We start from the raw sequence: 56,266 nt of genomic DNA on the forward strand, positions 1-56,266 counted from the left end.
CTTTGGTACGAATAGAAGCAAAATCGTACCCGTGGTACGAGTAGTATAGCAACGAAATGGACGATTTGAAATTGGACAGTAAAGGACGAAGAAGGGTAAAATATTGCCCTTGCAACAAAAGCAATAGGGATGGAAAGTTTGTCCCGTTCATAGCGCATGAAGCGCATGGGTATTGCCATAGTTGTGGTGAGTCTTTTTTGCCCAATTCAGGAACTTTGGTCGAGAAGCACGAACCAATTGAATTGCCAACCTTTTATCATGACCGAAAATTGGTCTCACAGTCGGGAAGAAGGTTCAAGGAAAACAACTTTGTACAATTCTTGAACAAGCACTTCCCAAAAGAAAAAGTCAAGGAAGCTGTATTGAGATACTTGATAGGCACTTCTGATGCCTGGCAAGGCGCAAACGTATTTTGGCAGATTGATGACAAGGAGAAAGTAAGGCATGGAAAAATAATGCTTTATGATAGAGAAACAGGTAAGAGAAGTAAGAGAAACTTCAACACTTTTAGGAACCTTTTGGAGATTCCCCTTAACGGAACTGAGTTGAAGCAATGTCTCTTTGGACTGCATTTAAAGAACACCGAAGGAATCAAGAATATAGCCATTGTTGAATCGGAAAAGACAGCGGTGATAATGAGCCTTATCTATGATGATTTTATCTGGATGGCCACTGGAGGAAAACAAAATTTCAAGTATGAGACGCTAAAACCGATAAAGGAGTTTGGTGTAGTCGCTTTTCCGGATAAGGATGCTATCCAAGAATGGAAAGACAAAAGTCGGCAACTGAACAAGTTCGGTTTTAATATAAGGGTCGATGACTGCATGGAAGGGATGGATGTGGATGCCAATACGGACTTAGCGGACATTTTCCTATTTCCAAGGAAAGAAGATAATGCCGTTCAGCAGATTCTAAGTAAGCAAGATTTGGTGGCCAATGAACTGTATAAAAGGAATCAAACATTGGGATTGTTGGTTGAAGAATTTGATTTGGTCCATGAAAATGGGCAGGAAATCTACCTAAACGTCAACTAAGAATATAAGTTATTGAAAATGAATAACATAAATACATAAGGTAATAGTCGGGATGTATTGAACCCTTAAAAATTTAGAATATGAAAATCCATTTAGGAAAATCCAAGAGACAAATTGATTTACGCCCCTATCCGGCAGTAAACGAGAATGATATTTACATAGAAGCTTTTGAAGGTGATAAGATGTTGGACGGCATCACAATACCCAAGAGCGATTGGGAAAACCGTATCGAGGCATTACAAAGAATTAAGGAGGGTTTGGAGAAAAGGTTCTGTAAAGAAGAAAAGATATTCCAACCCAAGAACTATGAAGAATTTGTTGAGTTCTGCCAACAGGAAGGGTTAAGCCCTGGAAGTTTGGAGGCAAAACAAAAACTAAAGGGGTTTTCAGCCGAAGTTGAGGACTTCTTTGATTAAATCGAGTATTAATTTTTAAAAACAGGAAAAATGGAAAACATGAAAAAAACATTGGATTCAGCAGCTAAGAAAGCTGGGAGCAAAAGATATGGCCCCGACACGGTACAGGTCATCTTTGGTGACAAAGTGGTGGACAGCCAATTTGTGAGCAGCAAGAAGAAAAAGCTGTAGATAGTAAGTCCTGTTCAACTTGAAAAACAATCATTAAAAATCAAGATTATGCAAGGAGGAAAAAGAAAGGGAGCAGGTAGGCCAAAAGGTATTCCGAACAGAAAAACCGAGGCTTTGAGAGAAAGGGTGGACAAGCTCATTGATGAGAATTGGGAATCCCTACAGGGAGATTTAAAAAGACTTGATTCCAAAGGCAGGGTGGATGCTATCCTTAAACTTTTAGAGTATGCCTTGCCCAAGTTGAACAGGACTGAAATATCCGAGATTTCAACGGTAGAGGAGCTTTTGACCCTTACACCTGACGAAAGACGGGAGCGAATCAAAGAATTAAGGGAAAAATTAAATGTTAATTGATCATGGAGATTCAAAATGAACTTCAATTCTTGGAAGATTTAAACAAGGTTGAGGAAGGGTATATCCCTCTTAAATGGGGTAGTAATACTCCAGGTACAGAATGGATGATACCTACAATTGAGAAAGAGATCATTTCTAGTTTAGATTCTTTTGAGGTGGGTGGAGTTTTAATGGTTAACGAGTTGGAGTTGAAAAGTTATATAAAGCAGACCCCTTATTTGGCAATACAATGAAGGAAAATCAGGAATTGAGGTTTTTAGAGACCTTAGAGGATGACACATTGGCAACTTGGCCTACTTGGTTTATGTCTTTTGGAAAATCTGAGGGTTTTTTCTTTGACCCAAAAGCAACAGAAGAAGCAGTAAAAATTTGCGATTACCGAGAAGAAAATGGTAAGAAATACTTCAAGAAATCGGAAATAAAGAAAGTGTTTAAGGAAGTTTTAATAGGTTAATAATTTAATTGAGAATGGAATTTAAAAGTAAGTTGATTTACTATGATGAATCCAAAAATGCAACAATGCTTAGCAATGCGAATATTGCAGCGGAAAAAATCAATGAAGTGTTTGAGCAGGTGGACTCTTTATTGGAGATAAAGCCCACCAAGGAAAAAAGGCAGCAACTTCTGGAAAATGGATATAGCTATGTTATGGATGAGCTAAGGGAAAAGTTCCCATTTCCAAAGGCAACGGATGAGTTCAATTTTAATGCTTTGGGGATTGACCCAACACCATTGAAGGAAACCCTTAAGGGTTTGGGAATCAAGTCAAGTGAGCATTTCCTACACCTAGATGGTATAAAGGTTGCGGTAACTGACAAATCCAAAGAGCAGATGAAAGAAAATTGCTCATACTGGACCAGAAACGACGAGGAGAACCAAAAGTATGATTTCGCCAACAAATTGTGCGAATTTTTGAATCAGAACAATGCTGAGATACAGAAGTATTGCAATATTTTTCCGGGACAAGGTGCTGGTGACCGAAACTCTTGGGCAATATTCAATGAGTTCATTGTTGCTTCAAATAAGGATGGTCAGACCAAATATAGACCAGTGCCTCCAAAAGTTTAAATTAAGATTGTTTGTTGCTAGTGAGGCCCCCTCTTTTGGGGGCTTTGCTTAAATCACTTATTATGAAAGAAAATTTTGAACTTAGATTTTTAGAGGAACTACAGGCCTCAGAGGAGCTTTATACACCCTTCCATTGGATTGAAGAGGAGGGTAGATACGGAAAATTGACAGCTAAGTCGGAAGAGATAGCATTAAAACATCTTAAGCCAAGAGAAGAGGGGAGTCTTATGTTCAAGAAAGAAGATGTTCAAGGTTTGTTTAAGGGCTGGGGGATGTTAATTTGGTAGATTCATTTATTTCCATCATTATAGAGTTGATTTAATCTTTTGTCTCTTTCAATTGACAGTACCTTTAAAATATCCAATTCCTTACCCTCAAAATATGGGAGTGTACTGTCATAAGTAGATTCCAAGAGATAATAATGCAAATCGAAAAGTATTCTCCAACAATTTCCTAAAACTCGTTGCAAATCGCCAAAGTCAATCCGAAAATTTTGTTTGTAAACTTTATCTGTGTGTGCATAAATCTGGTCCCTTAAATCTTTAATGGTCTTAATTTCTAAATCAATTAGTCCAATATCGTATTCCCATTTAGCAATCAGGAAATCTTTGTCTTTAAAGACATGTCTTGATTGTTTTACTTTTCTAATTAGTTTATGAAGATTAAATTCTTGGTTTCTAGAATCCGTAACAAGTTTACTTGTTTCGATAACGGAAATTCTCCATAGAGAGTGGGATATAAATTTCAGATGTGAGGAATTAGCAATATAATCTTCTTCCGATTTATTTTTACCTGATGAAAAATAATGTGAATATTGAAAGTTTTCAATGGCAACAAAGTAGATTCTAGTTGCTCCAAGAAGATGTTCCTTGATGTTGTCGGATATTTTTGAGGACATATTTTAAGGTTTGTAATCAAAAAAAAACAAAATTGCTAAATCAATACCTCCCTGCTCCAAAAATAGCATTATAAACGACTGATAATCAAAATTATAATATTTTGGGTGACGATTTAGTTGATTTTAGCCCTCTTTTTGGTAGTTTTCCTGCCCATCTTCATCACCTATCATTGATTTAAATTCTTTTCCATCAACATTGATTTTCCTGTTATCGTGGTAGTGGTGGTGAACTGATTTATCAATGATTTTGGTCGGATTTGATTGATAATATGGGGCTTCTTCGTTCTTTCCGAATATCATATCAAACACACCCGTAAAAAGGAAGTAACCCAGCATTGGTAATCCTATGAAAAGAAATATGACAATTATCCAACCCATAAAGTTTGTTCATTAATTATTCCTTTGAATATGTTTTATAGAGGTATTGAAAACCACTACTTTCTTTATAATCATTTTGAATGGTTATATTGTTTAAAAAAGTTAAGGGGAATCACTTAAAAGTAGGGAAAGACTTTAATATCGACAAGTAAATTTCCGTATTGTAAATTTTGAATCATTTATTAGCCATTGACGATTCAATTTATTTTGTAGATTTAAACATCTCAAAATGAACGGTCTTGAAGGATTTAAAAGATTATACTGAAGCCTTTACCATTGCCTTGAACTGTACAATGTATGATTTTAAAATAAAACCATTCAATGAGAAGTCATCAGCGGGTCCCATGATTTCCCAGTACAAGGACAGGGCGTACTTAGTGTACAATCTTGATGACCTATATCAATATGCTGAAGATTGTATCACGGATCCAGACCTAGCCATGTTTCTAAGACCGGGCGATGTTTCAGAACTCATGGAGTTCGCCTACACCACTACGGAATTTTATAATAAGTTGCTTGACTTGTTGGACAAAGATGAAAAACAGGAGTTATCACTGTTATTAGGTATCCATAATGCTACTGGAGAGGATTTTTGGTATATGTGCTATGAATTTGGCGACTCAGTATTATATGGTAAGGCCGTTTATGCGGCGGGTCTAACTTTTGATCTATAATGCTTAAAGCATGAGTTGGTCGAGATATTTATGCAAGAGGGAGAGCAAATATTATGCGCATATGCTGACGGTACTTTTACGGAAGTAGTATTAAACGAGGATTCTGAACAAGAAAAATATTTCTTGATTCACGATACTCAATTTGATTATGAATGAAATTAAGCACATTGCATGGCTCTTAATTGAACAGAGGGAAATTTAGCGGTTTCCCAATCTGGTCCCATAGAATATAGCACAGATTAAAGTTCAATACCATACGGCTCCAATACTCTACATTCATTTGTTTGATTTACAATATGTTAAACTGTAGGTTGACATTTAGGTAGACTTATCGGGATGATATGGATATAAAATTTACACACCTAGTATTGATACTACTTTTATTAAAAGACTGTATTTAAGTCTGGTATGTGTTAAAAGGACAATAATTTGTATATTTAGTAGGTTAAGTTTTATAGATTTGTTCGACATAAGATTATATGGCATCTGACACAAAGAAAATAACTAGCAGTTCTCAAGTCCCATTTATTACAGAACAACTAAAAATATCTAAGCAAAATATTTTTGTTCGTGTAAATAGAATGATTGGGCAAAAGGATGATTCTTGGGTAGTTTATTCACCAAGTCTTGAAGTTTCAGGTTATGGGTCAAGTAAAGAGGAGGCAATGGAAACTTTTGAGTTGGACATGGAAGGGTTCATGGATTCTCTATTCGCTATGTCTAGAAAAGAACAACAGAGGTTCTTATTTGAACTAGGTTGGAAAAAATCAAAGTTTTTCAATAAACAATATTCTAAAGCTTACATTGATAAAGATGGGATTCTTCAGAATTTGGACAATGTATCTTTAGAAGCAATGGAATTTGCTTAATGGGAAATCGAAGGCCAATAAAGACTAAAGATTGGATTCGATTTCTAAATGCCCATGATTGCGAAAGCAAGAGAACAAAAGGATCACACACCTGTTATCAATGTAAAGGAGCTAAAAGACCGGTGGTTGTTAGGGAAGCAGAAAAAGAAGTACCTATTCTTCATCTTCATACTTCTTTGAAAACACTTAACAAAACCTTTGAATACTTATATGATTGGTTGGAAAAAAAATAATTCCATGGCTAACCACTATTCGGTAAACCATTCTAAGAACTTGATGTATTCATTGACCTTTTTATAGTAGTCTTCCACTCCATAGGTGCCCATCGATAACAACTTCCTTTCTTCATCCGCATATTCAGGCATGGTCTTGCCATCACTATGCTCTATGTAATTAGCAAGTATCACTTCTTTGAAATCCTCGGATTCCTGAATTTGTTGGACTAATTTGTACGGTTCAATCATTTTAATCCCACGGTGCTGGTTTTACGCCTATATCACCTGAATATTTATCCAATCGCTTCCCTTCTTTAAAAACGCTTTTCCCAACAATTGATTCTGTGGTGACATCCAGTTCTATCTCCACAAAGAACTTATCAATGGCGAACAATTGAAATGAGCAGTCAATGGATTTATAAGCATCCACAAAAATGCCCTTATCCCAAAGCACGTCCCATTGTTCCTCATTATCCAAAGCCAAGTAATCGTAAATGCCCATCAGTATTCTTCTTTTACTCCCTCGTATTCAAAATAATCAGTGGCCTCCGGTTGGTTTCCAATGGCATGTTTGCCCCTCAGTTTCCCAACGCTGTGCGCTTTCATCTCGGATTCGGGATAGGGCTTCAGAAGCTCCTCCAGGTCCTTAATGTCAAGTTCATCCTTGACCTCAATCAACCATTTGTCCTCAAGTTCCTCCGGCAACATTACAGGCATACGTGGCCCTTCCAACTTTGGGTTGTTGTGTATCTCTGCCATCATGGGATTGCCCTCGGTGGTCACAATGGTAAAGGTGTTTAAGACTTCCTCTGTTTCCGGGTCTGTCCATTCGTTCCAAAGCCCCGCCAATGATATGGGCTTTTTATCCTTTCTTGAAATGTAATAGGGGACTGTTTCCTTTCCATGGTGGTGGTGTTCGTAGAACCCATCTATCTGAATGATGCACCTTTTATCCTTTGCGGATTTTTTGAATGAGTTCTTTTCAAAAATGGTCTCACCCCTTGCATTGAGTGTCTTGTTCCAAATATCCTTTTTGTCCCTTGCCCAACTCGGAACCAGTCCCCATTGCGAGACAACGGGATAATATGGGCTTTCGTTGGTATATATGAACATTTTCGGATGTTGGAATCCCGATACATGGAACAGGGGTAGGTCGGTCTCCCTTACAAGTTTTTCCTTTATTTCACGTATAGCGTGTTCATCACCATCACGCATTGCACGCTTCAATTGTGATTCTAATTGTGCGGAAACATCATAACACATAATCTGGAGGTTGTTGGTATCAAGTTAGTTATAACTTTTAACACAAACAAGATATGAAAACAATGGAATATATCCATATTTTTGGAATATGTCCGAAGAACTGGAAAAGCTTTTATATGAAGTAGTGGTGTATGGAATTGGTTATGCCAAGGTGACCAACTATGGTGGAAAATGGGCCATTGTGGAAGATGGGATATACAGGGTAGATGATAGGTTTGGTAGTAAATACCCTAAGAAAACAAAATCACAGGTTCTGGATATTTTCAAAAGATTGGTAAGTCGATACCAGAATTTGGAGATCAATGGAAAATCATGGACATACTCTCAAGGTGAATGGAAGGTTAAGAATTGTCAATAGCTTCAATTAACTTATCCAAGTCCTTTTTGTTGTTGATAGTGTACACCTTCTCTTTATATTGTACAAAGCCATTCAATATTTCCCCACCCTTGGTCGGGTAGAACAATTCCCTTATATCGACATCCAATACTTCTGCCATTTTTACCAAAGTGTCAAATTTTGGCTTGGTCCTACCGCTCTTGAATGCGCTGGCCGAGGTCGGTGACACACCCATAATTTCTGCAAACTCAAGATTTGAAATGTTCTTCTCCTTTAAAATCTCTTCTATTCGTAACATATCACAAAGATAATACAAATAATACTTCTAAAAAATGTTAAAATGTAACTAATGATTGTATTTTATAGAGGTATTACTTACATTTGAGATATAAATCAAAATAATACAAACATTTAGCCATGAAAACTCAACAGAACCAAATTGGTGATTTATTCGATTCCGTATGGGATTCTGCATATGCCCATTTCAAAAACCCGACCATTGAAACATCCATAAGTTTGGATAAAGAAACCCAACTACTTCGCAACAAGATCAATTTATTTAAATATTAAACTAAAACCGAAATCAAATGGAAAAACAGAAAATCAACCTTGTAATAACCGGCATCATTAGGGATGCATTGATAGTTGACAGGATGCACCAACATCTTTACAATATATGTAATGTAATGAACCCAATTGGAATGGACCGAAGGTTTGAGCCAATGGATGAGTTCAAAGGTATTAAGAACGCATTTATACTCCTTGGCATCGAGGACAATCAAAATCTTACAGAGGAACTCCATGACATATTTGACGGGTATTGCTTTGATGAAAAACACAAGGTCGCTGAATTGCCTGAAAAAATTTATTCTGAATGGTTGTCCGCAATAGTGGCTCATAACCTTAAAAAAGCTTCTTAAACCATAATTAAATATAATGACCATGAAAACAAAGATCACAAAGACAAATGCAGTAATTATCATTGAAAATGCTTTAAAACAAGAAACCCTATTGCAATCATTGGAGAAGCTAATGAATGGCGGAGGGGACGATTTCAATGGAAGTATTTCCGTGTTGGACGCTATCTTCAACTATGATCCCTCCCAAATCAATCAGGAAGACTACGATGTTATTTGGAACATCTTTTTCGGAAAGATTAAATTGGATTCAAAAGATTTTAAATCCGTTGCCGAACAAATCTATGATGAAACTTTGGAGTTTATGACCAAATTGGACCAAAGACACAAAGAATCATATTGGATTCCAAAACTTTACATCGACGATGCGCTAAAGCTGATAGGGACTAACATAATGGGCTATGCGTTATGGATGAAGCTTTCTGACATAGGTATGAGCGTTGACAATTATAGTGTCTCTTACTCCGATATACTATATGTGTTGTTTGATAATGTGCCAGACACCATCGAAAGAGACGAAATGATGGAAATATTCTATCTTAAGACAGAAGAATTTGTCAAATCACATGATTTTAAAACAAAAGTGCCGGAGAAAAAATTATGTGACTTGTCCTATGAAATATACAGGGGGATGCAAAAAGAGATAGAAAGAAGGAGGGAGGTAAGGGTTAGGGCTGCATAAATCCAAAAAACGTCAACCAAATAGTCAACCATAATTAAAAACCCCCGTAAATACTGTACTTACGAGGGTTTATAGTGGAGCCGGAGGGATTCGAACCCTCGTCCAAACAAGCAACAACCATGCTTTCTACATGCTTAGTATCTGCTTAATTTTCGATGCATACCTGACCAGATACGGCCCAATATACACTTAGCTTCTTAAGATTTTAGAGGTGCCGCCAAAGCAAGCGGACACCCTTGTGTTGACTTTTTTGGTGCCCCTAAAAAGGTCGCCGTCAACAAGGGCTACCAAGGGACATCTCGCTTCCCTACCTTGTAGGGACGAGGCTAATCTTACTATAATTCAGATTATGCGGCAAGAGCGTAATTATTATCGCCAATTAAAAGTGTGAAACATGAGATTAACGAGCTGTATCCCAGCGCTCGGCATGCTTACATCGCCATTGGTCTTGCTGTCAAAACCGGTCGGCCCCGTAATGAGATAGCAAATTTCTAATTTGCGTAATCGAATTACATCCCGAACTTGTTTCGGGACCTCATCCTATTCACTTTTTTATCAAAGAACGCTTTCTAGGGCGTTACCAAAATATTGCTTTGCAACATTTCGGTCAGGCTTTCGGCTGTATCTTTTTCTGTTTCTCGACTCCGCTCGAAATGACAAAAAAAGGATGTCGCCTCTATCCCTAACGCGGTCGGCAAAGGTAACTATATCCATCAAAAGATAAAAAGTTTGCGCCATCTACCCAATACCCTTATTTTGGTCAACAATTATACCAAATCGGTTTTATGAAATTCGGAATCATCAGGGAGCGTAAAAATCCGCCAGACCGCAGAGTGGTCCTGTCCCCAGCAGAATGCCAAAATGTCCTCTCCACATTTCCAAAGGCTGAAATTTTAGTAGAAACTTCACCCATTCGCGTGTTTTCAGATAAAGAGTACGTCGATAAAAACATTCCTGTGGTGGAAAATGTTGAAAATTGTGATGTGCTTCTTGGCGTAAAAGAAGTGCCTATCAATGCACTCATTTCCAATAAAAAGTATTTCTTTTTCTCACATACCATCAAAAAACAGCCCTACAACCGCGATTTACTTCGAGCTATTTTGGCCAAGAACATTGAGTTGTACGACCATGAAGTCATTACTGCCCCAAACGGACAGCGCTTGGTGGCCTTCGGCCGTTATGCTGGAATCGTGGGGGCGTACAACGGAATTAGAACCTATGGGCTAAAATATGACCTGTTCCAACTGCCTAAAGCTGAAACACTCAAAGACCAACAAGCCTTAATTACCGAACTCCGAAAGATAAAACTGCCCAACATTAAAATTCTTCTTACCGGAAAGGGTAGGGTGGGCAACGGAGCCAAAGAAATGTTGGATGCCATGGGACTTAAAAAGGTCAATGTGGCGGATTATTTAAAAGAGGAATTCTCCGAACCGGTCTATTGCCAGATTGATGCCTCCGAATACAACAAACGTAAAGATGGGGTACGGGGGAACAAGGCAGATTTTTTTAAGAATCCCCACGAATACAAGTCCAATTTTTTCCGTTTTGCGGAAGTGACGGATTTTTACATTGCCGGTCACTTTTATGGCGATGGTGCTCCTTATTTGTACACTCGTGAAGATGCCAAACAATCAGATTTCAAAATAAAGGTCGTGGCAGATATAAGCTGTGATATTGATGGACCGGTGGCCTCCACCATAAGGCCCTCAACCATAGCAGACCCAATATATGGCTATGACCCAGCTACTGAAAAAGAAATAGACTATAAAAAAGACAACGCTATTGCCGTCATGGCTGTGGACAACCTACCCTGCGAATTGCCCAGGGACGCTAGTGTTGGATTCGGTGAAGCCTTTACCAAATATGTGATTCCTGCCTTTTTTAACAACGATGCCGATGGTATTTTGGAACGGGCCCGAATGACACAAAATGGCAAGTTGACCCAACGTTTTGCCTATTTACAGGCCTATGCAAATGGCGATGAATAACATGTTTGATCGATGTGGATAACTTAAATGTTACCAATAGGTTATTTTTAGTATATTGACCATCCTATTCTTGTTGCGCGTGAAATTCAATTGGGTGATTTCTGGAGAAACCGATCAGGCTGTAAAAAAGGCCTGTATTGATATGGAATACAGATTACGACCCAAAATCACCAAGTTTCTTTTAAAAAAATTGGATGGTGATTTTTCAGGCGATTTTTCTATTTTTCATTTTGATGTTGATGTGCAAAACCGTTGGGTTTGGATTTCAAACAAGACTCCACAACGATTCATCGAAAAAATAAAATCTGATTTTGACCGCGAGATCAACGGTGGGTCAACGCTTTTCTCTGTTGCCTAACTTTCTCCTTGATAATTAATAAATATTTAAGGATTTTAAGCGTGTGCATGTACAAATTCCTGACTAGGTTTGTCGGTTCAAAAAAAGGAGTTTTTGCACAAAGATTTAATCATAGCAATGCTTTGGAGCCTTTCACCGTTCGGAGAGGCCAAAGTTGGTATTCCCTACGGTATGTACCAAGGGCTGAACGAGTATATGGTATTCATCGTATGCTTTTTGGCCAACGTACTTGTGTTCCCGATTATGATGCTCTTTTTGGAAAACATCAATAGGCATTTGACCAAATGGCGTTTCTATAAAAAATCTGCAGTCTATGTAGGGCAAAGAGCCAAAAAAGGGTCAGGTGAAAAGATTAGGAAATATGGCTTTTTGGGCATTGTACTATTTGTGATGATACCCTTGCCTGGCACTGGGGTGTATGCTGGTAGCATTGCTGCTTATCTTTTTAAAATGAAGAAGAGTCAGGCTTTTGCGGCAAATACCATTGGCATTTTCTTTTCATCGCTTATTGTTTGGCTTACCACATGGATGTCCTTGGAAGGAATCTAGTTACAAAATGCCTTTGTTTTTTTATTTTTTGAACGTTGGTATGCCCAGACTTATTTATTTTGTGGCCAACAACAATTCTAAACCTTAAAAAGATATGGCTTCAGGATTTTTTGCAGTACTGGATGATATTTCAGCACTTATGGATGATGTAGCTTCCATGAGCAAGATAGCAACCAAGAAAACCGCCGGTATTTTAGGGGACGACTTGGCCGTAAATGCTGAGAAAGCAACAGGATTTTTGGCCAGTAGGGAAATTCCGGTGCTTTGGGCCATTACCAAGGGTTCTTTCCTGAACAAAGTGATTATTCTGCCCATTGCTTTTTTGCTGAGTGCCTATTTGCCCACTGCCATTACCATAATTCTCATTCTTGGAGGAATATATCTGTCGTATGAAGGTGCAGAAAAAATATACGAGTACTTATTCCATCGAAATCATGAAGAGCACTATGATGACCCTACCGAAGTCCCGGAAGAAGAACTGCCCGAACTGGAAAAGAAAAAAATCAAACAGGCTATAGTCACAGATTTTATCCTCTCCGTGGAAATTGTCATTATCGCTTTGAGTACAGTGGTGAATGAATCCCTGACCATACAAATTGCAACCGTATCCGTGGTGGCACTTTTGGCCACTGTGGGGGTTTATGGTATCGTGGCCTTGATTGTTCGAATGGATGATTATGGGTATAAACTTATCAACCTAAATGAGGAAACGGATAGTTTTTCGGATAAGGTTGGCTTGGTATTGGTCAATGCGCTTCCCAAAATCATCAAGGGACTGTCCATTGTAGGTACTTTGGCTTTGTTATTGGTTTCTGGTGGGATATTCAACCACAACATAGACTATCTACATCACCTGTTTCCCGCATTCCCCTCATTGTTGAAGGATTTTCTGGTGGGATTGGTCGTGGGTTTTGTGGCTGTGCTTGTAATGAAAATGATAAAACGTATTTTTAAAAGCAAATAATGGGTACTTTCAAATTATGAACCCGGCCGAAGAGTATATTTTAAATCAAAAAGAACCTTTTAGGAGCATTTTGTTGCATCTAAAAGCGGTGATTGAATCGGTTGTTCCCAATGTGGACATGAAGTTCAAATGGGGAATTCCCTGTTTTTATGAAGGAAAACAACCTCTCTGCTATTTAAATGTATCCCAAAAGAAGAAATATGTGGATATCGCCTTTTGGAGTTCGGCCCATTTGACCCTTCATTTGGACAAAATGACCACAGAGAATAGAAAAGTGGTTAAATCACTACGCTACCGCACTTTGGAAGAAATTGATGATGCTGTTCTTGTTGAGGTTTTGAAGGAAGCCTATTCCCTTCGCGATAAAGGGTTCTATAAGCATTAGTCTTTCGCTGGTGCCAGCTCACTCCTAGATGCATTTAGTTTGAAGAAAGCTATCCAGAGTGAGACAATGCCCAAAATCAACCAGAGTACATCCACCAAGAAAATCTGTTGTTGTCCATTGGCATAAGTTGCCCACATCCAATTTCCGGAGGCAATACCATTGGCAACTGGAACCAAAAGACCTAGAATCCCACCGGAAATAAGTGTCCATTTGTTGGTAAAACCAATATTCTTTTTAGTGATGAAAAAGAGCGAGACCACTAACCAAATAGGAAAATAGGTGCGGTACAGAAATGGCCTGTTCACCTCTTCCGCAAATTGAACGATGATAAACGCCAAGGCAGTAACGGGGAGTAAGCTAAGGCAAATGGCCATATACCAATTGGCCACTTGATAATTGAATATGCGCCGTTTTTCTGGAATGTTCTTCTTGTCCCGTGCCACCAGCCAAATCATGATCCCTGATAGTATCACAAAACAAGAGACCAATCCAAGGACAAAGGAAATAACCCGAAGGCCATATCCGGCATAATCGCCAAAATGTAGACGGAACATCATGTTCTTCACCCCATCCAAATAGGAATTGTTGGTCATGGGTACTTTTTCTTCAATAATGGAACCATCCGCTACTTTGTAGATGCGGTGCCCCAATCCGTTCAGTTTGGAGGTATATCCCAAATAACCACTAATGGCCACATGCATATTGGTATCACCATAATTGAAAATATGGGCTTCCTTGAGCCTGAAATCCGGCCAATCTTCCTTGGTTTTGGCAATCAAGTGGTCAATGGCAATGTCCTTGTCCAATTTTTCATGGTGATAAGCATAAACAGGATGATTGTATTCCAAATCCTCGTAGAGTTTGTTCTGGTCGCCGTCATACAGTCCCAACACCAAAGGAGCCACCAGAATGCCCTTTAGTAAAAAGAAGGCCCCGGTAACGGCATATACAAATTGAAAGGGGAACCCAATAACGCCCAAAGCGGTGTGGGCATCGGTCCAAAGGGTTTTGATCTTGGCCCATGGCCGAAAAACGTAAAAATTGGATATAATCTTGTTCCAATGCACCAAGATTCCGGTAATGATGGCAAAAAGGAAAAAGAAGGCCACGAATCCGGATAAATAGCGTCCGTAAGGGTAGGGGATTTGGTCCAAAAAATGCAATCGGTACAAGAATTCCCCCAAATGATAGGATTCTACGTAGGTACCTGTTGATTTATCCTCAGTATCCAAATAAAAAAAAGTTCTGGCTTTGTCCTCATCAGCGGCCAAGGAATCCTTAGAAGCCCCAAGGCTCACATTGACCCTCCGTTCATTGAAATAATGACTGATCTCTACATCTCTGCCAAACAAGTTGTGGTCTTTGGAGATATCATTGAGATACTCATCCATGCTTCCCACTATGGCATCTTGTTCTGAGGTTTGGTGACCTCGTTGCCAATTGGCAATTTCATCCCGAAAAAAGGAGAATGAACCAGTAAAGAATATCACATATAGGGCTACGCTGATGACGATGCCACTAACGGTGTGGGTATGGAACAGAATGTTGTAGATACGATTTCCCATAGCACTAGACGATTGGATGGGTTTGGTTACCGAAATAGAAGATTGCCCCAAATACTATTGATGCCAATAGATAAAACCCCCAAATTTTCCATCCGTTTTTGCCCAAAAAGGCAAGCACCATCAAAATGGCCCAAAGAATAAAGACAGAAAATGTACTCGTGATGATCACAACCACATGGTCGAACCAACTTGCCAAGGCCATATGAAACAATACGGAAACAATCATTCCCCCCAAAATAGCGGCGCTTATTTTGGCAAAACGTTGCCAAGGAGACGAGGTCAAATATTTTTTATTGGCTGGCATGGTACTAAAACAGAATAAGTTCACAAATGAGAAAAAAGACAAGTGTTATTGCAATGGACGTGTAGGATACCAACCGCAAAGGGGTTAGTAAGACTACCAAGCTGGCCAAGGTCATTAGGAGGATACAAAAAGTAAATACCCCAGAACCAAATCCCCAGAACCAAATGCTTAGCCCCAATGCTATGATCAAAAGGGCCAAGCTGAAATATTGAAAGGTGGAGCGATGGTCAACCATCCATTTTTCAACACCCAAGACCCCAACGCCAGCCATCTTTTTTGAAGTGCTGTACAAGAGGTAAAAAGCGATGAAAACCAAAAGTGAGATAAGAGTGACCATAGTTTTTCCGTATTATTTAATACAATAAGTGGCGCAATGCCAGATAAATTCATAGGCCTCCCCGTTATAAGTACCGGGAACTTCTTCCTTGATGGTAGTCTCCACAATATATTTGGTCTTCCAGGGCAACGCAAAGGAGACCTCACCATTATCATTGGTGTGCAGGGTTTTGGACCAAAGATCGGCCACATACACCTGTAGCTCGTTTTTGGCCAATGGCTTGCCTTTGTAAAGGACTTGGAGTTTTATTTCGTCGCTATTATGGGCTAACTGTTTTACCACAATACCTTCAGGGTTGATGGCTTGGGTATCGGCATCCGTGTCGCCTACTTGTATCTTGGCTGTGGAGTGGTAATGGGTCTTGAAGATGCCAAAATCATACTGGGTGTAATCAATTACATCAATATCATTGTTGTTTAGGGCGATAGTATACACGCCATTTTGCGAAGGGGTGAAACGGGCCAGGTAATGGTCTTCCTTGGCAGTGGTTTTTAACTCGGTCTTGGTGCCTTCAGGGGCAATGACCCACAGTGTGAATTTGGCCACAGCCGGAAATGCTTCACCGTCTACCTTTTCAATAACACCGTAGGTGTATTCTCCATAGTGCACACGAACTTCGTGTTCTTGTCCGGATTTGCCAGAACCGTTGGTTTCCAACCACAGGTAATGGGCATTGGCGGAAATCATTCCAAAAAAGAAAAGCAATACAGGTAAAAATGTGTTTTTCATAGGTCTAAGTTTTAAGGCCCATGGGAAACACGGGCCTTGTTAAATTTTTCTGATTAAAAAGTATATGCTACTGCAAGTCTACCATTGATTCCCGGCTCTGACTGCCAATACAGATACGATCCATAGTTGGCACCGGAATACAGGTATTCGTCCAGAATGTTGTTGATGTTGAATTGAACCCTAAAGTTGCTGTTCTTCCACGATAGGGCACCATCCAATCTAAAATAATCCGGCAGGTCCGATTGATTGTCGGCGGCCCAGGCCCAAGTAGAGCGATCTACCTGATATTGATACCCCAGTGATACGCCAAATCCCTTCAAACTGGAAAATTCAGAAAAGTTATAGTTGAACCAGCTGTTGGTCACGTGCTTGGCGTGACCCGCCACCCGTGTACCTACTCTATCTGGGTTGGGGTCTTCGGTCACTTCCACTTTGGTATTGGCATAGTTGAGAACCACATTGAATTCTGGGGTAATCTGCCCTTGAAGGTCAAATTCAATACCTTTTGACTGTACTTCGCCCAAATAGATGGAGTAGTTTGGGTTTTCTGGGTCGGTGGTCAAAATGTTCTCTTTGGTAATTTGGAAAGCCCCCAAAGAAGTCCGAAGACGGCCGTCAAAAAATGTTTTCTTGATTCCACCTTCAATGTCATTGGCATCCACCGGGTCGTTCAATGGCTCAAGATCGGCACTGATACCCGCTTGTGGCAAAAAGGATTGGTCGTAAAGTCCATAAACGGCCAAATCGGGTAATAAATCAATGCTAAGACCAATTCTAGGGGTAACCACATCGTCATTTTCTTCTTTACCTTGCGTATACAGATTTGTATATCTTCCGGCCAAGGTAATTCGGATCTTGTCCTCCAAGAAGCCAATCTCATCCTGAAAATAATAGCCTCTAAGGGTGTTGGCACTATAGGGTTGTCCACCTCTTCTATATTGTACTTTTGTGGAACGGTCAAACTCTGGCATGGCCACCTCCCCATATACTGGGTTGTAAATGTTGAAAGGCACTTGGGTGTCCACGGTAAAGGTATTATAGAAATCTGCCCAATAGTTTTTTTCACTGAAGTCCAACCCCGCAAGAATTTTATGTGATATACCGCCTGTGCGGAAGGCTCCATTGATATATAACTGGGCATATTTTCCGGCAGAAAGGGCATCCCATTGGGTAATGGTTCTGACCACATCGCCGGTATCACTATCCAATCCTCCAATCCATGCTGAATTCCCTTCCTGATCATATCGTAAATAGGCCAATTGACCTTCAACACTCCAGTTGTCCGAAAACTGGTGTTGGGCATTCAGGAAAAAGGTAACTTCTTGGATATCGGTTTTGGGATAGTTGCTGTCCACAAAATTGAAATCGCGGGGCAAACTTGCATATCCATCCGCTACTGGGGCAAAGATGTAGGCCGATCCTAAAAAGGATTCTGCGTCCTGAAGGTTCATTTCTGCCGTTACCGATGTTTTATCTGAAAACTTGTAGGTAAGGGCAGGGGCAATACCAAATCGGTCGGTCTGCTCATTGCCACGGTGCGTGTCCGTAGTTTGGTACATGGCATTGAAGCGATACAGCAATTTTCCATTGCTTGAGGCTTTCCCACCAACGTCTACGGTACCACGATAAAAGTCGAAGCTTCCAGCAAGGAAAGAAGCATTGGCAATGAATTGTTCCGTAGGTTTTTTGGTCACCACATTGTAGAAACCACCGGGTTCTCCGGCAGACATCATAAATCCTGCGGGACCTTTAACGAATTCAACACGTTCCACAGTATTCATGTCCTCGGCCAGAGGGCCCCAGCTATCTTGTACATTCACACCATTCCGGAACGCGGGCAAACGAAAACCGCGCATGTTGATACGGGCAAACTGTCCCCAATGCTCCAACATGGTCACACCACTTACGTTGCGTGTCAATCCGTCCATAATAGTGGTTACTTGCTGGTCTTGCAGGAGTTCACTACTGATGACCTGCACGTTTTGGGGCAATTTCACCAACTCGGTCTTCAATCGTAATGAGGTTGAAGGTTGGTTCTCCACATATTTATTTTGATGTCCTTCCACAACCACTTCGCTCAATTGCTCTTGATGTTCAAAAAGAACAACCGTAGCAACTGTTGAGGTCTGGTTGGTCGATACCTGGGTTGAAACGGTTTGGGTCTCATAGCCGATCATAGAAAATGTAAGGGTATAGGTGCCAGGGGCTAAATCTTGAATTGTAAAATTTCCCGAAGCGTTTGTAGATGTACCGAGGCTGGTATGGGAAATGGCAATATTTACATTGTTTAGTGGGTTGTTCCACTGGTCGATCACTTTTCCCTTTACGTTTCCGGTTTGGGCTTGAGCTTGGGTAGTGAAGCAAATGGCCAAGCTTAGAATAAGTATTGTAGTTCTCATTTGATTATTTATAATTGGTCTAAATAAATTTTGATTGCAAATGTATATTTCAACACTTGTTCTTCCAAACAATATTTAGACTAATTAAAAATAAAGTTTAAAATATTTTTTAATCTTCTGTAATTGAATGAATTACAGAATCAAGAATTTTGAAAATATGGATTTATAGAGAATTTACCGTCTTTCGGATGGCTGTTAAATCGGTCAACAATTTTTCCAACAAACTTAAATCCAACATGTTGGCGCCATCACTTTTAGCATTGGCCGGGTCAAAATGGGTTTCCATAAAAAGTCCGTCAACACCAGCAGCGATTCCGGCCCGTGCCATGGTTCCAATTAATGCAGGTCGCCCACCGGTAACCCCAGAAGATTGATTGGGCTGTTGCAGGGAGTGGGTAACATCCAGAACTACAGGTGCATATTGTTTCATGGTGGGGATACCTCTAAAGTCCACAATCATATCTTGGTAACCAAACATGGTTCCACGATCAGTGATGATGGCTTGCTCGTTTCCGGTTTCGGTCACTTTCGTGACTGCATGTTTCATGCTTTCCGGACTCATGAACTGTCCTTTTTTTAAGTTGACGACCTTGCCTGTTTCGGCGGCTGCTACGACTAAATCGGTTTGTCTTACCAAAAATGCAGGAATTTGAAGCACATCTACATATTCAGCGGCCATATTTGCATCAGAAATCTCATGGATATCCGTAATGGTCGGAACTTTGAAGGTTTCGGAAACCTTTCGCAATATTTTCAGTGCTTTTTCATCACCAATCCCCGTAAAGGAGTCGATACGACTACGGTTTGCTTTTTTAAAACTTCCTTTAAACACATAAGGAATCTGGAGTTTATCCGTAATAGACACCACTTTTTCGGCAATTCGCAGAGCCATTTCCTCGCCTTCAATGGCACAGGGTCCTGCCAGTAGAAAAAAGTTGTCGACTTCGGAATATTTTATCTGAGGAATTTTGGTGATGTCCATTTCTTAAAGTTTGCACAAATATAGGATTAAACCATGGTATACTTTTTAGATTTATCAAGATATACCGCTAACCATGATGCATAGATTTATTTTACTCGTTATTAGTTTATTACCAATGATCTCCAATGCCCAATGGCAAGAAAGAGGTGGGACTTTTGATTTGGCGCATTTGGAGCGTCATCAATTTAAATTGAATTTATTGAGCCCTGGTTTTACTTATGAGTTAGGGTTGTTTAAAAACCAAAGTGTCTCTACAAATCTGGGCTTGGCGACCGCTACTTATCAAGAGGGTTACGTGTTTGGATTGGCATTGAACAACCGGTACCGATATTACCATAATTTTACTAGGAGGGAAAGGCTGGATAAAAATACATCTGGGAATTCAGGGAACTATATTGCTGCTGCCCAGGCTATTTTCTTTTCGCAGCTCCGCATAGCCACCAATGTTGAGGCACCGAAGAATTTTAACCTTGGATTTTTTGGGATGGTATATGGAGTTCAGCGTACCTATAATAAAGGCTTTAATTTTAATCTAGAGCTAGGTGCTGGATATTATCGAGGAGATGGTGCTCCCAGTGGATATGGACCTTTGATTAGTTTTACATTCGGATGGGTGGCAACGAAACGCAAGAAAAAGGATCCGTATCTGGATTGAATAATACCATTAAAACATACTATTTTGGCCAAGTTTAGGTTATACCTATACCTAATTAGCCTACAATGCATCGTTCACTTTTCATCGGCATGTTGCTGTTTTATCTTGGCAGTTATGCCCAGTACGGCAAAAATTGTGAAATTCGGCAAATGAAGCTCAACCTATTCAACCCAGGATTAGAGTATGAAATGGGGGTGGGTGTGAACAGTACTTTGGATGTTCGGGTAGCATGGCAAGCCGCTCTGGAACCCGCTAGTTCAGAACCCTATGATAATTTAGATTTCTTTCCAGCTATTACCGCCCAATATCGCTATTACCACAATTTTAATGGTCGATACCATCGTAGACGTTCCATCTATGGCAATTCGGGGAACTACATTGCTCCAGCTGTAGCCTTATTTTCGCCTGGAGATCGTGTTGTCGACGGAAATTTGGTGGAGGGCGTTCACGGCTATGGCGGTCTGGTCTATGGTATTCAGCGGAGCTATAATTCGGGATTGAGCTTTTCCATTGATGCGGGTGCTGGATACTACGTAGGACCTTTCAAAGGGGCCATACTTCCTGTAGTGAACATTAGTTTGGGCTGGATCATCAGCGAAAAACGATGGTGTGTGGGTCTGTAAGTTTTGAAACCCCTCAAAATCAATAAGATAAAAATAACATTTCCTTGTGTGTGCGAGAAGAAAATAGCAGTATCTTTGCGGGCTTAAAAATCAGGTTATGTCCAAGATTAAAAACATTGCTATCATTGCCCACGTTGACCACGGGAAGACCACCTTGGTTGATAAAATTATGTACCACTGCCAGTTGTTCCGCGATAACGAGAACAAAGGCGATTTAATTTTGGACAACAACGACCTGGAACGGGAGCGCGGAATCACTATTGTTTCCAAGAACGTTTCTGTGGTGTACAAAGACACCAAAATCAATATTATTGATACTCCTGGGCACGCCGATTTTGGTGGGGAGGTAGAGCGTGTGCTCAATATGGCCGATGGTGTTTTGTTGTTGGTGGATGCTTTTGAAGGGCCTATGCCTCAGACCCGTTTCGTATTGCAAAAAGCCATCGATTTGGGATTAAAACCCTGCGTGGTCATCAATAAAGTGGACAAGGAAAACTGTACCCCAGAGGAAGTGCACGAAAAAGTGTTCGATTTAATGTTTGAGTTGGGTGCAGAAGAATGGCAGTTGGACTTCCCTACCGTTTATGGCTCAGCCAAACAGAATTGGATGAGCGAGGATTGGCAAAAACCTACCAGCAATATTGAGCCTCTTTTGGATATGGTTTTGGAGCATGTTCCGGAATTTAAACCTGAGCAAGGTTCTACCCAAATGTTGATCACTTCCTTGGACTTTTCGTCTTTTACAGGTCGAATCGCTATTGGTCGTTTACAACGAGGAACGTTGAAGGAAGGCCAACAGATTTCTTTGGTTAAAAGAGACGGAAGAGTTGTAAAATCAAGAATCAAGGAGCTGTATACTTTTGAAGGGTTAGGCCGAATCAAAGTTCAGGAAGTTAGAACCGGAGATATTTGCGCCATTGTAGGTGTTGAAGGTTTTGAAATTGGAGATACTGTTGCCGATTTCGAAAATCCTGAAAAACTGAAGACCATCGCCATAGATGAGCCGACCATGAGCATGTTGTTTACGATTAATGACAGTCCATTTTTTGGAAAAGATGGAAAATTTGTCACCTCAAGGCACATCAAAGAGCGTTTGGAGAAGGAATTGGAAAAGAACTTGGCACTTCGGGTACAACCCACAGACAGTGCTGATAAATTCATGGTTTTTGGCCGTGGAGTTTTGCACCTTTCTGTATTGATTGAGACCATGCGCCGTGAAGGTTACGAACTCCAGATTGGTCAGCCCCAGGTAATTATTAAAGAGATTGATGGGGTTAAATGCGAGCCTGTGGAACACCTTACTATTGATTTGCCCGAAGAAGTTTCTGGGAAAGCCGTGGAAATGGTGTCTATCCGAAAAGGGGAGATGACCAGTATGGAGGCCAAAGGCTCTCGCATGATTTGCGAATTCATCATTCCATCCCGGGGAATTATAGGATTGCGAAACCAATTATTGACCGCAACTGCTGGTGAGGCGATTATGTCACACCGATTTAAGGAATACCAACCCTTAAAAGGCGAAATCGCACAACGGCAAAACGGTTCTTTGGTTTCCATGGAAAATGGAACTGCAATTCCCTATTCCATTGATAAATTACAGGAACGTGGCAAGTTTTTTATTGATCCGGGAGAGGATATTTACGAAGGACAGGTGATTGGTGAAAACTCGAGAGGAGATGATATGGCGGTGAATGTGACCAAAACCAAAAAACTTTCGAACGTTCGCTCTTCTGGTGCTGATGAAAAGGCTAAAATTGTGCCAGCTATCAAGTTTTCGTTGGAAGAAGCCCTGGAATACATCCAAAAGGATGAGTACGTTGAGGTAACACCCAACCATATTCGACTTCGTAAAATTTATTTGAAGGAAGTGGATCGTAAGCGGAACAAGATAGATTAGGCTTGTTGTCATTTCGAACGGATGTGAGAAATCTATTTAAGAGAGATTTCTCAATCGCTACGCTCATGTCGAAATGACCGGTCTTGTTTCTTGTCTCCTGACTCTTGAACTTGCTCTTGATACTTGAAGTGGACATCAATTCAACGAATGTCCCCAAATTTTGATAGAAGCAAATTTCGTACTTCGCCCCTCAAACTTTGAACTTGGATATGAGGTTTGATCTTGAACTTGAAAAAGATTTCTCAATCGCTACGCTCATGTCGAAATGACCAGTCTTGTTTCATGTATCCTGACTTTTGAACTTGTTCTTGATACTTGAAGTTGTTCTTTATCACTAAGAACTCAAGTGCCCGTGGTGTTGTTCACGAAGACAGGCCACGGCTGCACCGATGATTCCCGCATGATTCATCAATTCAGCTTTGATCACATGGGTTTCAATATCGATGTGATGGCTAAACTCTTCCCAATTCTTGGAAGTACCCCCTCCAACGATAATTAAATCTGGGGAAACGATGAGCTCAACAAGAGCTAAAAACTTATTGAAGCGTTTGCCCCACTTTTTAAAACTAAGGTTTTCGCGTTCCTTGGCAGAGGCAGCAGCCCATTTCTCAATTTTTTTATACTTCTTGTAGGGAATTTGACCCAACTCAAAATTAGGAATGAGTTTCCCATTGAAAAAAGCACCACTTCCCAATCCAGTACCAATAGTAATCATGATTACAAGGCCATCCTTACCCTTTCCAGCGCCATAATTCATGGAGGCATAGCCAGCGGCATCCGCATCATTTAGCACAGTGAACTCTTGACCTGTTATTTCGGTAAATAGTTCATCAACATTAACACCAACCCAACTGGGGTGAAGGTTTCCGGGAGAAAGACAAACTCCGTTTTTTACAATGGAAGGAAAACCACAGCCAACTGGCCCTTTGTAATTAAAGTGATCAACAATTTGGGCCACAACTTGAGCCATTTCATCAGGCTTTCTGGATTTTGGGGTAGGGATTCGATAGCGTTCCGTCAACATTTCGCCAGTCTCAGCGTTGACCAAGGCACCTTTAATGCCCGATCCGCCAATGTCAATTCCAAGAATATCCATATAGGAAAGAAAATTTATTTAGGCAAAGAAACAAAAAGTTTTGCGGATCACAGAGTTACGAAGCAAATCATTCAAATTGATGGGTAAAGGACAGAGGTTGCATGGGTAATCTGGCCATGGGAGTGCTCTTGGTTCTTGAACTTGAACTTGGGTTTGATTTTGAACTTGCCTTTGATAAGAGATTTCTCAATCACGCTGCTCATTTCGAAATGACAATTGTATATTGAAATTGCCAGTTACCCTCTGATATCACATTGCTTTTTGAATGACCTCAAAGACTTTGCTATCGTCACACTTTAAGGTTTTATGTGGATATTTTAAAATTAGGGCGTAGTCGTGGGTGGCCATAACAATGGTTCGCCCATTTTGGTTAATGTCTTGAAGTACTTTCATGACCTCCACACTGGTCTGGGGATCTAAGTTTCCAGTGGGCTCATCGGCGAGAATGAGTTCCGGGTCGTTCAATAGTGCCCTTGCAATGGCAATACGTTGTTGTTCCCCTCCTGAAAGTTCGTGGGGAAATTTAAACCCCTTGGTTTTCATACCTACTTTGGTCAATACCTCCTCAATTTTAGAATCCATTTTAGAATCATCCGTCCATCCCGTGGCTTTGAGCACAAAGCGGAGATTGTTGTTAACGTTTCGGTCTGGTAGCAACTTAAAATCCTGAAAGACAATTCCCAGTTTTCGTCGTAAAAAGGGAATGTCTTTTTCTTGGAGTTTTTTCAGGTCGAAATCAACAACACTGGCCTCACCTTGTTTTAATGGGATATCCGCATAAAGCGTTTTCATAAAACTACTCTTCCCGCTACCGGTCTTTCCAATAACATAGACGAACTCCCCTTTCTTTACTTCCAGATTTACATCCTTCAGTACAAGGTTTTCATTTTGAAATACGGCAACATCCTGTAATTTTACAATGGTCTCGGGCATAGTGTTCTGATATGATTACAAAAGTATTTGAAAATACCGAATCCCAGCTGAAATTCTGTAAGAAGTCTATTTTTCATTGAAATACAGTGGATGATCATCCCCAAATTTTGGTGTTCAGGTTTAAATCCTCTACAATACCTATGGCTGTGGTAATGTCTGCAAAGAGTTCTTCAAGCGCATTTGATGTAACCAGATTTTTGTTTTCTGGTAGGCTAAAAAAACCATAGGGGTGCTGTACCGCCATGTACAGTTTGTTGTTTTGGAATGAAAGCATTATGGGCCTATTGATTTTTTGCTTTAAGGCCAATATGCGTTCCATAAAAGTCGTGGATAATATATAACGCACCTCAACCTGATCGGTGCTGTAGACTACAAACTCGTTTTCAAATTCTGGGCTTTCAAGGTTCACCAATTGATCTCGCTTAAAGTTGAGCGATTGGAGGGTCTTGGCCAAGTATCCCATTCTTTTTTCAAACTGATCGGGAAGGACCACGGTGGTACCACTGAATTTTTTATTGAAGTCTGCTATGGCAAACATGCCCAGAAAACTACTGCCTATATGATCCACCGTTTTTTTAGTGAACCACGGTCGTAAATAAATGTAAGCCATGACCATGAAATTAAATATTGGAATTGCTAGAAGGTAGTTGTAGATGGGTTTTTGGTTAATGATTTTGATATTTCCAATTTGAATGCTAGTATCATCAATCTTACCAATCAATAATCCATGATTCAAATTATAAACCATTGATTGGTATTTTTTCTTCTTTTTTCTTGGGATGACTACAAGTTCACTCTTTTTGATTTCTTTCATCGACACTTGCTTTCGTTCATCGAATTGAAAATTTGGCGCAATCTTATGGGTTAGCTTTTTTATAATTGACTTTTCAACTTTTTGATACCTTACACGTGCTCTCAGAAATAGAATCCCACATATAAAGCATACAAGCCAGAATAGTAAGTGCTGCGTAAAGGTTAAATATTCAAAAAACTGACTTTGGGATATTTCGGCAATCCATTTGGTAAATTCCAAATTGAACGTATACAGAAAAAATGGGGTTAAAACAGCACCTAAAAGGAAAATCTGGAAGAATAAATAAAAAATCAATTTAAAAAAACGATATGGCTTTCGTAACTTTTCCGCTTCCTCTAATTGTGGCAACAGCTCTTCCTTAATTTTTTTGAAATCGTCCATAAGAAAATGTTGTTAAAAGGAAACTTCCGGGGCATTTTTTTCCTCCTCCGCAATTACAAACAATGTTTTGCGGGAATAGCCCATCATTTTGGCCATTATATTAGAGGGGAACATTTCCAAGGCATTGTTGAAAGAATTAACGGCCGCATTATAGGCCCTTCTTGCCGCGGAAAGTTGTTCTTCCACCTCATTGAGGGCGGCCTGTAATTGCAGAAAGTTTTCACTGGCCTTTAAATCTGGGTAGGCTTCGGCCCTTACCTGAAGTTTCCCCAGCATCATGCCCAATTGGCTTTCCAAATGAAAGCGGTCATTGGCCATTGGATTTTCATTGATGATTTTTTCCCTTAGTTGGGTGATTTCCATCAAGGTTTCCCTTTCATGGGCCATGTACCCCTTAACCGTGCTGATGAGACGGGGAACCAAATCCGTTCTTTTTTTCAGCATTACATCAATGCTGCTATACGCCTCCTCGGTCTTGTTCTTTTTGGCGATCAGATTGTTGAAAAGAAAAATGATCAGAAGCACAAAGCTTCCAAAAATGATAAATGCGTAGGTCATGATTATTAATTTGGGATTAATGATTCAATACAAAATAGTGCACCTGATTCAAGGAAGAGGAGGTCATTACCCAAAAATGGTGCTGTGAGGTTGTGGAATAAGCCATCAAAAAAATGCCAATGATTCCTTAAATGAGGGTATCATCTCAACGACATTGCTATTTTTGATGGTGATAAAGCTCTAGAGGTCATTGAGCTTTAGTGCTAAATGTAACAATTATTGGAAATACTGGCAGAACAGACCACTAAAAATTCGATATAACACCACGTGAATATACTTTCAGCTTAATTTTGACGTTATGGTAAAAGTCAGTCGAGAACAGCGTAGAACACTATGAATCGAAAAAACCTCCTATTGTTTCCCATTGTTTTGGGAACTTTTTTTGTGCTTTCCGCACAGGAAACCAAAATCTACACACACAAAAATAAAGCCTATCAAAATGCATTGGCGCTGTACAACAACGAGCAGTACCAGGCAGCACAGACCATTTTTGAAAAGGTAAAGTCATCTACAGATGATTATGAGACCGAGGCCAATAGTGCTTATTATGCCGCCAATGCCGCCATTCGGTTGAACCAACGCGGTGCCGATAAAATGATGGAGGATTTTGTGGATCGATATCCCACCTCCACCAAGCGCAATTCCGCTTTTTTGGATGTGGCCGATTACTATTTTGAGACGGGAAAATATCCGTATGCCCTAAAATGGTACAAAAAGGTGGATGAGTCCGCCATGTCGTACTCTGATCAGCAACGCTTTAATTTTAACAATGGATATGCGCTCTATGCATCCAAACAGCCCAAGGAGGCGGAGCGATACCTGAACAAGGTCAGCACATCCCAAAAATATGGCTCTCAGGCAAAATATTATTTGGGCTACATTGCTTATGAGCAGGATGATTACGATCAGGCCAGTGCCCGTTTCGACCAAATCACGGATCCTAACCTGCTAAATGAAAAGCTTTCTTATTATCAAGCAGATTTAAATTTTAAACTGGGCAATTTTGAGGAAGCCATCGCCATGGCGGAAAAACAAATGGCAAAATCGGACCGCAACGAACAATCCGAACTCAACAAAATTATTGGCGAGAGCTACTTCAACCTAGAACAGTACGATAAAGCCATACCCTATTTGGAGCAATACCGGGGCAAGCGCGGTAGAATGAACAATACGGATTACTACCTGTTGGGATACAGCCATTACAAGCAAGGGGATTACCAAGCGGCCATTCAGCAATTCAATAAAATTATTGGGGAGACCAACAGTGTTGCTCAAAACGCTTATTATCATTTGGCGGAGTGCTATTTAAAATTGGATAAAAAATCAGAGGCACTCAATGCCTTCCGAAATGCTTCGCAGATGGATTTCAGTCCCGAAATACAAAAGGATGCTTGGTTAAATTATGCCCGTTTGAGCTACGAAATCGGGAATGCCTATGAACCTGTTCCCCAGGTATTGACTTCCTATCTTGAAAAATACCCGAAGGATGAGCACCAACTGGAAATCCAAGAACTTTTGGTGGATTCCTACATCACCTCGAAAAATTTTGAGGGTGCCATGAAGCTTTTGGAGGAGAATAAAAACTATGCCAGCAAGGAGACCTATCAAAAAGTGGCCTATTATAGAGGCATTGAGTTGTTTATTGATGGTGATTATGAGGTAGCCATTGAACGTTTTTCCAAATCATTGAAAAGTGCGGAAAACAAGGCTTTTGAAGCGCGGACGCTTTATTGGAAAGGGGAGGCAGAGTATCGGTTGAACCGATTTGAAGAAGCCTTGGTGGATTTCGTGAAATTTCAACAGCTCCCCGCGGCCCGTGCAATGACTGAATATGAAGAACTGGATTACAATTTGGGCTATTGCTATTTTAAGTTGAAGGATTATAACAACGCCATTGCCTATTTCAAAAATGTGGTCAATTCCAGTACTTTGGATGATCAACGGAAGAACGATGGCTATCTTCGATTGGGTGACAGTTATTTTGTGACGAGCAAGTACCAATTGGCCATGAGGGCGTATGACGAGTCATCTAAAATGAATGGCCCGGAGCGGGATTATGCTGCCTTTCAAAAAACATTGTGTAACGGTTTTTTGGGGAATAGTTCCGCTAAAATTGATGGTTTGAACGAATTTTTGACCATGTATCCTACCTCATCACTACGTGATGACGCCCTATTTGAGCTGGGAAATTCATACATAACGGCTAACCAAGAAGCTCGCGGACTGCAAACCTATGATCGTTTGATTGAGGAATATTCCACCAGTAAATTTGCTCCGCGGGGGATGCTGCGCCAAGGATTGGTGCATTATAACGCCAGTAGAAATAGCCAAGCATTGGATAAATTAAAGCTGGTAGTACAAAAATATCCCAACACGCCAGAGGCCAAACAAGCAGTGGCAACGGCCAAACTGGTCTATGTAGATGAAGGTAGGGTAAGCGAGTATGCCGCTTGGGCCCGCAATTTGGATTTTGTTGAGGTCACCGATACCGAACTGGACAATGCCAGTTTTGAATCCGCAGACCGTAAATATGTAGAAGGAAAAACCGATGCGGCCATCAAGGGGTATGAAGATTATTTAAGGGAATTCCCCAATGGACTGCATGCGCAGAAAGCCAATTTTTCATTGGCGCAACTTTATTTTTCAAAAGGACAGAAAGACAAGGCTTTGCCCAAATACCAAGCAGTGGCTAATGGCGGTACTGGAGAATACACCGAACAGGCGTTGACCCGAGTATGCGAAATTTATGTGGAAAAACAGGATTACCAGAGTGCCATTCCCTATTTGAAGAAATTGGAAAGCACGGCAGATATTTCCGAGAACCGGACGTTTGCGCAATCCAATCTTATGAAAGGTTATTATGGTCAAAAAGACTATAGCCAAACCATTGCCTATGCTGAGAAAGTCTTGAAGGCTACCAAAATTGATGACCGCATCAAGAGTGACGCACAGATTATGATTGCGCGTTCGGCCATCGCCACGGACAATGAAGCTTTGGCAAAAACCGCTTATCAGGATGTAAAGCAGATTGCTTCCGGGGAACTTGCCGCGGAGGCGTGGTACTATGATGCCTACTTTAAAAATCAGGATGGCAATTATGAAGCCTCCAACGAATCCGTTCAAAAATTGGCGAAGGATTATTCGGCCTACAAGAAATGGGGCGGAAAAGGCTTGGTGATCATGGCCAAGAACTTCCACAATTTGGGGGATGCCTTCCAAGCTACCTACATTTTGGAGAGCGTGATTTCCAATTTCGCGGAGTTTGATGAGATTGTTACGGAAGCGAAAGAGGAACTGGCACGAATAAAAGCCAAGGAAGCGGAAAGCAATTCATCGGTCAACCCTGATGGAAACTAAATCGAGACACAGCATGCAAAAGAGAACCTATATATTTTCCACACTATTTTTGAGCCTTTTCGGAGCCCTTGTGGCACAGGAAACCGACAATATTGGTACTGAAACGGTAACGGTGGTAAAACCGTATTCCCCTACCGTTTCGGATGCCTTTAAGATAAAATCGGCACCCAATCTCAATGACTCCATTGTGCTTCAAAAAAAGGATATCAATTACAGCATATTTTCCGTTCCAGTGGCGTCCACTTTCACCCCAGCCAAAGGAAAAGCTTCTGGAGTGGAAAAGACACCACCGCCTACCTTGTATAATTCGTATGCTTCGGTGGGATTGGGCAACTACAACAATGCGTTGGTTGATTTTTATACCAGTCGCGAATTTAACAGGGGAGAGGATTTATTGGATTTTGGGTTGACTCATCATTCATCTAGAGGTGATATGGATTCCACTCCATTGGATACCGAATTTTATAACACCAAACTCGATGCTTCCTATGCCAAAAAGGATCGTTATATGGACTGGGGAGCAAGTCTTGGGCTGCAACACCAACTCTACAATTGGTATGGGATTGAAAATGGCGAATTTGCCGAAACAACGGTCGCCGATATGGATGAACAGCAGAATTATTTCAATGCTGAAGCAAAGGCCTATTTAAACATGGAGGATTCCTTCTTTAAAAAAGGCAATATTTTGTTACGTCGTTTTTGGGATGCTACGGAATCCGCAGAGAATAGGGTAGTGGTGAACCCAACCATTGAACTGCCCATCACTGAGGAATTAATTACCATCGGTTTAAAACTGGATTATTTGGGTGGAAACTTTAAAAATGCTTCGCTCAACAATACGGTTAATAATGAGGAAATCAATTACAGTCTTTTTCAAGCGGGGGTGAATCCCAGTTTATTGATTCTTCGGGATGACCTCACCATAAATCTTGGTGCCAATTTTGTCTTTGGCATGGACACTGAAAACAGCGACAACAACTTTTATATCTACCCGGCAGTAACAGCATCTTATCGATTGTTGGATGAAAATGTCATCGCCTACGGCGGCATTGAAGGGGATTTGAAGCAAAATTCCTATCACGATTTTGTGGATGAAAACCCATATGTCTCACCAACCTTAACAATTTTGCCAACTGACCAACAATATATTGGTTATATGGGGTTGAAGGGACAATTGCTATCCAATGTGGGATATAACATTAAAGGTTCCTATACAGCAGAGAATAGAAAGCCTTTGTTTCTGTTAAATCCTGAAAATCTCTTTCGAGATGATGAAAGCAGCTACTATTATGGCAATTCCTTTCAGGTTTTTTATGATGATGTAAAAACCCTTGGCATTTTTGGCGAACTCAATGTGGATATCAATCGCTATTTCACCTTGGGCATAAACGCCGAATTCTATGACTATGACACCGAAACCGATAATCCAGCTTGGAATTTGCCTTCTATAAAGGGTTCGGTATTTATGGATTACCAGATAAATGACCAATGGTATATAGGCGCCAACCTGTTTTACGTGGGCGAACGTGATGATTTATTGGCAGTTGCTGAAGTAGGCGCAACACCATCTGAATTTCCAGCCTCCATTGTTACTTTAGACGGCTTTTTTGATGCCAATGCCCATGTGGGATATCATTTTAATGAACAACTTTCCATTTTTGTAAAAGCAAGCAACATCGCCAACAGCGATTATCAGCGATGGGCCAATTTTAGAGTGCAAGGCTTTCAGGCGCTGGCCGGGGTTTCCTATAAGTTTGACTTCTAAATCTTGTAGGAGATTACGCAATAAAATGTTAAAAGGGACGTTTTAAACCCCCTGCCGTATGTTTCTTTTTGATTCATTCTGGCGGTTCCAAATCAATTGGAAATCATGTTGTTGCGATTCTTTTACATACTGCCTAATCTCGTGGTTGCATTGTTGTGTGCTGACCTTCAATCCCAAAATATGGTAAAAAATGGAGGGTTCGAAGATTACTTGGATTGTCCCATTAAAATGAGCAATCTCAACAAAGATGCAAAGCACTGGAGTGCCCCAAGTTTAGGAACTACTGACTACTTTAACGAATGTAGCAAAACCAAGTTGGGAATCCCCATGAACTTTAAGGGGAAACAAGAACCGTTTGAAGGAGCCGCCTATGCCGGACTGTATCTATTCGCCCCAGATAACTATAGGGAATATATCCAAATACCGTTGAAAGAGACTTTGGAAAGGGGACACAGGTATCGATTGGGGTTGTCCATTAGCCTTGCTGAAAAATCGGACGGTGCAGTAATGGATTTGGGAAGTGTTTTTGCAGAAAAACCATTATCAATCCAAACCAAAAGACAATTGTCCCACGCCGCATTAACCTCGCAAAGCATACAGACCACCCCTTTGAAACAATTTTCCGCGGAAGGTTTTTATGACGACAAGGAAAAGTGGATGCAGTTGAATTTGGATATTGTGGCCAAAGGCTTTGAAAACTATTTGATTCTCGGCAACTTTATGAGCAACGCCGCCACCCACTATATTGATTTTAAAAATTCTTCACCTAGGGCAGAAGGCTATTCCTATTACTATATTGATGACATTTCCCTAACGTATTTAGGGCCAGAGTACAAACCCAATGAGGTGTATGTCTTAGATCATGTGAATTTTAATTTTGACCGATTCGATTTACAGCCCAAGGCCAAACAAAGTCTAAAGGATGTTTTTGATTACCTCAAGAAAAATCCCAATTTAAAAGTATCCATTAGTGGGCATACGGACGATTTGGGTTCAGATGAGTACAATGATGTGCTTTCTAGGGAAAGGGCCAGTTCCGTGGCCAAGTATCTCATGGGATTGGGACTGGATAAAAACCGTATCACTTCAAAAGGATATGGGGACAAAGTGCCTTTAGACAGTGCTCAAACGGACCAAGCCCGAAGAAAAAACCGAAGGGTGGAGTTTGTGATGACCGAGTTTGAAGATGATAATGAGTAAGTAGCACGCTGAGTCGTAATTACTGTCCTTCCAAAAGCTTTTTTAGTTCCTCATCATACCGCAGTACAATTTCTCCTGCACTGCCACCACTTAAAACAAAGAAAGATTCAGTTTTATAACCTTTGGAGCTGATATTTATCTTCCAGTGAAAATCTTTTTCATTCTCAATGGAAAAGTTGCCATCAAAATCTGTGTAAGCGACTGTATTGGTTTCATTGATTTCCACAGCGGCGAAATAAATGGGGAGGCCCAATTCATCGATAATTTTTCCGGTAACTACATTTTGACCCATTCCAAGACAAGGGAATGAGAATAGTACCAGCATAAAGATTACTATTCGCATTACAGTAAGATTTGGACTATAGTAACGTTTTCTATTCACTTTTAGTATGGAAAAGCTTGTATGAAGAGCCCAATGAAAGGGTTGTAAAAATCAGAGGAACAGCAATATAAATTAAAAATGTACGTTTTTATGCATGAACGGGAACCTATCTAAACAAAGATTAACATGGGGTACCGTACATTATTTTTATTCAGCATCAGTTTGTTTGTGTCCATGACACTTTCTTCGCAAAACTTGATTTTAAATCCAGGATTTGAAAATTATAGTAGCTGTCCGTACAGCATAACAAGCATGGATATGCTTCTTGAGGAAATTTCATTACCAACATCCAGCTCTGGGGACTATTTTCATGAATGTGGCTCAGAGGATTTTAGTGTTCCCTCCAATTTTAAGGGCACTCAAAAAGCATCGGAAGGTTCCGGTTACATAGGATTGTATTTCTATGCCCTTAACAATTACCGGGAATATGTTCAGTTGAATACGTCCAAAAAGCTTCGCGAAAAGCATCCGTATAAAATATCGTTGCAGGTGAGTTTGGCCGAGACTTCTACGCTGGCCATGAAAAATATGTCGATTCTATTAATGAACAAAAAAATAAAGGTTCCCAATAGCACGGTTCTTACACATTCTAGATTGGATCTAGAGGAAAATGTTGAATTTCATGAGGTGAAATTGAGGGCAGATAACTCCATCTCAGAAAAGGAAGGTTGGGTTACGCTGTCGGCAGAATTCGATGCCAAGGGGTTTGAAACCCAAATTATATTTGGAAATTTCCAGACCAATGAAGATACACCACTTTTACAACCAGATAAACGTCCCTTGTCCAGTGATTTTTCGTACTACTTTGTCGATAATTTTATGCTGGAGGAATTGCCTAGGGTGAACTATGAAAAGGATAAAATCTACGTTTTAGAGCAAAATCCATTTGAACCCAAAGGGTATGAGTTGGATGCCAAGGCAGTGGCCGACATTCAAAAAATCTTTAAGTTCCTTAAGGAAAATGCCGAAGTGCAAATGAAAATTACCGGACATTCCGATAATATCGGCACTACGGAATACAACAAGTTTATATCTTCTCTTAGGGCAAGGGCGGTTGCACTCCATTTAAAAAAACTGGGTATTGCTGATGACCGAATTGTTTGGGAAGGTGTAGGGGATACAAAGCCCCTAAAAAGCCGCACACCAAGGGCAAATGACTTTGAAGATGGCAGAATAGAGTTTGTGATGACCAAGTTTGAGGATGAGTAGATTGCCCATTCGGTAGCATTTTCTATTTTTGGAGAAACCAACTCTCCATGAAAAAGTTTTTTCTGTTCTGTTCCGTTGTTCTCTTTTTGGCTTGTAATTCCAAGGAAGAAGTAGACCTTATCGTGTATAATGCCAATATCTACACAGTCGATAAAGACTTTTCCAAGGCATGCTGTGTGGCGATAAAAGGCGGAAAATTTGTGGCAGTGGCCGAAACCGCGGACATTTTCAAAAAATACACAGCCAAAGAAGAATTGGATGCTGAAGGCAAAACCATTGTACCTGGCTTGATAGATGCCCATTGCCATTTTTATGGTTTAGGCTTGAATCAACAGGTGGTTGACTTGGTCGGAACCAGCAGTTTTGAGGAAATTCTGGAGAAAGTAGTTGCTTTTCAAAAGGAGCGCCCTTCCAATTTTATTATGGGCCGAGGTTGGGACCAAAATGATTGGGAAGTCAAGGAATTTCCTACCAAGGCACAGCTGGATGAGCTTTTTCCAGATACCCCAGTCGCCTTGGAACGTATTGATGGCCATGCCCTAGTGGTAAACCAAAAAGCCTTGGATTTGGCAGGAATTACAGAGGAAACAGAGGTTTCAGGTGGAGAGATTGTTAAAAAGGACGGAAAAATCACAGGTGTTTTAGTGGATAATCCCATGGGAATGATTTATGCAGTGATGCCCCAGCCCAGTAAGGAAAGCCAGATTCAAGCGTTAAAAGATGCGGAGGAAATTTGTTTGGATTATGGATTGACCACAGTGAATGATGCCGGGTTAGATAGGCACACCATCGAACTGATTGATAGTCTACAACAAGCTGGTGAACTATCCATTCGTGTGTACGCCATGGTAAGCAATTCACCCGATAATTTGGATTATTTCCTCAATAAAGGAATCATAAAAACAGATGAACTCAACGTGCGCTCCGTAAAGGTGTATGGTGATGGTGCACTCGGTTCTAGAGGGGCCGCTTTGCGAGCACCGTATTCGGACCAACACGGGCATTTTGGGGCCATGGTCACTCCAGTGGACCAAATTGGGGCCTTGGCTGAACGGATTGCTGCTTCAGAATACCAAATGAATACCCATGCCATTGGAGATTCTGCCAATATTGTGGTGTTGAGAGCCTATCAAAAGGCCTTGGAAGGAAAACAAGACCGCCGATGGAAAGTGGAGCATGCCCAAGTTATTTCACAACCAGACTTTGAATATTTTGAAAAAGGAATTATCCCATCAGTACAGCCAACCCATGCCACTAGTGATATGTACTGGGCCGAAGACCGATTGGGACCTGACCGGGTGAAAGGGGCATATGCCTATAAGCAGCTATTGGAAAAGGCGGGTCTCGTAGCTTTGGGAACTGATTTTCCGGTAGAACAGGTGAGTCCATTTTTGACCTTTTATGCTGCGGTGGCACGTCAAGATTTGGAAAACTATCCTGAAGGGGGATATCAAATGGAAAATGCACTTTCTCGCGAAGAAACTTTAAAAGGAATGACCATTTGGGCAGCCTATTCCAATTTCGAAGAGAACGAAAAAGGAAGTATAGAGTCTGGTAAATTTGCGGATTTTGTCATTTTGAGCGATGACATCATGACCATGCCCATCGACAGTGTTCCCAACCTAAAAGCAGAGCAGGTTTTTGTGGGGGGCGAGAAGATGAAGTAATGTCAGTTCGAGCGGAGTCGAGAACTTTTAACAGTTTGGCTTGCATAACAAGACACTCGACTGCGCTCGATGTGACAAATTGTTTCTAGAAACTCATCGGCAAGGTAGCTCTGGTAGTACCCCATCCCATGACCAAATCGCCGTTGTCATCAAAAGCAATTGAAAACGCTTCCAATTCCTCGTCATCGGTACTGGCCTCAGCGGTAACACGTGCCACATCAGCAGCACTATCATAGGAATAAGCACCCCATTGATGCAAATTGTTGTTCAAGATAACGGTCCATTCGTCATCACCAGGAATGGTGAACAAAGAATAGGTGCCCGCCTTAACAGCTTGCCCTCCTACGGTAGCATCTTTGTAAAAAGTGATTTCGGTAGCCTCATTAGCGCCAGTTCTCCAAACTTTTCCCTTGGGAGCCAGTTCATCCAAACTACGTCCTTTTAATTGCGGACGGCTATAAATAACTCGGGCAGCTTTGTCCATTTCCCGTGAACTGGATGGGTAATAGGCAATATCGGCCGGACTTTTGTCCAAACCACTGAATTTCTGTGCTGTGGCCTCAGTGGTGAAAACCAAAGCAAAGGTTAAAAAAGTGAATAAAAATACATTTTTCATGATTGTGATTTTAGTTGTTCTCAAAACTAGGATGTAATTACTTGGTGTTTTTATAAAGAGACGTTAAAATTTAAGAACCTTACAAAACGAATAATTTTGCGTAGAAGTTCTATTGTACGATTACAATGTAACATGTAAATACATTTAATTATTTCAATTTGTAACATATATTTATTTTAAACTTTTATTTAAAAAGTATAAGGTCAATATTTGCATCAAAATTGTTATTAAAGTATTATTGATATGTGTGGAATTGTATGCGCGTTTGATGTGAAGGAAAGCACGGAAGTGTTACGCCCCCAATTATTGGAAATGTCTAAAAAGGTAAGGCACAGAGGTCCGGATTGGAGCGGAATTTATGCGGACAATAAGGCCATTTTGGCTCATGAAAGATTAGCGATTGTAGACCCTGCATCGGGAAAACAGCCCTTGCTAAGTGCTGACGGTAAACTGGTATTGGCGGCCAATGGCGAAATATATAACCATCAGGAACTCAGAAAACAGTTTGAAGGGAAATACGAATTCAAGACACAGTCTGACTGTGAGGTGATATTGGCCCTTTATCAAGAAAAGGGACCTGGGTTTATTGATGAAATGAACGGAATTTTTGGTTTCGCCATCTACGATAGTGAAAAAGATGAATATTTTATCGCTCGCGATCACATGGGAATCATTCCCTTGTATATCGGGTGGGATAAAAACGGAACGTTCTACGTTGCTTCCGAATTGAAAGCATTGGAAGGCACCTGTTCCAAAATAGAGCTTTTCCCTCCGGGACATTACCTGCATAGCTCAACGGGTGAGTTTGTAAGATGGTACGAAAGGGATTGGATGGAGTACGATGCCGTAAAAGAGAACGAAACCAGTATTGAAGCTATAAAAGATGCTTTAGAAGCCGCAGTGCACCGCCAATTGATGTCCGACGTGCCGTATGGGGTGTTGTTGTCCGGAGGATTGGATTCCTCGGTAACCTCCGCGATAGCAAAAAGATATTCCCAAAAGCGAATTGAGTCTGGTGATACTGTGGATGCATGGTGGCCTCAGTTGCACTCCTTTTCAGTAGGGCTTGAAGGCTCTCCTGATTTGGCCGCAGCCCAAAAAGTAGCGGATCATATTGGTACTGTTCACCATGAGATAAAATTTACCATCCAAGAAGGTCTGGATGCCATCAAAGATGTAATCTACAACTTGGAAACCTATGATATTACAACCGTAAGAGCGTCCACGCCCATGTACTTGATGGCAAGAGTCATTAAATCCATGGGGATTAAAATGGTGTTGTCCGGGGAAGGAGCTGATGAGCTGTTTGGTGGATATCTGTATTTCCACAAAGCCCCAAGTCCGAAAGATTTTCATGAAGAAACCGTACGAAAACTGAGCAAGTTGCATATGTACGATTGTCTTCGTGCCAACAAATCCTTGGCAGCATGGGGTATTGAAGGTAGAGTTCCCTTCTTGGATAAGGAGTTTATGGATGTCGCCATGAGCATCAACCCAAAAGATAAGATGATCAACGGAGAACGTATGGAAAAGTGGGTGGTGCGCAAAGCTTTTGAATCCTATTTGCCAGAAAGTGTAGCTTGGAGACAGAAAGAACAGTTTTCCGATGGAGTGGGATACAGTTGGATAGACACGCTTAAGGAATTGGTCAATGAAGAGGTTAGCGATGAGCAATTGGCCAATGCACACTTTAAGTTTCCCATTCAGACACCGACATCAAAGGAAGAATACTACTACCGTTCCATTTTTGAAAGTCATTTTCCATCAGATGCGGCAGCTTTAAGCGTTCCACAGGAACCTTCCGTAGCATGCAGTACCAAGATTGCTTTGGAGTGGGATGAGGCCTTTAAAAACATGAACGACCCTTCAGGAAGGGCTGTAGCCAAGGTGCATTCTGATGCATACGTAAAATAAATAACCAACCTATCATACGAGAATGTAGCGGGAAGATGCTGTTTTGTTTCATTTTCAATTAGTCGGAAAAGCCCCTTGTGCAAGGGGCTTTTTGTTTTTGGTCGGCGGCTGGGTGCACTAGGCTCAAAACACGTTGTTTTCCACAGGTTTTTGTTGATAACTTAGGGTGTCCGAGAGGCTTCATGGCCCTAATTTAGAGGGGTATTCTTTATATTTGTAAGATTTGAAAAATTCAAGGCAAATACGAAGAATATATGAGCGAAGAAGCGAATAAGAAAATGTACTCAGCGGACAGTATCCAGGCCCTTGAAGGCATGGAGCACGTGCGCATGAGGCCTTCCATGTACATTGGGGATGTTGGGGTGCGTGGACTTCACCATTTGGTATATGAAGTAGTGGATAACTCCATTGATGAAGCCATGGGAGGGTACTGTGATTCCATCCAGGTTATCATTAATGAGGACAACTCCATTACCACAAAAGATAACGGGCGAGGAATTCCCGTTGACCTTCACAAAAAAGAAGGTGTTTCTGCTCTTGAAGTGGTTATGACCAAAATTGGGGCAGGGGGTAAGTTTGACAAAGATTCGTATAAAGTCTCCGGTGGACTTCACGGTGTTGGGGTTTCTTGTGTGAACGCCCTTTCAAGTCATCTAAAAGCCACTGTTTATCGGGATGGAAAAATATGGGAACAGGAATATGAACGGGGAAAGACCCTTTATCCTGTAAAAAGCGTTGGTGAAAGTAAGGAAACCGGTACAGTGGTCACTTTTATGCCGGACGACACTATATTTACCCAAACCATTGAATATAGCTATGAAACCTTGGCCAATAGGATGCGTGAGCTTTCCTTTTTGAACAAAGGTGTTACCATTACGCTTACCGATAAACGTCATAAGGACGATAAAGGGGAATTTATTTCTGAAACGTTTCATTCTGATGAAGGTCTAAAGGAATTCATCAAATTTTTGGATGGAAACCGGGAGCCGCTTATACAAAGCGTTATTTCCATGGAAGGTGAGAAAAATGGCATTCCTGTTGAAGTGGCCATGGTCTACAATACCGGATATACGGAAAATCTTCACTCTTATGTGAACAACATCAACACCCATGAAGGGGGTACACACCTTTCCGGCTTTAGAAGAGGATTGACAACTACCTTGAAAAAGTATGCGGACAACTCTGGGATGTTGGACAAGTTGAAATTTGAGATTTCGGGAGACGATTTTAGGGAAGGACTTACGGCCATCGTATCCGTAAAAGTAGCCGAGCCCCAGTTTGAGGGCCAGACCAAAACCAAACTTGGAAACCGAGAGGTGACCAGTGCCGTTAGTCAAGCTGTATCCGAAATGTTGACCGATTATTTGGAAGAGCATCCAGATGACGCCAAACAAATCGTTGAAAAAGTAAAATTGGCAGCCCAAGCCAGACACGCAGCCGCCAAGGCACGTGAAATGGTACAGCGTAAAAACCCAATGAGTGTTGGGGGATTACCTGGAAAATTATCGGATTGCTCGGAGCAAGACCCTACCAAATGCGAAGTTTTCTTGGTTGAGGGAGATTCCGCAGGCGGTACGGCCAAACAAGGCCGGGATAGAAACTTCCAAGCTATTTTGCCACTTCGTGGTAAGATTTTGAATGTGGAGAAGGCCATGCAGCACAAGGTTTTTGAAAACGAGGAAATCAAGAACATTTATACGGCATTGGGTGTTACCATTGGAACCGAAGAAGATAGCAAGGCCTTGAATTTGGATAAACTACGATATCATAAAGTAGTGATCATGTGTGATGCTGATGTGGATGGTAGCCACATTGAAACCTTGATTTTGACCTTCTTCTTCCGCTACATGCGTGAATTGATAGAGGGAGGCCATGTTTATATTGCTACACCGCCCCTATATCTTGTTAAAAAAGGAGCCAAGAAAAGATATGCTTGGAACGATAAGGAACGTGATGCCATCATGGCAGAAATGAATGGCGGGGCCAGTATTCAACGCTACAAAGGTCTCGGTGAGATGAATGCGGAACAATTGTGGGACACAACCATGAACCCGGAATTTAGAACGTTGCGCCAAGTAAGTATCGACAATGCTACGGAATCAGACCGAATCTTCTCCATGTTGATGGGCGATGAGGTGCCTCCAAGACGTGAATTTATTGAGAAAAATGCCGTCTATGCCAACATAGATGTATAGATAACCGTTATTTCACAACAAAAACTCGCTCTTACAGGGCGAGTTTTTTAGTTTTAGGAAAAATTTACAAAATGAAAAAAATCCTTTTGTTGGTTGCCCTCACCATGGTGACCGTTTCCAAAGCGCAAGATTTAAACGACCTCTTCGTTTCCGGTGTCGAAGACGCTGAACGTTTTGCCAATGCTTATTTGGCTCCCGTTTCCGAAGCAACCATCTATAGTATTTCCAATGGATGGTACAATACAGCCGACTCCAAGCCATTGGGTGGCTTTGAAATATCCATAGTTGGAAACCTGACCGGTTTTAAAAACAAGGATGATAAAAAAGCTTTCATTCTGGATCCCAACGACTATGAAAACCTAGATTTTGTAGACAATCCTGGGCAGGCCAGGCCTATTTCAACCGCACTGGGCGATATTGAAGGTGTTACAGTTTTTGTGGAAGATGAAAGCGGATTGTTCCGAGAAGAGTTTGAATTGCCTTCCGGATTGGCTGCCGAAAATTTCAACTTTATCCCTTCTGGATACATTCAGGGAAGCGTGGGGTTGGTAAAAGGCCTTGAGGTAAAAGCCCGTTTTTTACCAAAAATCAAGTTTGATGATGATGCCAAAATTGGACTTTTCGGTGCGGGTATCCAGTATGATTTCACCAAAATGCTTCCAGCCGATAAATTATTGCCTGTGGCCATTTCCGCAGTAATTGGATATACAGGACTTACAGGAGAGTACGATTTTACAGATACTGGAGTCATCAATGGTGAAGACCAACGTATTGATGCCTCTGTTAAAACCTGGAACTTTAGTGCTGTGGTATCTACCCGAAAAATACCTGTAATCAATTTTTACGGAGGATTGGGATATATCACGGGAAAATCAGACATAGATTTATTGGGAACTTATGAGGCCAACGGACCTTTCTTTACGGAAACCATAGAAGACCCTTTTACAGTATCGAAAAAAACCAGTGGGGTTGCCGCCACGCTGGGTACCAAAATAAAATTGGGCTTCTTTAGGCTCAATGCAGATTACAATATTTCTGAGTTCAGTACCTTCACCTTTGGTGTCAACTTCGGATTTAGATAATGACCAAACCAACTGACCAACCATTAAAAAGGCCCCAACAATTACGTTGGGGCCTTCTATTTTCATATAAGTAGTCTTCCTGTCTATTCCCTGGTGGCGAAGACCGAACCATTCTCCAGGGCTAAAATTTCAGGGTCATTGCTTTGTTCTAAACTGACCGTGATGTCCTCCACTTGAGGGTCACCATAGATAATGGTATAGACCCCATTTTCTTGGGACCATTTAAAATCAGTGTAAAAAACCAGTTTGGAGTTTGAATAACTTTGGTATCTGCCCAGATAAACATCGTTGAAAATCCACTCTTCCCGCGTTGACTCGGTACTTTTGCCATTTAATGTTGAAGATTCAGTTTTGGCCCAGATGCCCAAAATGGGATCGTTGTTCTCTGGGATGCGGCTGCAGTTGCTTATGGCTATAATGCCAATAATGGACAACAATGAAAAGAGCTTTTTCATAGGTCAAGTAGGTTAAATTTGGGACTAATAGAACGTAGGTTTGTAAGAAATTATTGCAAAAACATCGCAAAAGATTTCATGGAAATTAAATTCTTCGATGAACGACACATTTTGTTAACAGGTCCAAGGATTTTACCGAATTATGTTAAGGGTAAAAATCCTTCCTTAAAACTAGCGGAAGTCAGCACTTTTCTAAGCTAAATGCCTTATTTTTGAACGATTAAAATTTAAACCCTTAAAAATGAAAGTTACCGTAGTTGGAGCAGGCGCAGTGGGAGCAAGCTGTGCAGAATATATTGCCATAAAGGATTTTGCGGCAGAAGTTGTGTTATTGGATATTAAGGAAGGATACGCGGAAGGAAAAGCCATGGATTTAATGCAAACTGCTTCCTTGAATGGTTTTGATACCAAAATCACTGGAAGCACCAGCGATTATTCCAAAACAGCCAATAGCGATATTGCGGTAATCACTTCAGGGATTCCACGTAAACCGGGAATGACTCGTGAAGAACTTATAGGGATTAATGCGGGAATTGTAAAAGATGTTTCCGGTAACTTATTGAAACATTCTCCCAATGCTATCATTATTGTAGTTAGCAACCCTATGGACACCATGACCTATTTGGTACACAAGGCCACAGGTTTGCCCAAAAATAAAATTATAGGAATGGGTGGTGCATTAGATAGCGCCCGTTTTAAATACAGATTGGCAGAAGCCTTGGGTGCACCCATTTCTGATGTGGACGGAATGGTAATCGGTGGACATAGCGATACCGGTATGGTTCCCTTGATTGCCCACGCTACTCGAAACAGCATTAAAGTTTCCGAATTTCTTTCGGATGAAAAAATGCAGTGGGTGGTGGAAGAAACCAAAGTTGGTGGCGCTACATTAACCAAATTGCTGGGGACCAGTGCATGGTATGCTCCCGGAGCTGCCGTTTCTGGATTGGTTCAGGCCATTGCGTGCGACCAAAAGAAAATGTTCCCTTGTTCCACATTCTTGGAAGGAGAATATGACCTTAATGATATCTGTATAGGTGTACCCGTGATTTTAGGTAAAAACGGTATTGAAGAAATCGTTGAAATTGAACTGACCGAAGCCGAAAAGGCGAAAATGCAGGAAAGTGCAGAAGGCGTCAAAAAGACCAATGGCCTGCTGGACATTTAATTTCGATTGAATCAAATTTAGAATTGTCATTTCGGGATTTAGGTTGCAAAATTCATGGCTACACAAAGCCGGGATTTCACCTGATTTCGAAATGACATTTTTTTAGGGCACTCAGTTATTGGGTTATTCAGTTACTCGGTTATTGAGTTATTTTATCTTGTCTTTCGTCTTTCGTCTTGGTTCTAGACTCTTGATTCTTGTTTGTTGAACTTGGGCTTGTTTTTTGGATTATTGGAAATTGTTAATTGAAATAACACACTCCCAGCCCCTCTTTAGAGGGGAGTTGAAAATCCCTTCTTGAGAAGGGAGGATTTCGGTATGGCGAAATCAGGGTTGTGTTTGATTGATTGGTTACTGAGCTACTGTCTTGCGTCTTGGTTCTTTTGTCTTGTTTCTTGAACTTGAGCTTGGATTTAGGAATCAGATTTCTCAATCGATGCTTTGCATCTCATGTCGAAATGACCGTTTAGCCGTTAATGTCATTTCGAGCGCAGTCGAGAAATCTATTTTTGTTTTTTGGTGCTTGGAATTTGTTGATTCGGTAATTTGTTGATTCGGTTACTCTGTTATTTGTTGCTAAACTCTGAACTCTGAACTCTGAACTCTGAACTCTGAACTCTGAACTTGAGACTTGCTCTTGATTCTTGCACTTGCACTTGAGCTTGTTTTTTGGAATCAGTCAATCTCAACACTCACATCTCACATCTCGTGTCAGGACACAAAAAAACACCGAGAAGAAAAATTCCCCTCGGTGCCTTGAATTAAAATTTTAGATTAAAGTTAAGAGTAATTCTAAAAGCCTTGACATTGCGTAGGCCCAGCATCATTAATTGTCCAGTTTTTCGTTGAGGTGAGAAATGCACGTGAACCAATGGTTTGTTGGTCATTGCAATAAGTAAGTCCAGCAGCACTTAATGATAAGTCCGAGGGAGGATTGTTCACGGCCCAACCCCTAAGTATAAGGCTATAGTTTATAGAATTTAGTCCAGAATTACTCAACATAAAGCCCATGTTAACGCCTTCACTATTCAGTTGCCAAGTTCCTATACTCGCATTGTTAAATGTTGTTGCATTGTTGAACATGGCATACATTGTATCGACATTGCTCACGTTCCATCCACTTAAATTTTGGTTAAAGGAAGTATTATAGGCAAACATATATTGCATATTGGTTACGCTACTTACATCCCATCCACTGATGTCGCCATTAAACTCAGTTTGGCTGTTAATGTCCGTAGCAAACATATATGACATATCAGTAACGTTGTGTGTGTTCGAATTCCAACCAGTTAAATCTTGGTTGAAGCTCGTGGCCAAATAGAACATGCGTGACATATTGGTTATATTGCTCACATCCCAATCATTAATTTCAGCATTGAAATTTTCTGCCCCTTCGAACATGGATTTTGTACTGTTCAATGCAGAGAGGTTGGGAATGTCGGTAGCAATGGAATTCAGATTTTGGCAATAATAGAATGCTTCGAACATTGTTTTCCAGGGATTATTTCCCCATTGGGCTATTCTAGTCAACTTATTACGATCTGTTTGAGATACTTGACTCATTCGAATAGAAGGAAATTGTCCTTTTATGGCTACTTGATGCGCACCAGGGCCTTCATACACATGAGATGGGTTATTACTATGGGCAATGTTTTCAACGGTTCCATCTCCCCAATCTATCGTATAGTTATACGGAAACATTATGCCTGCGTTTACCCCAATGGTAATGGCTTCGCTTGGAGAGGTTGTTTGCCAAATCGTAATAAATGATTCAGGATCATCAAAAAGGCTTTCGTATTCATCAGTAACGGTTATCGTAATTTCCGCAGAAACAGGCTCGTTGTTTTCATCCGTAACTTCTACAGTGATGGTATGCTCGGTGGCTGTCTCATAATCCAGACTTTTTCCAGCGGCCAAGCTCAGTTCACCATCTGTAGTAATCTCAAAGAGTTCAGAAGTATCCTCAACGATGGAAAAGGTGAGGGCATCGTCTTCTGAGTCGTTAGCTGTAATAGTTCCAATTAATACATCGTCGGCAATATCCTCTGAAACCTCAAAGATTTGATTTTCGATAGAAGGCGCTTCATTGACTGCGACCACTACTTCTGTAACGTTTATGGTGATGGTAGCCTGTGCAGCGGTGTTGCCATCGCTCACCTCTATAGTTAGCGTGTGTTCCGTGGCCACTTCGAAATCAAGGTTCTGTCCTTCCAAAAGGCTCAGTTCACCACCTATGGTAATTTCGAAAAGTCCGGCAGTGTCCTCGGCAATAGAAAAGGTAATGTCATCATTCTCTGGGTCGGTGGCGGTCACAGTGCCTATTACATCCACGTCCAAAATGTTTTCGGCCACCTCAAAGCTTTGTGCTTCAATGACTGGGATCTCGTTGTTGGCCACCACTTCGGTCACTTTAATAGTGAAGTCGGCCGTGGCATTGGCGGTACCATCATTCACGCTGATGCCCAAGACATGGCTATCTTTTGTGGCGAAGTTTAAGGTCTTTCCAGCGGCTAGACTGATGGTGCCAGCTCCAGAAATTTCGAATAAATTGTCGCTGTTGGTGTCTATTTTAAAGGTAAGGGTGTCCTCATCGGCATCTGTTGCGGTTACCGTACCAATGATATGGGTATCGCTGATGTTCTCCGGTACTGTGAATGTTTTAGAGGTGTTGGTGATCTGCGGTGCGGTATTCTCTGGGGTAGGTGGTGCAGGTGGTGTTGGTGGGGTGGAAGGACCATCGTCCTTACTACACGAAATCACCAAGGCTAATGCGAAGAGCGTTGCATAAAGCAATTTTTTTTGTATCATCGTATTGATTTTTAAATGTTTAACGTGGCAATATCCAGTTTACAGGTCAGTTTTTGGACTATGGATTGACGGATGGGTGGTTTGGGTTGATGGATTTTGGTCAAGGAGTCTGAGGTCAGAAGTCAGAAGTCGGAAGTCGGAAGTCAGTAGTCAGTGGGCAGTGGTTTGGGTTTGGATATTTAGTTATTCGGTTATTGTCTTCAGTGTAGGCTCTTTGCTCTTGGCTTTTGATTCTTTTCTCTATCCTCTATCCTCTTTCGTCTTGATACTTGAACTTGTTTTTTGGAATTTGTTGATTTGGTTATTCGTTGATTAAGTTATTGGGTTATTCAGTTACTGAGTTTTTGTCTTTTCTCTAGACTCTAGACTCTAGACTCTTGTTTCTTGGCTCTTTCGTCTTGTCTCTATTTTATAACCTCCCGACTCTAGATTCAACATCCATCCGTTAGCTGTAAATACAATTCCATCAATTTCTATTGGCAAATCTTATGGGAAATGATATATTTGCACGCTGTTTAAGAAAACTTCTAAAAATTTAACAATCAATGCAAAATAAAGGACTAATAAGGCTTTTCGCCATCCTTTTTGGCTTGGTGAGTATCTATCAGCTATCCTTTACTTTCATAACAAGTAAGTTGGAAAAAGATGCTGAAGCTTACGCCGTTAGCCAAATTTCAGAGGCAGAGGAGGATTATGTGGCTAAGCGTGAAGCTTTAGAGGCATCGTATCTAGATTCCATCAGCGATAACTCCGTTCTAGGATTTACCAGCTATGAAGATGCCAAGACAAAAGAGTTGAATAAAGGTCTTGACCTTAAGGGGGGTATCAACGTTACCCTTCAGATTTCTGTAAAAGATATCTTAAAAGGGTTGGCCAACAATACCAAAAATCCTGTTTTCAACAAAGCATTGGCCGATGCCGATGAGGCATCCAAAAGTAGCGATAATACGTATTTGGAACTGTTCTTTGAAGCGTTTGATAATATTAAAGGAGATACCAAATTGGCCTCTCCCGATATTTTTGCCAACAAGGGGTTAAGTGATGATGTTAATTTTCAGATGACGGATGATCAGGTAAAACCTGTTATTCGCAGAAAAATTGATGAATCCATTGTTTCTGCATTTGAAGTACTCCGTGAGCGTATTGATGGTTTTGGGGTGACCCAACCCAATATTCAACGAGAAGGAAATTCAGGACGAATCTTAGTGGAACTTCCGGGAGCGCGCGATATTGCCCGTGCCCAGGAACTGTTGTCCAGTACCGCCCAGTTGGAGTTTTGGGAAACCTATCCGCAGAGCAATCAAAGCTTAGGCGCATTCTTTGTAAGTGCCAACCAAAGACTTCAAGAGATTTTGGAGCCTACTGAATCTGGAGAGGATGAGCTTTCCAAGCCAGAATCAGAAATTGACTCTCTATTGTCTGATGTCTCCCAAGATTCTTTGGATATGGCCCCTCAGACCAATCCATTGTTGGGAAAATTAATTCCTGCTGATCCAGGCAGCCATGCCATTGCCCGTGCTTTGGTGACTGACACAGCGGAAATAGGAGGGTATCTAAGAATGCCTGAAATCAAAAGATTGCTGCCCAATGATGTGCAGTTCACCAAATTTTTATGGGAGAGACCCTCACAAGATGCTGAGGTGGTTGAATTATACGCCCTAAAATCCAATAGGGATGGTACTCCAAGAATCAGTGGGGATGTGGTGTCCGATGCACAAGATACCTTTGACCAGTTCAATAAACCCGCCGTGAGTATGACCATGAACACTCGTGGTGCCAAGGAGTGGGAAGAATTGACTGGTGATGCGTATAACAATCAAACGGGTATTGCCATTGTATTGGATAATAAGGTATATACGGCCCCTGGTGTTTCTTCAGGACCAATTTCTGGTGGACGTTCCGAGATTACAGGAACTTTCACGGTAAATGAAACCAAAGATATTGCCAACGTATTGCGTGCTGGTAAGCTACCTGCATCCGCAGAGATCATTCAATCTGAAGTAGTAGGTCCATCTTTGGGACAAGAGGCCATTGACAGTGGATTTATGTCCTTTGTGATAGCCATGCTCTTTGTATTGATATGGATGATTTTCTACTACGGTAAGGCCGGTATTTTTGCGGACATCGCCTTGGTGTTCAACATTCTGTTGATTTTCGGCGTATTGACCAGCTTGGGAGCTGTTTTAACACTTCCTGGTATTGCCGGTATCGTTTTGACCATAGGTATGTCGGTAGATGCCAACGTACTTATTTTTGAAAGGGTAAAAGAGGAATTGGCCCGTGGTAAAGGTAAGGCGCAAGCCATTGCAGATGGTTTTGGTAACGCGTTGTCCTCTATTCTGGATGCCAACATTACCACTGGTTTAACGGCAATTATCCTATTCATATTTGGGTCAGGGCCCATTAAAGGATTTGCAACCACACTTTTGATCGGTATTGTCACCTCATTGTTTACGGCCATTTTTGTAACCCGTTTAATGATTGAAGCATACACGGCTAAAAAAGGCAGACGATTGGATTTCTCTACGAGTATTACCAAGAATTTGTTCAGCAAAATGAACATTGACTTCTTGGTGAAACGTAAGATTGCTTATGTAGTCTCTGGGATTTTGGTGGCAGTAAGTATTTTTTCTTTGTTTACCAACGGCCTTAACCAAGGTGTTGATTTCATTGGTGGTCGTTCGTACCAAATTCGTTTTGAGAAAGCCGTGAGCCCTTCTGAGATTGCATCAGAATTGAATGAAGTATTTGGAAGCGGAACCAATGTAAAGACCTTTGGTGATGCCAATCAGATAAAAGTCACCACTCCGTATAAAGTGGATGAAGAAGGTATTGAAGTCGATACCGAAATTCAAAATAAACTGTACACATCGCTACAAAAATATTTGCCAGATGGTACTTCCTTCGATGATTTCACTGTGGGTGCTTCTGAAAAATCAATAGGAATATTACAATCCGTAAAAGTGGGACCAACCATTGCGGATGATATAAAAAAGAACGCCTTTTTGGCCATTTTGGGCTCTTTGGCTGTTGTGTTCCTCTATATCTTATTGCGATTTAGAAAATGGCAGTTCTCTTTGGGAGCTGTTGTCGCTGTTTTCCATGATGTGATGGTTGTGTTGGGAATCTTCTCCCTTACTGGAAGCATTATGCCCTTTAACATGGAAATTGACCAAGCTTTTATTGCGGCTATCCTAACGGTAATTGGTTATTCCTTGAACGATACCGTAGTAGTATTTGACCGTATTCGTGAGATTGTTGGGCTAAAAGGTTGGAAGGCTGGAGAAAATATCAACGAAGCTCTAAATAGTACCTTGAGTAGAACCTTGAATACATCATTAACTACTTTGATTGTATTGTTGGCCATATTCGTTTTTGGAGGAGAAAGCCTTAGAGGATTTATGTTCGCCATGATTGTTGGTGTTATTGTGGGTACCTATTCTTCGGTATTCATTGCAACACCGGTCATGTTCGATTCTTTAAAAGAGAAAATTGTTCCTGCTGATAAAGCATAACAATAGTTTTAGATTACACCTTAAAAGGCCGTTTCATTTTCTCTTGGAGCGGCCTTTTATTTTTCATTGTGTATAATACCTATAGAGCCGTTTTCCGAAGGAATTAATTCAAAAATAAATTGGGGATTAAGCTTAGGTTCATCCCTATGCGAAACAAAAAGGATGGCCGAATCACTTTCTTTTGCGATTTTGTTCACCAAAGCCACAAACAAAGCCGCACTTTTATCATCCAGACCAGCGGTAGGTTCGTCCAATATAAGGAGAGGGGGGTGCTTCACCATGGCCCGCGCTGTCATTACCAATCGCTTTTCGCCAGAAGTAAGTTCACGGAAATGGGTGTCTTTTTTATCATGCATCCCTAGCAATTTTAACCATTGTCCAGCAAGGCGTCTTTCAGCCTGGGTTGGTAATACATATAAACCAATGGAGTCGTGAAGTCCCGAAATAATCATATTTTCCAAACTGTGGTAACCTCTAAACTTATCGGTTACCGAGGGCGTAAAATAGCCTATCCTTTGCTTGAGGTCCCAGACACTTTCACCGCTGCCTTTCTTTTGCCCGAATAAGGTAAGGTCCTGTCCATATCCTTTATGGCTGTCTCCCGTGATCATGGACAACATGGTGGTTTTTCCACTGCCGTTGGGGCCTATCAATTGCCAAAACTCGCCTTGTTTTACAGACCAATTAATATCCTTTAAAACTTGCCGACCATTAAAACTTACCGATATATTGGTGAAATTGACCAATTCGGTACTTTCTTCTTTTATGGGATTGATGGGGGCGGGGATGGTGCCTTTAAATTGTGGGTCATCATGACGGTTGGCTTCCCAAAATGCTTCCGGGGATGCATATTTTTCCAATTCATTTCCGTTCAGTTTGAAGAAATCGGTGGTCACAGGGAGTATATCACCCAATCGACTTGTAAAATGTACCAAAGACCTCGACTTTGAAATTTCAGTTAATTGCTCTTTCAAACTTTCTTGGGTGGCCACATCCAAATTGTCAAACGGATTGATGAGCACCAAAAAATCAGGCTCTTGGTTTAACAAATAATTGAGCAGCGCTTTCTTTTGCTCGCCGCTGCTCATCGTTTTTAAGGATTGGGGAGTGTCCTTTGTCAGGATTTTTAGGTCATGTCGGTCTTCTTCATCCATAAACCGCTCAATCTCCGACCTTGAAAACAGAAGTCCTCTCTTATTTTGTAGAAGCTTTAGTTCATCTATACTGATGTTGCCCAAAAGTTTGGCAACAAATTCTTGGGTCTGCGATGTGTTGTTGGTAAGAATCGCGTAGTTTTTGGGCTGGTCCATGCGAAGGAAAATATCCCCTAAAATTACAATTATCCTTTAGTAACTCTAAAAATATGGACAGGATTATCCTTGTAATCGGTGGTTTTGTCCAAATACATCCCATTTTTTAGCGCAACTTTTTGGGAGGGTATATTGTCTACATGGATGATGGAAATCAAAGAACCTGAAAACTTATTTGCGAAAGCATACTCCTTACATTTTTGGGCAGCCTCAAACGCATAGCCTTGCAACCAAAATTTGGGCAATACCGAATAGCCAATTTCCAATTCTTCCACATCATCAACCACTTGCACCAAGAGCCCACAAATCCCTACCAGTTCACCGGTTTCTTTTAAGATCAGCGCGTTCATGCCACCCAAATCATTTTCGTAACGCTCAAAAATTCGGTTGAATTGGGTATGGCATGCTTCAGTAGGGTCGGAGGGGAGTCCTTCCCAGAATTGAGTGGATTTCGGGTTGCGGTAAAAGGGTAACCAATCATCAAAATCCGAAGGTGCTATCTTTCGGAACAGTAAACGTTCCGAGCTTTCATTTTCCAGCAGATATTTTGACATCTAATTTCGGGTAAAGGAAATACTATCGCCCACCTGTAATCCCATTTGGTCAGACAGTCCGGCATTGATTTCCAACACATATTTTACCGGGGCATTTGAAGGTAGACTGTTTTCATTAAAGGGTTCCGCATTTTTTTGGAAGCTTGCGATTTTCTGATTGGCATCAATGTAAATGATATCCAAAGGAAACTCCGTGTTTTTCATATAAAAGGAATGCATGGCTTCCTCAGGAAAAATGAACAACATCCCCTGATTTTTTTCCATGGAAGACCGGTACATAAGGCCTGTTTGGGTTTCATACTCGGTATCCGCAATTTCAATATCAAAGTTTGAAACAATGGAATCCGTATCCTGTTTAAATATGGACAGGTCACCTTCTTTTTTAAATGCAATGGTTTCGGTCTTGATTTCACGTTTGGATTCCGTTTTGCATGCCAAAAACATAAAAAATGAAATGCAAACAAGGATGAAAATGTTTCGCATGATGTTATGCTTTTGACTTTATTGGCCGGAACATAAAGTACAGCCCAATGATGACCATGGGGATACTCAACCACTGTCCAGTGGAGAGAAGGCCCAAGGATTCTTCGAAGCCACCTTGACTTTTCTTGAAGAATTCCACTACAAATCGAACTGCAAAAAGGAGCACCATGAACAACCCAAAAAGATAACCTGTTTTATCCTTTTTATCGGTTTTCCAATACAAAAGATATAGGGTGATAAAGACAAAAACATAACAAATGGCCTCGTACAATTGTGCTGGATGGCGAAACGGAATCGACTCCAAAATAGAGGTGAAATCAGGATTATGTTCTATGGCCTTGTACGCCGCGTTTTCAGTTTGTTGCTTGGTCAAAGCCATGGCTTTGTAGGCCGGCATGTCGTCAGAATCCCGAATAAATCGAGTGGCCATAAAAAAGGACTCGTCAACGGTTTTTCCATTGATTTCGGAGTTGAAAAAGTTCCCCAAACGTACAAAACAGGCTCCAATAGCAGATGGAATCACCAATCGGTCCAACAACCAAAGCATGTTGATGTCTTCCCATTTTCTACAGTATAACCACACGCCAATTATGGCAGCGATGGTAGCTCCGTGACTGGCCAACCCGGTAAAACCGGTGAATTCATACCCATTGATGATTCCAAAAAGGGATTCGTTTGCATTTTCTCGGATGGGCAACAGAATTTCCACCAAATGGTTTTGATAATACGCCCAATCATAGAAGAAAACATGACCTAAACGTGCACCGAGCATAATGGAGACCACGGTGTAAATGAATAGGGAGTCCAATTTTTCCATGGACTTTTTTTCATTTTGGAAGATTTTCTTCATGATGAACCAACCGACCACAAAGGCGGCAATCCAAAGAAGATTGTAATATTTTATCTGAATAAAACCCAATTTAAAAAGGGTGCCTTCGGGGTTCCAGTTAAAGCCTAGGAAATACATCTATGTAAATTTTTGGACTAATATAACTACTTTGAATGGTTGGGCCGTTGGATTGTTGCATTTTTGCATTTTTGGTTACTCTTAACCTTTCTGAAACCATTTTGCACTTGCACTTGAAACGTGTGTTTGAACTTGTTTTTTGAACTTGCACTTGTTTTTTGCACTTGCATTTGTCAAGGCACAGGATCATAACCACTTCCGCCCCAGGGATTGCAACTGGCAATTCTTTTTATAGAAAGCCAACCTCCTTTAAAAAGACCGTGTTTTCTAAGTGCTTCCAAGGTGTAGGTAGAACAGGTTGGAGAGTATCTGCAGGTAGCCGGGAGATAGGGTGAAATAAGGAGCTGGTAGCCACGGACCATAAAAACAAAAGGGGCGATAAGAATCTTTTTTAGTGACATTGTTCCCCCATTATTCTGTTTAATTTATACTGAAGGTAGTTCCGTCCTTTCCATCCTTTAATTGTATTCCAAGCGCGGTCAATTCATCCCGAATCTTATCTGAAGTGGCAAAGTCCTTATTGGCGCGTGCTTCATTTCGCAATTGAATGAGAAGTTCCATGACCCCTTTTAACGCATTGGAGTCGTCTTTGGCCATGGATTGGCTTTCAATACCCAAAACATCATAAACAAATGCTTGTAGGGTGTTTTCCAGCTCAGTTTTGTCCTCTTGTGTGATATTTTCCTTTCCTTCCTTTATCAAATTGATGTGTTTAACGGCATCAAAAAGATGGGCAATAAGGATTGGTGTGTTGAAATCATCGTTCATGGCATCATAGCATTTCTGCTTCCATACTGCAATCTCAAATTCAGATTTTGACCCAGTTTTGAGGGTGTCGAGACTTCCCATGGCATCCATCAATCGGTTATACCCTTTTTCGGAGGCTTGTAAGGCTTCATCGCTCAAATCCAAAATACTGGTGTAGTGGGCCTGCATCATAAAAAAGCGAACCACTGCCGGTGAGTAGGCTTTGCTCAGAATATCGTTGTTGCCACTGATAATTTCTGATGGATAGATGTTGTTTCCTGTGGATTTGGACATCTTTTTTCCATTGAGTGTCAGCATGTTGGCGTGCAACCAATACTTCACCGGTGAATGTCCGGTACTGGCTTCGGCCTGTGCAATTTCGCACTCGTGATGCGGAAATTTAAGGTCCATTCCTCCTCCGTGGATGTCAAACGTTTCTCCCAAATATTTGGTGCTCATGGCTGTGCACTCCAAATGCCATCCGGGAAAACCATCGCCCCAAGGGGACGGCCAACGCATAATGTGCTGGGGTTCTGCCTTTTTCCAAAGTGCAAAATCCTGTGGATTGCGTTTTTCATCTTGTGCGGTAAGCTCACGGGTGTTGGCGATCATATCTTCCAACTTTCGTCCGCTGAGTTTACCGTATTCATGGTCCTTGTTGAACTTGATCACATCAAAATAAACAGAACCATTGGCTTCATAAGCGTATCCTTTTTCAAGAATCTCCTTAATGATTTCTATCTGTTCAATGATATGACCTGTGGCAGTGGGTTCAATGCTTGGAGGCAATAAATTAAACTGCTGTAGTGTATTGTGAAAATCCACGGTGTAGCGTTGCACCACTTCCATGGGTTCAATCTGTTCCAATTTTGCTTTTTTGGCGATTTTGTCCTCGCCATCATCCGCGTCATTTTCCAAATGCCCGGCATCGGTAATGTTGCGGACATAGCGCACTTTGAACCCCAAATGTTTAAAGTACCTAAAAATCATATCGAAGGACATGAATGTGCGGCAGTTGCCCAAATGTACATTGCTATACACGGTTGGGCCGCATACATACATCCCAACATGGCCTTCATTTATGGGTTGAAAATCCTCTTTTTTTCCGGTAAGTGAATTGTGTACTCTAAGGTTTTGGTCCTTGTAAAGTTGCATTGAAAAATGTGGCGTTAAAAGTCGGTATCCAGATTGATGTAGTCCAAAAACTCCCTCCGTATGGCTTCATCCTTAAATTTCCCTCCGTATTCTGCGGTAACAGTGCTGCTTTCAATATCACGGATACCGCGGGAATTTACACATAAATGTTTTGCGTCAATGACACAGGCCACATCCTCGGTTCCCAGGACCTGTTGGAGTTCTTTTACAATTTGTATGTTCAACCGTTCTTGTACCTGAGGACGTTTGGCGTAATAGTCAACCACACGGTTCATTTTGGAAAGACCAACCACAGTACCATTGGAGATATAGGCAATATGGGCTCTTCCAATGATAGGCAACAGGTGATGTTCGCAAGTGGAGTAGAGTACAATGTTCTTTTCCACCAGCATTTCACCGTACTTGTATTTGTTTTCAAAGGTGGATGATTCTGGTTTGCGCTTGGGGTGCAATCCGCCAAAAACCTCTTTCACATACATTTTGGCGACCCTTTTTGGGGTTCCTGCAAGACTGTCATCGTCCAAATCAAGACCGAGGGTCAACATAATTTCACGGACATTTTTCTGTATCCGTTCAATTTTTTCCTCGTCGCTCAACACAAAAGCATCTTCCCTTATAGGGGTCTCTGTTGAAGAGCCAACATGATCGTTGCCCCTTTCCTCATACTGTTCTTCCAAAGCCTGCTCTAATTTCATAGCTGTTTCTTCAAGACAGCAAAGATAACATTAATGAACGATTTAACATCTGGTATGGTGAGTTTGACAACATAAATTATTGTTAAGGCAAGGGCCTCACTATTTTTATAATGCCCAAACCTACAGTCTTTTATGGTAAAATTGGTGACAAGAACTTTAATCTTATGCCTTTTTTGGCAATTTTCACATGCCCAGGTTTCCCAAGAATGTGCCAATGCTATACCTA

Annotated in this window: 60 protein-coding genes and 1 other RNA gene (1 of these 61 only partly in view); 33 read left to right on the top strand and 28 right to left on the bottom strand. The window is 41.1% G+C overall.

Annotated elements, in window-relative coordinates; all coding sequences use genetic code 11:
• The first annotated feature begins 56 nt into the window (after positions 1-56).
• From ACFOWS_RS04550 to ACFOWS_RS04585, 8 genes are all read left to right on the top strand, one after another.
• Positions 57-1,034, top strand: a complete 978-nt coding sequence (locus ACFOWS_RS04550) for a DUF6371 domain-containing protein (RefSeq protein WP_379762779.1) — start codon at positions 57-59, stop codon at positions 1,032-1,034.
• Between the two features lie 80 nt (positions 1,035-1,114).
• Entirely contained in the window at positions 1,115-1,450 is a 336-nt protein-coding gene (locus ACFOWS_RS04555; RefSeq protein WP_379762780.1) for a hypothetical protein, read from the top strand.
• Between the two features lie 39 nt (positions 1,451-1,489).
• Positions 1,490-1,621, top strand: a complete 132-nt coding sequence (locus ACFOWS_RS04560; RefSeq protein WP_379762781.1) for a hypothetical protein — start codon at positions 1,490-1,492, stop codon at positions 1,619-1,621.
• A gap of 48 nt (positions 1,622-1,669) precedes the next feature.
• Positions 1,670-1,975 carry a hypothetical protein gene (locus tag ACFOWS_RS04565; RefSeq protein WP_379762782.1) on the top strand — a complete coding sequence of 102 codons (306 nt, stop codon included), beginning with the start codon at positions 1,670-1,672 and terminating at the stop codon, positions 1,973-1,975.
• Positions 1,976-1,977: 2 nt separating this feature from the next.
• Complete coding sequence (locus tag ACFOWS_RS04570; RefSeq protein ID WP_379762783.1) at positions 1,978-2,208, top strand: hypothetical protein; 231 nt, start codon at positions 1,978-1,980, stop codon at positions 2,206-2,208.
• On the top strand, positions 2,205-2,429 hold the full coding sequence (locus ACFOWS_RS04575; RefSeq protein ID WP_379762784.1) for a hypothetical protein: 225 nt from the start codon (positions 2,205-2,207) through the stop codon (positions 2,427-2,429). Before ACFOWS_RS04570 ends, ACFOWS_RS04575 begins: the two co-directional genes overlap by 4 nt.
• A 14-nt stretch (positions 2,430-2,443) precedes the next feature.
• Positions 2,444-3,043 (top strand): hypothetical protein, encoded by a 600-nt coding sequence (locus tag ACFOWS_RS04580; RefSeq protein WP_379762785.1) that lies wholly within the window; start codon positions 2,444-2,446, stop codon positions 3,041-3,043.
• 62 nt (positions 3,044-3,105) lie between these two features.
• Entirely contained in the window at positions 3,106-3,330 is a 225-nt protein-coding gene (locus ACFOWS_RS04585; protein WP_188599630.1) for a hypothetical protein, read from the top strand.
• A 2-nt stretch (positions 3,331-3,332) separates the two neighbouring features.
• Here ACFOWS_RS04585 and ACFOWS_RS04590 read toward each other — a convergent pair whose 3' ends face one another.
• Together ACFOWS_RS04590 and ACFOWS_RS04595 are read right to left on the bottom strand one after the other, a co-directional pair.
• The gene (locus ACFOWS_RS04590) at positions 3,333-3,941 is read right to left on the bottom strand and encodes an AbiU2 domain-containing protein (protein ID WP_379762786.1); all 609 of its coding nucleotides are present in this window, start codon (positions 3,939-3,941) and stop codon (positions 3,333-3,335) included.
• Between the two features lie 123 nt (positions 3,942-4,064).
• Positions 4,065-4,277 (bottom strand): hypothetical protein, encoded by a 213-nt coding sequence (locus ACFOWS_RS04595; RefSeq protein ID WP_379762787.1) that lies wholly within the window; start codon positions 4,275-4,277, stop codon positions 4,065-4,067.
• A gap of 281 nt (positions 4,278-4,558) precedes the next feature.
• Here ACFOWS_RS04595 and ACFOWS_RS04600 point away from each other — a divergent pair, with 281 nt between their 5' ends.
• Positions 4,559-4,993 (top strand): hypothetical protein, encoded by a 435-nt coding sequence (locus ACFOWS_RS04600; RefSeq protein WP_379762788.1) that lies wholly within the window; start codon positions 4,559-4,561, stop codon positions 4,991-4,993.
• Between the two features lie 479 nt (positions 4,994-5,472).
• Complete coding sequence (locus ACFOWS_RS04605) at positions 5,473-5,862, top strand: hypothetical protein (RefSeq protein ID WP_379762789.1); 390 nt, start codon at positions 5,473-5,475, stop codon at positions 5,860-5,862.
• A gap of 248 nt (positions 5,863-6,110) precedes the next feature.
• On the opposite strand, the gene ACFOWS_RS04610 is transcribed toward ACFOWS_RS04605, so the two are convergent.
• Genes ACFOWS_RS04610 through ACFOWS_RS04620 form a run of 3 tightly spaced genes read right to left on the bottom strand, consistent with a single transcriptional unit; the run spans position 6,111 to position 7,340 of the window.
• Positions 6,111-6,326, bottom strand: a complete 216-nt coding sequence (locus ACFOWS_RS04610) for a hypothetical protein (protein ID WP_379762790.1) — start codon at positions 6,324-6,326, stop codon at positions 6,111-6,113.
• 1 nt (position 6,327) lies between these two features.
• On the bottom strand, positions 6,328-6,579 hold the full coding sequence (locus ACFOWS_RS04615; protein ID WP_379762791.1) for a hypothetical protein: 252 nt from the start codon (positions 6,577-6,579) through the stop codon (positions 6,328-6,330).
• Positions 6,579-7,340 carry an SOS response-associated peptidase gene (locus ACFOWS_RS04620; protein ID WP_379762792.1) on the bottom strand — a complete coding sequence of 254 codons (762 nt, stop codon included), beginning with the start codon at positions 7,338-7,340 and terminating at the stop codon, positions 6,579-6,581. Before ACFOWS_RS04620 ends, ACFOWS_RS04615 begins: the two co-directional genes overlap by 1 nt.
• 88 nt (positions 7,341-7,428) lie before the next feature.
• On the opposite strand from ACFOWS_RS04620, the gene ACFOWS_RS04625 reads away from it, so the two are divergent.
• On the top strand, positions 7,429-7,698 hold the full coding sequence (locus ACFOWS_RS04625; RefSeq protein ID WP_379762793.1) for a hypothetical protein: 270 nt from the start codon (positions 7,429-7,431) through the stop codon (positions 7,696-7,698).
• On the opposite strand, the gene ACFOWS_RS04630 is transcribed toward ACFOWS_RS04625, so the two are convergent.
• Complete coding sequence (locus ACFOWS_RS04630) at positions 7,682-7,975, bottom strand: helix-turn-helix domain-containing protein (protein WP_379762794.1); 294 nt, start codon at positions 7,973-7,975, stop codon at positions 7,682-7,684. The two genes, ACFOWS_RS04625 and ACFOWS_RS04630, sit on opposite strands and share 17 nt — an antisense overlap.
• Positions 7,976-8,094: 119 nt before the next feature.
• On the opposite strand from ACFOWS_RS04630, the gene ACFOWS_RS04635 reads away from it, so the two are divergent.
• Genes ACFOWS_RS04635 through ACFOWS_RS04645 form a run of 3 tightly spaced genes read left to right on the top strand, consistent with a single transcriptional unit; the run spans position 8,095 to position 9,276 of the window.
• Positions 8,095-8,247 (top strand): hypothetical protein, encoded by a 153-nt coding sequence (locus tag ACFOWS_RS04635; protein WP_379762795.1) that lies wholly within the window; start codon positions 8,095-8,097, stop codon positions 8,245-8,247.
• Between the two features lie 17 nt (positions 8,248-8,264).
• Positions 8,265-8,597 (top strand): hypothetical protein, encoded by a 333-nt coding sequence (locus ACFOWS_RS04640; protein WP_379762796.1) that lies wholly within the window; start codon positions 8,265-8,267, stop codon positions 8,595-8,597.
• A 22-nt stretch (positions 8,598-8,619) separates the two neighbouring features.
• On the top strand, positions 8,620-9,276 hold the full coding sequence (locus ACFOWS_RS04645) for a hypothetical protein (RefSeq protein WP_379762797.1): 657 nt from the start codon (positions 8,620-8,622) through the stop codon (positions 9,274-9,276).
• Between the two features lie 72 nt (positions 9,277-9,348).
• Here the strand turns inward: ACFOWS_RS04645 and ssrA are convergent.
• Positions 9,349-9,748: a transfer-messenger RNA gene (gene ssrA, locus ACFOWS_RS04650) on the bottom strand.
• A 313-nt stretch (positions 9,749-10,061) separates the two neighbouring features.
• On the opposite strand from ssrA, the gene ACFOWS_RS04655 reads away from it, so the two are divergent.
• The 5 genes from ACFOWS_RS04655 to ACFOWS_RS04675 all read left to right on the top strand — a co-directional run bounded on the left by ACFOWS_RS04655 (position 10,062) and on the right by ACFOWS_RS04675 (position 13,523).
• Positions 10,062-11,267 carry an NAD(P)-dependent oxidoreductase gene (locus tag ACFOWS_RS04655; protein WP_379762798.1) on the top strand — a complete coding sequence of 402 codons (1,206 nt, stop codon included), beginning with the start codon at positions 10,062-10,064 and terminating at the stop codon, positions 11,265-11,267.
• 79 nt (positions 11,268-11,346) lie between these two features.
• Complete coding sequence (locus tag ACFOWS_RS04660; RefSeq protein WP_366591116.1) at positions 11,347-11,625, top strand: hypothetical protein; 279 nt, start codon at positions 11,347-11,349, stop codon at positions 11,623-11,625.
• A gap of 93 nt (positions 11,626-11,718) precedes the next feature.
• Positions 11,719-12,174, top strand: a complete 456-nt coding sequence (locus ACFOWS_RS04665; protein WP_366591117.1) for a COG2426 family protein — start codon at positions 11,719-11,721, stop codon at positions 12,172-12,174.
• A gap of 94 nt (positions 12,175-12,268) precedes the next feature.
• Complete coding sequence (locus tag ACFOWS_RS04670) at positions 12,269-13,138, top strand: DUF808 domain-containing protein (RefSeq protein ID WP_379762799.1); 870 nt, start codon at positions 12,269-12,271, stop codon at positions 13,136-13,138.
• A gap of 16 nt (positions 13,139-13,154) precedes the next feature.
• The gene (locus ACFOWS_RS04675; protein ID WP_366591119.1) at positions 13,155-13,523 is read left to right on the top strand and encodes a DUF1801 domain-containing protein; all 369 of its coding nucleotides are present in this window, start codon (positions 13,155-13,157) and stop codon (positions 13,521-13,523) included.
• Here the strand turns inward: ACFOWS_RS04675 and ACFOWS_RS04680 are convergent.
• The 6 genes from ACFOWS_RS04680 to kdsA form a co-directional block, all read right to left on the bottom strand.
• Positions 13,520-15,088 (bottom strand): PepSY-associated TM helix domain-containing protein, encoded by a 1,569-nt coding sequence (locus tag ACFOWS_RS04680; RefSeq protein WP_379762800.1) that lies wholly within the window; start codon positions 15,086-15,088, stop codon positions 13,520-13,522. The two genes, ACFOWS_RS04675 and ACFOWS_RS04680, sit on opposite strands and share 4 nt — an antisense overlap.
• A gap of 4 nt (positions 15,089-15,092) precedes the next feature.
• Complete coding sequence (locus ACFOWS_RS04685) at positions 15,093-15,392, bottom strand: hypothetical protein (protein WP_379762801.1); 300 nt, start codon at positions 15,390-15,392, stop codon at positions 15,093-15,095.
• A gap of 4 nt (positions 15,393-15,396) precedes the next feature.
• The gene (locus ACFOWS_RS04690; RefSeq protein WP_379762803.1) at positions 15,397-15,729 is read right to left on the bottom strand and encodes a hypothetical protein; all 333 of its coding nucleotides are present in this window, start codon (positions 15,727-15,729) and stop codon (positions 15,397-15,399) included.
• Positions 15,730-15,741: 12 nt separating this feature from the next.
• Positions 15,742-16,458: a DUF4198 domain-containing protein gene (locus ACFOWS_RS04695; RefSeq protein ID WP_379762804.1), complete on the bottom strand. Its 717-nt coding sequence runs from the start codon at positions 16,456-16,458 to the stop codon at positions 15,742-15,744.
• A gap of 53 nt (positions 16,459-16,511) precedes the next feature.
• Positions 16,512-18,857, bottom strand: coding sequence for a TonB-dependent siderophore receptor (locus ACFOWS_RS04700; protein WP_379762805.1), 2,346 nt, complete (start codon positions 18,855-18,857; stop codon positions 16,512-16,514).
• A gap of 163 nt (positions 18,858-19,020) precedes the next feature.
• Positions 19,021-19,839 (bottom strand): 3-deoxy-8-phosphooctulonate synthase, encoded by an 819-nt coding sequence (gene kdsA / locus ACFOWS_RS04705; RefSeq protein ID WP_366591125.1) that lies wholly within the window; start codon positions 19,837-19,839, stop codon positions 19,021-19,023.
• Positions 19,840-19,912: 73 nt separating this feature from the next.
• Here kdsA and ACFOWS_RS04710 point away from each other — a divergent pair, with 73 nt between their 5' ends.
• The 3 genes from ACFOWS_RS04710 (at position 19,913) to typA (ending at position 23,014) form a co-directional block, all read left to right on the top strand.
• Positions 19,913-20,494: a hypothetical protein gene (locus tag ACFOWS_RS04710; protein WP_379762806.1), complete on the top strand. Its 582-nt coding sequence runs from the start codon at positions 19,913-19,915 to the stop codon at positions 20,492-20,494.
• A gap of 65 nt (positions 20,495-20,559) precedes the next feature.
• Entirely contained in the window at positions 20,560-21,117 is a 558-nt protein-coding gene (locus ACFOWS_RS04715; protein WP_366591127.1) for a hypothetical protein, read from the top strand.
• Between the two features lie 97 nt (positions 21,118-21,214).
• Positions 21,215-23,014 (top strand): translational GTPase TypA, encoded by a 1,800-nt coding sequence (typA, locus tag ACFOWS_RS04720; protein ID WP_366591128.1) that lies wholly within the window; start codon positions 21,215-21,217, stop codon positions 23,012-23,014.
• A 334-nt stretch (positions 23,015-23,348) separates the two neighbouring features.
• On the opposite strand, the gene ppgK is transcribed toward typA, so the two are convergent.
• The 4 genes from ppgK to ACFOWS_RS04740 all read right to left on the bottom strand — a co-directional run bounded on the left by ppgK (position 23,349) and on the right by ACFOWS_RS04740 (position 26,796).
• Positions 23,349-24,110 carry a polyphosphate--glucose phosphotransferase gene (gene ppgK / locus ACFOWS_RS04725; RefSeq protein ID WP_366591129.1) on the bottom strand — a complete coding sequence of 254 codons (762 nt, stop codon included), beginning with the start codon at positions 24,108-24,110 and terminating at the stop codon, positions 23,349-23,351.
• Positions 24,111-24,359: 249 nt separating this feature from the next.
• Positions 24,360-25,043, bottom strand: a complete 684-nt coding sequence (locus ACFOWS_RS04730) for a cell division ATP-binding protein FtsE (RefSeq protein WP_379762808.1) — start codon at positions 25,041-25,043, stop codon at positions 24,360-24,362.
• 94 nt (positions 25,044-25,137) lie between these two features.
• Positions 25,138-25,857: a DUF3137 domain-containing protein gene (locus ACFOWS_RS04735; RefSeq protein ID WP_379762810.1), complete on the bottom strand. Its 720-nt coding sequence runs from the start codon at positions 25,855-25,857 to the stop codon at positions 25,138-25,140.
• A gap of 393 nt (positions 25,858-26,250) precedes the next feature.
• Positions 26,251-26,796: a LemA family protein gene (locus ACFOWS_RS04740; RefSeq protein ID WP_379762812.1), complete on the bottom strand. Its 546-nt coding sequence runs from the start codon at positions 26,794-26,796 to the stop codon at positions 26,251-26,253.
• Between the two features lie 333 nt (positions 26,797-27,129).
• Between ACFOWS_RS04740 and ACFOWS_RS04745 the strand changes: the two genes are divergently transcribed.
• The 3 genes from ACFOWS_RS04745 to ACFOWS_RS04755 all read left to right on the top strand — a co-directional run bounded on the left by ACFOWS_RS04745 (position 27,130) and on the right by ACFOWS_RS04755 (position 33,118).
• Positions 27,130-30,153, top strand: coding sequence for a tetratricopeptide repeat protein (locus ACFOWS_RS04745; protein WP_379762813.1), 3,024 nt, complete (start codon positions 27,130-27,132; stop codon positions 30,151-30,153).
• 13 nt (positions 30,154-30,166) lie between these two features.
• A complete protein-coding gene (locus tag ACFOWS_RS04750) occupies positions 30,167-31,918 on the top strand; it encodes a TonB-dependent receptor (protein WP_379762815.1) in 1,752 nt (583 codons plus the stop codon).
• Positions 31,919-32,098: 180 nt separating this feature from the next.
• The gene (locus ACFOWS_RS04755; RefSeq protein ID WP_379762817.1) at positions 32,099-33,118 is read left to right on the top strand and encodes an OmpA family protein; all 1,020 of its coding nucleotides are present in this window, start codon (positions 32,099-32,101) and stop codon (positions 33,116-33,118) included.
• A gap of 19 nt (positions 33,119-33,137) precedes the next feature.
• Here the strand turns inward: ACFOWS_RS04755 and ACFOWS_RS04760 are convergent, their stop codons facing one another.
• Positions 33,138-33,461 carry a carboxypeptidase-like regulatory domain-containing protein gene (locus ACFOWS_RS04760; protein ID WP_366591134.1) on the bottom strand — a complete coding sequence of 108 codons (324 nt, stop codon included), beginning with the start codon at positions 33,459-33,461 and terminating at the stop codon, positions 33,138-33,140.
• Positions 33,462-33,626: 165 nt separating this feature from the next.
• Here ACFOWS_RS04760 and ACFOWS_RS04765 point away from each other — a divergent pair, with 165 nt between their 5' ends.
• Both ACFOWS_RS04765 and ACFOWS_RS04770 read left to right on the top strand, forming a co-directional pair.
• A complete protein-coding gene (locus tag ACFOWS_RS04765; protein ID WP_379762819.1) occupies positions 33,627-34,709 on the top strand; it encodes an OmpA family protein in 1,083 nt (360 codons plus the stop codon).
• A 47-nt stretch (positions 34,710-34,756) separates the two neighbouring features.
• The gene (locus ACFOWS_RS04770) at positions 34,757-36,376 is read left to right on the top strand and encodes an amidohydrolase (protein WP_379762820.1); all 1,620 of its coding nucleotides are present in this window, start codon (positions 34,757-34,759) and stop codon (positions 36,374-36,376) included.
• Between the two features lie 85 nt (positions 36,377-36,461).
• Here ACFOWS_RS04770 and ACFOWS_RS04775 read toward each other — a convergent pair whose 3' ends face one another.
• On the bottom strand, positions 36,462-36,992 hold the full coding sequence (locus ACFOWS_RS04775) for a DUF2911 domain-containing protein (RefSeq protein ID WP_379762821.1): 531 nt from the start codon (positions 36,990-36,992) through the stop codon (positions 36,462-36,464).
• A 243-nt stretch (positions 36,993-37,235) separates the two neighbouring features.
• On the opposite strand from ACFOWS_RS04775, the gene asnB reads away from it, so the two are divergent.
• The 3 genes from asnB (at position 37,236) to ACFOWS_RS04790 (ending at position 42,183) form a co-directional block, all read left to right on the top strand.
• Positions 37,236-38,906, top strand: a complete 1,671-nt coding sequence (gene asnB / locus ACFOWS_RS04780; protein ID WP_379762822.1) for an asparagine synthase B — start codon at positions 37,236-37,238, stop codon at positions 38,904-38,906.
• Between the two features lie 254 nt (positions 38,907-39,160).
• Positions 39,161-41,101: a DNA topoisomerase (ATP-hydrolyzing) subunit B gene (gene gyrB, locus ACFOWS_RS04785; RefSeq protein ID WP_379762824.1), complete on the top strand. Its 1,941-nt coding sequence runs from the start codon at positions 39,161-39,163 to the stop codon at positions 41,099-41,101.
• A 71-nt stretch (positions 41,102-41,172) separates the two neighbouring features.
• Positions 41,173-42,183: a DUF6588 family protein gene (locus ACFOWS_RS04790; protein ID WP_379762825.1), complete on the top strand. Its 1,011-nt coding sequence runs from the start codon at positions 41,173-41,175 to the stop codon at positions 42,181-42,183.
• An 83-nt stretch (positions 42,184-42,266) separates the two neighbouring features.
• On the opposite strand, the gene ACFOWS_RS04795 is transcribed toward ACFOWS_RS04790, so the two are convergent.
• Positions 42,267-42,638: a hypothetical protein gene (locus ACFOWS_RS04795; protein ID WP_366591142.1), complete on the bottom strand. Its 372-nt coding sequence runs from the start codon at positions 42,636-42,638 to the stop codon at positions 42,267-42,269.
• Between the two features lie 241 nt (positions 42,639-42,879).
• Between ACFOWS_RS04795 and mdh the strand changes: the two genes are divergently transcribed.
• The gene (gene mdh / locus ACFOWS_RS04800; protein WP_379762826.1) at positions 42,880-43,806 is read left to right on the top strand and encodes a malate dehydrogenase; all 927 of its coding nucleotides are present in this window, start codon (positions 42,880-42,882) and stop codon (positions 43,804-43,806) included.
• Between the two features lie 792 nt (positions 43,807-44,598).
• On the opposite strand, the gene ACFOWS_RS04805 is transcribed toward mdh, so the two are convergent.
• Positions 44,599-46,614: a BspA family leucine-rich repeat surface protein gene (locus ACFOWS_RS04805; protein WP_379762827.1), complete on the bottom strand. Its 2,016-nt coding sequence runs from the start codon at positions 46,612-46,614 to the stop codon at positions 44,599-44,601.
• Positions 46,615-47,159: 545 nt separating this feature from the next.
• Here ACFOWS_RS04805 and secDF point away from each other — a divergent pair.
• On the top strand, positions 47,160-50,129 hold the full coding sequence (secDF, locus tag ACFOWS_RS04810) for a protein translocase subunit SecDF (protein WP_379762828.1): 2,970 nt from the start codon (positions 47,160-47,162) through the stop codon (positions 50,127-50,129).
• A gap of 56 nt (positions 50,130-50,185) precedes the next feature.
• On the opposite strand, the gene ACFOWS_RS04815 is transcribed toward secDF, so the two are convergent.
• From ACFOWS_RS04815 to folE, 7 genes are all read right to left on the bottom strand, one after another.
• Positions 50,186-51,439: an ATP-binding cassette domain-containing protein gene (locus tag ACFOWS_RS04815; RefSeq protein WP_379762829.1), complete on the bottom strand. Its 1,254-nt coding sequence runs from the start codon at positions 51,437-51,439 to the stop codon at positions 50,186-50,188.
• A gap of 29 nt (positions 51,440-51,468) precedes the next feature.
• Positions 51,469-51,993 carry a GNAT family N-acetyltransferase gene (locus ACFOWS_RS04820; RefSeq protein ID WP_379762830.1) on the bottom strand — a complete coding sequence of 175 codons (525 nt, stop codon included), beginning with the start codon at positions 51,991-51,993 and terminating at the stop codon, positions 51,469-51,471.
• Complete coding sequence (locus tag ACFOWS_RS04825) at positions 51,994-52,476, bottom strand: DUF192 domain-containing protein (RefSeq protein ID WP_366591147.1); 483 nt, start codon at positions 52,474-52,476, stop codon at positions 51,994-51,996. It abuts the gene before it with no gap.
• A gap of 4 nt (positions 52,477-52,480) precedes the next feature.
• Positions 52,481-53,443, bottom strand: a complete 963-nt coding sequence (lgt, locus tag ACFOWS_RS04830; protein WP_366591148.1) for a prolipoprotein diacylglyceryl transferase — start codon at positions 53,441-53,443, stop codon at positions 52,481-52,483.
• Between the two features lie 173 nt (positions 53,444-53,616).
• Positions 53,617-53,844: a membrane protein insertion efficiency factor YidD gene (yidD, locus tag ACFOWS_RS04835; protein ID WP_366591149.1), complete on the bottom strand. Its 228-nt coding sequence runs from the start codon at positions 53,842-53,844 to the stop codon at positions 53,617-53,619.
• Positions 53,845-53,863: 19 nt separating this feature from the next.
• The gene (gene cysS, locus ACFOWS_RS04840; protein ID WP_379762831.1) at positions 53,864-55,345 is read right to left on the bottom strand and encodes a cysteine--tRNA ligase; all 1,482 of its coding nucleotides are present in this window, start codon (positions 55,343-55,345) and stop codon (positions 53,864-53,866) included.
• A 14-nt stretch (positions 55,346-55,359) separates the two neighbouring features.
• The gene (folE, locus tag ACFOWS_RS04845) at positions 55,360-56,040 is read right to left on the bottom strand and encodes a GTP cyclohydrolase I FolE (protein WP_366591151.1); all 681 of its coding nucleotides are present in this window, start codon (positions 56,038-56,040) and stop codon (positions 55,360-55,362) included.
• Between the two features lie 132 nt (positions 56,041-56,172).
• Here folE and ACFOWS_RS04850 point away from each other — a divergent pair, with 132 nt between their 5' ends.
• Positions 56,173-56,266: the beginning of a T9SS type B sorting domain-containing protein gene (locus ACFOWS_RS04850; protein ID WP_379762832.1), read on the top strand. The gene runs 1,718 nt beyond the window's last position; only the first 94 of its 1,812 coding nucleotides appear in the window; the start codon lies at positions 56,173-56,175; the stop codon falls past the right edge of the window.

This window comes from Flagellimonas marina (assembly GCF_042651185.1).
Lineage (GTDB): Bacteria > Bacteroidota > Bacteroidia > Flavobacteriales > Flavobacteriaceae > Flagellimonas > Flagellimonas marina.

Excerpts from the sequence above, each read along its gene's own strand:
- ACFOWS_RS04550 (WP_379762779.1), top strand. The coding sequence starts at position 57 with ATGGACGATTTGAAATTGGACAGTAAAGGACGAAGAAGGGTAAAATAT.
- ACFOWS_RS04555 (WP_379762780.1), top strand. The coding sequence starts at position 1,115 with ATGAAAATCCATTTAGGAAAATCCAAGAGACAAATTGATTTACGCCCC.
- ACFOWS_RS04560 (WP_379762781.1), top strand. The coding sequence starts at position 1,490 with ATGAAAAAAACATTGGATTCAGCAGCTAAGAAAGCTGGGAGCAAAAGA.
- ACFOWS_RS04565 (WP_379762782.1), top strand. The coding sequence starts at position 1,670 with ATGCAAGGAGGAAAAAGAAAGGGAGCAGGTAGGCCAAAAGGTATTCCG.
- ACFOWS_RS04570 (WP_379762783.1), top strand. The coding sequence starts at position 1,978 with ATGGAGATTCAAAATGAACTTCAATTCTTGGAAGATTTAAACAAGGTT.
- ACFOWS_RS04575 (WP_379762784.1), top strand. The coding sequence starts at position 2,205 with ATGAAGGAAAATCAGGAATTGAGGTTTTTAGAGACCTTAGAGGATGAC.
- ACFOWS_RS04580 (WP_379762785.1), top strand. The coding sequence starts at position 2,444 with ATGGAATTTAAAAGTAAGTTGATTTACTATGATGAATCCAAAAATGCA.
- ACFOWS_RS04585 (WP_188599630.1), top strand. The coding sequence starts at position 3,106 with ATGAAAGAAAATTTTGAACTTAGATTTTTAGAGGAACTACAGGCCTCA.
- ACFOWS_RS04590 (WP_379762786.1), bottom strand. The coding sequence starts at position 3,941 with ATGTCCTCAAAAATATCCGACAACATCAAGGAACATCTTCTTGGAGCA.
- ACFOWS_RS04595 (WP_379762787.1), bottom strand. The coding sequence starts at position 4,277 with ATGCTGGGTTACTTCCTTTTTACGGGTGTGTTTGATATGATATTCGGA.
- ACFOWS_RS04605 (WP_379762789.1), top strand. The coding sequence starts at position 5,473 with ATGGCATCTGACACAAAGAAAATAACTAGCAGTTCTCAAGTCCCATTT.
- ACFOWS_RS04610 (WP_379762790.1), bottom strand. The coding sequence starts at position 6,326 with ATGATTGAACCGTACAAATTAGTCCAACAAATTCAGGAATCCGAGGAT.
- ACFOWS_RS04615 (WP_379762791.1), bottom strand. The coding sequence starts at position 6,579 with ATGGGCATTTACGATTACTTGGCTTTGGATAATGAGGAACAATGGGAC.
- ACFOWS_RS04620 (WP_379762792.1), bottom strand. The coding sequence starts at position 7,340 with ATGTGTTATGATGTTTCCGCACAATTAGAATCACAATTGAAGCGTGCA.
- ACFOWS_RS04625 (WP_379762793.1), top strand. The coding sequence starts at position 7,429 with ATGTCCGAAGAACTGGAAAAGCTTTTATATGAAGTAGTGGTGTATGGA.
- ACFOWS_RS04630 (WP_379762794.1), bottom strand. The coding sequence starts at position 7,975 with ATGTTACGAATAGAAGAGATTTTAAAGGAGAAGAACATTTCAAATCTT.
- ACFOWS_RS04635 (WP_379762795.1), top strand. The coding sequence starts at position 8,095 with ATGAAAACTCAACAGAACCAAATTGGTGATTTATTCGATTCCGTATGG.
- ACFOWS_RS04640 (WP_379762796.1), top strand. The coding sequence starts at position 8,265 with ATGGAAAAACAGAAAATCAACCTTGTAATAACCGGCATCATTAGGGAT.
- ACFOWS_RS04645 (WP_379762797.1), top strand. The coding sequence starts at position 8,620 with ATGAAAACAAAGATCACAAAGACAAATGCAGTAATTATCATTGAAAAT.
- ACFOWS_RS04655 (WP_379762798.1), top strand. The coding sequence starts at position 10,062 with ATGAAATTCGGAATCATCAGGGAGCGTAAAAATCCGCCAGACCGCAGA.
- ACFOWS_RS04670 (WP_379762799.1), top strand. The coding sequence starts at position 12,269 with ATGGCTTCAGGATTTTTTGCAGTACTGGATGATATTTCAGCACTTATG.
- ACFOWS_RS04675 (WP_366591119.1), top strand. The coding sequence starts at position 13,155 with ATGAACCCGGCCGAAGAGTATATTTTAAATCAAAAAGAACCTTTTAGG.
- ACFOWS_RS04680 (WP_379762800.1), bottom strand. The coding sequence starts at position 15,088 with ATGGGAAATCGTATCTACAACATTCTGTTCCATACCCACACCGTTAGT.
- ACFOWS_RS04685 (WP_379762801.1), bottom strand. The coding sequence starts at position 15,392 with ATGCCAGCCAATAAAAAATATTTGACCTCGTCTCCTTGGCAACGTTTT.
- ACFOWS_RS04690 (WP_379762803.1), bottom strand. The coding sequence starts at position 15,729 with ATGGTCACTCTTATCTCACTTTTGGTTTTCATCGCTTTTTACCTCTTG.
- ACFOWS_RS04695 (WP_379762804.1), bottom strand. The coding sequence starts at position 16,458 with ATGAAAAACACATTTTTACCTGTATTGCTTTTCTTTTTTGGAATGATT.
- ACFOWS_RS04700 (WP_379762805.1), bottom strand. The coding sequence starts at position 18,857 with ATGAGAACTACAATACTTATTCTAAGCTTGGCCATTTGCTTCACTACC.
- kdsA (WP_366591125.1), bottom strand. The coding sequence starts at position 19,839 with ATGGACATCACCAAAATTCCTCAGATAAAATATTCCGAAGTCGACAAC.
- ACFOWS_RS04710 (WP_379762806.1), top strand. The coding sequence starts at position 19,913 with ATGATGCATAGATTTATTTTACTCGTTATTAGTTTATTACCAATGATC.
- ACFOWS_RS04715 (WP_366591127.1), top strand. The coding sequence starts at position 20,560 with ATGCATCGTTCACTTTTCATCGGCATGTTGCTGTTTTATCTTGGCAGT.
- typA (WP_366591128.1), top strand. The coding sequence starts at position 21,215 with ATGTCCAAGATTAAAAACATTGCTATCATTGCCCACGTTGACCACGGG.
- ppgK (WP_366591129.1), bottom strand. The coding sequence starts at position 24,110 with ATGGATATTCTTGGAATTGACATTGGCGGATCGGGCATTAAAGGTGCC.
- ACFOWS_RS04730 (WP_379762808.1), bottom strand. The coding sequence starts at position 25,043 with ATGCCCGAGACCATTGTAAAATTACAGGATGTTGCCGTATTTCAAAAT.
- ACFOWS_RS04735 (WP_379762810.1), bottom strand. The coding sequence starts at position 25,857 with ATGAAAGAAATCAAAAAGAGTGAACTTGTAGTCATCCCAAGAAAAAAG.
- ACFOWS_RS04740 (WP_379762812.1), bottom strand. The coding sequence starts at position 26,796 with ATGACCTACGCATTTATCATTTTTGGAAGCTTTGTGCTTCTGATCATT.
- ACFOWS_RS04745 (WP_379762813.1), top strand. The coding sequence starts at position 27,130 with ATGAATCGAAAAAACCTCCTATTGTTTCCCATTGTTTTGGGAACTTTT.
- ACFOWS_RS04750 (WP_379762815.1), top strand. The coding sequence starts at position 30,167 with ATGCAAAAGAGAACCTATATATTTTCCACACTATTTTTGAGCCTTTTC.
- ACFOWS_RS04755 (WP_379762817.1), top strand. The coding sequence starts at position 32,099 with ATGGTAAAAAATGGAGGGTTCGAAGATTACTTGGATTGTCCCATTAAA.
- ACFOWS_RS04760 (WP_366591134.1), bottom strand. The coding sequence starts at position 33,461 with ATGCGAATAGTAATCTTTATGCTGGTACTATTCTCATTCCCTTGTCTT.
- ACFOWS_RS04765 (WP_379762819.1), top strand. The coding sequence starts at position 33,627 with ATGGGGTACCGTACATTATTTTTATTCAGCATCAGTTTGTTTGTGTCC.
- ACFOWS_RS04770 (WP_379762820.1), top strand. The coding sequence starts at position 34,757 with ATGAAAAAGTTTTTTCTGTTCTGTTCCGTTGTTCTCTTTTTGGCTTGT.
- ACFOWS_RS04775 (WP_379762821.1), bottom strand. The coding sequence starts at position 36,992 with ATGAAAAATGTATTTTTATTCACTTTTTTAACCTTTGCTTTGGTTTTC.
- asnB (WP_379762822.1), top strand. The coding sequence starts at position 37,236 with ATGTGTGGAATTGTATGCGCGTTTGATGTGAAGGAAAGCACGGAAGTG.
- gyrB (WP_379762824.1), top strand. The coding sequence starts at position 39,161 with ATGAGCGAAGAAGCGAATAAGAAAATGTACTCAGCGGACAGTATCCAG.
- ACFOWS_RS04790 (WP_379762825.1), top strand. The coding sequence starts at position 41,173 with ATGAAAAAAATCCTTTTGTTGGTTGCCCTCACCATGGTGACCGTTTCC.
- ACFOWS_RS04795 (WP_366591142.1), bottom strand. The coding sequence starts at position 42,638 with ATGAAAAAGCTCTTTTCATTGTTGTCCATTATTGGCATTATAGCCATA.
- mdh (WP_379762826.1), top strand. The coding sequence starts at position 42,880 with ATGAAAGTTACCGTAGTTGGAGCAGGCGCAGTGGGAGCAAGCTGTGCA.
- ACFOWS_RS04805 (WP_379762827.1), bottom strand. The coding sequence starts at position 46,614 with ATGATACAAAAAAAATTGCTTTATGCAACGCTCTTCGCATTAGCCTTG.
- secDF (WP_379762828.1), top strand. The coding sequence starts at position 47,160 with ATGCAAAATAAAGGACTAATAAGGCTTTTCGCCATCCTTTTTGGCTTG.
- ACFOWS_RS04815 (WP_379762829.1), bottom strand. The coding sequence starts at position 51,439 with ATGGACCAGCCCAAAAACTACGCGATTCTTACCAACAACACATCGCAG.
- ACFOWS_RS04820 (WP_379762830.1), bottom strand. The coding sequence starts at position 51,993 with ATGTCAAAATATCTGCTGGAAAATGAAAGCTCGGAACGTTTACTGTTC.
- ACFOWS_RS04825 (WP_366591147.1), bottom strand. The coding sequence starts at position 52,476 with ATGCGAAACATTTTCATCCTTGTTTGCATTTCATTTTTTATGTTTTTG.
- lgt (WP_366591148.1), bottom strand. The coding sequence starts at position 53,443 with ATGTATTTCCTAGGCTTTAACTGGAACCCCGAAGGCACCCTTTTTAAA.
- yidD (WP_366591149.1), bottom strand. The coding sequence starts at position 53,844 with ATGTCACTAAAAAAGATTCTTATCGCCCCTTTTGTTTTTATGGTCCGT.
- cysS (WP_379762831.1), bottom strand. The coding sequence starts at position 55,345 with ATGCAACTTTACAAGGACCAAAACCTTAGAGTACACAATTCACTTACC.
- folE (WP_366591151.1), bottom strand. The coding sequence starts at position 56,040 with ATGAAATTAGAGCAGGCTTTGGAAGAACAGTATGAGGAAAGGGGCAAC.